We start from the raw sequence: 56092 nt of genomic DNA on the forward strand, positions 1-56092 counted from the left end.
CGAGCGGGCCGTGCAGCACGGTGCCCTCGGCCGGCGCCTGGAGCGCGACGCGGTGATCGTAGCCGTCGTTGAGAATCGCAAGGCGAATGTGCGAGAGCGCGAGGTCGGGCACGTCGCGTGTGGCGTCGTGCCAGCGCAGCGTGCCGCCGCGCAGCACGATGGCCTCCTGGCGCATGAGCCACGTCGTGAAGGTGGCGTTGCCCGTATGTGCGGTGGGCACCGGCACGCCCGCCACGGTGAGGGTGCCGTCGTCTTCGCGCGCGATGTGCACATCGGGCTGCTCGACCACGATGCTCGAGAGCAGCGGTTCGAACAGCACGACCGAGCGCCATGACACCGAGGCCGTGGCATGCGGCACGTCGAGCGCGACGTTGCCGTGGCGGTCGCGAATCGTCAGATCGCTGATGTCGATGCCGGGCTGGAAGCCTGACCAATGCGGCGCGAGCTTGCCGATGCGGAATTCGGCGTGAATCTTCGAGGAGACGAGCTGCTCGATACGCGGACGGAAGTTGTCCACGTACGGCAGCACGACGTAGCGCAGCCCGAGCAGCAGGACCGAGACGATGAAATACAGGACGAGCGCGATGATCGCCAGCACGCGCAGCGTGTGGCGCAGGACCGGGTGATGATGGTGCGGGCCCCCGGGCTCCGTAGCCTGGCTGGCATGTCCAGATTGGGGTAGGCCGGCGTGATCGTTTCGCTCGGACATGCTGCGGCGGGTGGGGTATGGTAGCGTTGCGTTCTAACGACGAAATGTATCACAGAGGGCCGTCAAAACGCCCATCCGGGGAACCCAGGATGGCCGTGCGGCGCGTGATACGCATGATTTTTTTGCACTGCAGCGGCGACTATGCCGGACGCATTGGCGAGTCGAGGCGCAACAGCAGGCGGTCGGTGCGTGCCGTGTGTGTAGTGCGTGCGTCATGTGGCGGGGCGAACCCTCGCGGTCGAACCATCGATATCGGCATCGTCGCATCGGCACCGTCATCAACCCAGGCGCGCGCGGCGAAACAACAGCGGACAGCGGGCCTTCCCGGCAAGCAGCACTTCATGACTGACATCCCTCTTCTGAGTTCCAGCTATTCCCGTTATGCAGCGCGAGCTTGCGCTGCGCGTCCCGAACTGGCGGCACAGGTCGAGGCGCTGGCCGCCGCGCCGATCTCGCGCGAGCGCATCGTCGCGCGGCTCGACGCGCTGAGCGGCCAACTGCTTGCTGCAGCAAACGCTGCGCCCGGCACGCCACTCAACGACGAGCAGTTGAAGAAAGTCCTGCGCCAGCTGCGCGTGGAAGTGATCTGCGCCGTGATGGAGCGCGATCTCGGCGGCGTGGCCGACGTCGCCGAAGTGACCGGCAGCATGACCGATCTCGCCGAACTCACGATCCAGCGCGCACTCGCCTGCGTGAGCGCCGATCTCGAGACGCTTTTCGGCGAGCCGCGCGGCCCGAACGGCGAGCGCCTCACGCTCGGCGTGGTGGGCATGGGCAAGCTGGGCGGCCGCGAGTTGAACGTCTCGTCGGACATCGACCTGATCTTCGTGTACGAGGACGACGGCGAAACCACGGGCGGCCAGCGCTCGCCCATCGCCACGCAGGACTTCTTCACGCGCGTGGGCAAGCGCCTGATCGCCGCGCTGAGCGACGTGACGGCCGACGGCTTCGTGTTTCGCGTCGACATGCGCCTGCGCCCGAACGGCGACTCCGGGCCGCTCGTGTGCAGCCTCGGCATGCTTGAAGAATACTTCTATGTGCAGGGCCGCGAGTGGGAGCGCTATGCGTGGATCAAAGGCCGGCTCGTTTCCGAAGACGAGAGCGACAGCGCGCTGCGTCTGGCGCGCCAGCTCGATTCGCTCGTGAAGCCTTTTGTTTACCGGCGCTATCTGGACTTCGGCGTGATCAGCGCGATCCGCTCGCTGCACGTGCAGATCCGCCAGGAAGCGCAGCGGCGCGCCATGATGCGCCCCGACAAGGCCGACGACATCAAGCTCGGGCGCGGCGGGATTCGCGAGATCGAATTCAGCGCCCAGGTGTTCCAGCTCATTCGCGGCGGGCAGGACGCGGGCTTTCGCGTGCGTCCGACGCTCGCCGTGCTCGGCTACGCCGCCGCGCGCGGACTGATCGCGCCCGAGGTGTGCGGCGAGCTCACGCGCGCCTACAACTTTCTGCGCGAACTGGAGCATCGCCTGCAGTACCGCGACGACGCACAAACGCACGCCATGCCCGTCGACGCCGAGGAGCGCGCCGCGCTCGCGAAATCGATGGGCTTCGCCGACTACGCCGCGCTGATGACGACGCTCGACGGCCACCGCGACAAGGTCGAGCGTCAGTTCGTGCAGATCTTCTCCGACAAGGTCGGCGGCGAGGGCGGGTGCCGCGCCTCCGAAGACGGCGCAGCGGCGTGGGTGTGGAGCGGCGCGCTCGCGGAAGAGGGCGCCGACGACTCGTTGCTCGAACGCCTCATGGAGCTGGGTGTCGACGACCCGGCGCCATTGCTTGCGCGTCTGCGAGGGCTCTGGCAGTCGTCGCGTTACGCCGGGCTTCCCGAAAAGAGCCGCGAGCGCTTCGACAGCGTCGCGCAGCGCGCGCTCGAATCCGCGCCTACGCTGGAGCCGCGCGAGCGGCGCGCCGACACGCTCGCGCGCATGTTCGACCTGCTCGAAGCGGTGATCCGGCGCGGCGCGTATCTCGCGCTGCTCTGCGAATATCCGGACGCGCTCGACCGCGTGCTCAAGGTGCTGGGCGGCTCGCGCTGGGCGGCGGGCTACCTGATCCGCCACCCGCAACTGCTCGACGAACTGCTCGACGACGAGGCGATGGCCACGCCCTTCGACTGGCCCGAGTTCTCGCGCCTGTTGCGCGCGCGTCTGGCCGCCGCCGCCGACGTCGAGCAGCAGATGGATCTGCTGCGCCACGCGCACCAGGCCGAAGTGTTCCGCATCCTGCTCAACGACCTGGCGGGACGGCTGTCGGTCGAGCACGTGAGCGACCGGCTCTCCGAGCTTGCCGACGCCGTGCTCGACGTGACCATCGAGACCGTGTGGAAGCGGTTCGCGAAGCGCCATCGCGAGGTGCCGCGCTTCGCGGCGATCGCCTACGGCAAGCTTGGCGGGAAGGAACTGGGCTACGCGTCGGACCTCGACATCATCTTCCTGTACGAAGACGACGACGAGCACGCCTCGGAAATCTACGCGACCTTCGCGCGCCGCCTCATCACGTGGCTCACTACGGCCACCGGTGCGGGCACGCTGTTCGACGTCGACTTGCGCTTGCGGCCGAACGGCGAGTCGGGGCTGCTCGTGACCGATCTCGACGCGTTCCGCCGCTACCAGTTGCGCGAAGGCGACGCCGCGAACACGGCGTGGGTCTGGGAGCACCAGGCGCTCACGCGTGCACGCTTCTCGGCCGGGGACGCCGCGATCGGCAACGCGTTCGAGGCGATCCGCGTGCAGGTGCTGACCACGCCGCGCGATGCCGCGCCGCTCGCGAAGGAAATCGTCGAAATGCGCCAGCGCGTGGAAGACGGCCACCCGAACCGCACTGAACTCTTCGACCTGAAGCACGACCGCGGCGGCATGGTGGACATCGAGTTTCTCGTACAGTACTGGGTGCTGCTGCACGCGGCGCAGGACCCCGAACTGATCCGCAACACGGGCAATATCGCGCTGCTGCGCGAGGTGTCGCGCTTCGGGCTCATGAGCGAGGAGGAAGCCGAGACGATAGGCTCGGCGTACCGGCTTTATCGAAAGCTGCAGCACCAGTTGCGCCTCGACGGCATGGAGAAGGCGCGTGTGAATCCGGCGCGCGTGGAGCGCGAGCGCGAGGCGGTGCTGGCGTTGTGGAGGCGGGTGTTCGGGGAGCGCGGGGAGGCTTAGGGCGAGTGCGCTACGCGCCAATGGCCGGTGCGGCTGGCGCGTGAGGCACAGCCTTCCTCAAGCTGCCAACATCTCTTTCGCATGGCGCCTGGTGGTCGCGGTAATCTCCAGCCCGCCCAGCATGCGCGCGACTTCTTCCACGCGGCCGCCCTTGTCGAGCGGCGTGACGGCCGAGACTGTGCCGCCGTTGCCGTCGCCGGACTTCGCCACCTGGAAGTGGTGATCGCCGCGCGCCGCGACCTGCGGCAAGTGCGTGACGCACAGCACCTGGCGCGCGCGCCCGAGCTGGTGCAGCAAACGCCCGACCACTTCGGCCACGCCGCCGCCAATGCCCGTATCGACTTCGTCGAAGATCAGCGTGGGCGTGGGGCTCGCCGCGCTCGCGATCACGGCGAGCGCGAGACTGATGCGCGCGAGTTCGCCGCCCGAGGCGATCTTCGCGAGCGGGCGCAGCGGCACGCCGGCATGGCCCGCCACGCGGAATTCGATCTGCTCCAGACCGTGCGCACCGCCGATCGGCTCGCCAGTCGAGCTGTTGCCAAGCGCCACGAGCGCGACTTCGAAGCTGCCTCCCGCCATCGACAGTTCCTGCATGCCCTGCGTGACCGCCGCGCCGAGCGCCTTCGCCGCCTTGGCGCGCGCCTTCGAAAGCTGGCGTGCCTGCACGAGATACGCTTCCTGCGCTTTGTGCTCGGCGGCGCGCAGGCCGTCGAGATCGGCCGCGGCGTCGAGCGCCGCTAGCTGCTGGCGGCGTGCCGCGTGTTCCTCGGGCAGCGTTTCTGCCGGGAGGCGGAACTTGCGCGCCGTCGAATGCAGCGCGTCGAGGCGCCGTTCAACCTGCGCGAGATGTTGCGGATCGAGATCGAGACGCTGCGCGTAGTGCGAGAGCGAGTACGCCGCTTCCTGGATCTGGATTGCGGCCGGTTCGAGCGCCGCGAGCGCGTCGTTGAGTTCGGCGTCGACCTCGGCGAGACTTCGCAGCTTCGAGACGATCGAGTTCAGCTGCGAGAGCATCGCCTCGTCGGATTCGGAGAGCGCCGCGAGCGCGCCTTGCACGCCTTCGATCAGGTTGGCCGAGTTCGAAAGCCGCACATGCTCCGCGTTCACTTCTTCCCATTCGCCCGGCTGCGGCGCGAGCTTGTCGAGTTCGGCGAGCTGCCACGCGAGGCGCTCACGCTCGAGCTGCAGTTCGCGGTCGCGCGACATGGCGCTTTGCAGCGCGAGACGTGCGTCGCGTGCGTCGCGCCACGCACTCGTGACGGTTGCGGCGAGATCCGTGAGGCCTGCGTGCGTGTCGAACAGTTCGCGCTGTGCGTCGGGGCGCATGAGCAGTTGGTGCGCATGCTGGCCGTGGATGTCCACGAGCATTTCGCCCAGTTCGCGCAATTGCGCGAGCGTCGCGGGCGTCCCGTTGATGAAGGCGCGCGCGCGCCCGCCGCTATCCACCACGCGGCGCATCATGACGGTCTGCTCGCCGTCCCCGTTCGCGAGTGCTTGCTCATCGAGCCAAAGGGCAGCGTGCGGCGGCACATCGAACTCGGCGGTGATGTCGGCGCGGCTCTCGCCCGTGCGCACGACGCTCGCGTCGGCGCGCGTGCCGAGCGTGAGGGCGAGGGCGTCGATCAGGATCGACTTGCCCGCGCCCGTCTCGCCGGAAAACACGGTGAAGCCGCTGTCGAATTCGAGGTCGAGCGCCGCGACGATCACGAAGTCGCGAATCGAAAGATGGCGAAGCATGGCGTCTGGTTCTGCTTGTTTTGGTTGGCTTGGGTTACCGTGGGACTGCTGGTAGCGCGGCAACTGCGTGGCAACGACCACGCGCGCTTCACGCGAAGACGCGGGTTTAGTCCTCCGGATCGCCCTGCAGCGAGGGGTGCTCGTTCCAGTGCAGTTTCTTGCGCAGCGTGCGGAAGTAGCTATAGCCGACCGGGTGCAGGAAGGGCACCGTGTGGCGCGAGCGGCGCACCTCGATCACGTCGTTCAGTTCGAGTGCCGTGAACGATTGCATGTCGAAGTTCACGTTGACGTCGCGGCCCGCCACGATCTGGATGCTCACCTTGGAGTCGTCGGGCAGCACGATCGGGCGGTTCGAGAGCGCGTGCGGCGCGATCGGCACGAGCACGATGCCTTGCAGCTGCGGATGCAGGATCGGCCCCTGCGACGAGAGCGCGTAAGCGGTCGAGCCGGTGGGCGTCGCGACGATCAAACCGTCCGAGCGCTGGTTGTACATGAAGCGGCCATCCACGTTCACGCGCAGTTCGGCCATGCCGGAAAAGCCGCTACGGTTCACGACCACGTCGTTGAAGGCGAGCGCGTGGTAGATCGGGTCGCCGTCGCGCGTGATGCGCGACTCCAGCAGCGAACGCTCCTCGCGCTCGAACGAGCCCGCGAGCAGTTGCGGCACGACCTCCTGCATCTCGGAAAACGCGATGTCGGTAATGAAGCCGAGCCGCCCATGGTTGATGCCGATGAGCGGCGTGCGGTACGGCGCGAGCTGGCGGCCGATGCCGAGCATCGTGCCGTCGCCGCCGAGCACGACGGCCACGTCCGCGCGCGCCCCGATCTCGGCAGGTTGCAGCGCGGGATAGCCTTGCGCGCCGATTTCCTCTGCGGTCTGCGCTTCGAACACGACCTCGAAGCCGCGCTTCGAAATGGTCTGGGCGAGCGCCATCAGCGGCTCGGCGATGCCTGGCGTATTGCTGCGCCCAACGAGCGCAACAGTCTTGAACTGGCTCTGGATCTTCTGGATCTGCATGCCGGCATTACACCATAGTCACGTCGCGAAAAGAACCTGGCGCAGACCGGGACAGGCCCGCCGGGCCTTGCGCGCCGCGCCTTCCAGCCCGCCGCCGGTGACACGGCGATGACAAGGCGCGAGGTATCGCGCGAAGTACCGGGGCGCCGCACCCTGAGCCGAAGGTACGCCCGCGAGGCCCGGTCTGGCGGCGCACTCGCGGCCAACCCGCCGTTAGGCTAAAATTTTGAGTCATGCTAGATCCTCGCGCACAAACCCTCCTCAAAACGCTGATCGAGCGCTACATCGCCGAAGGTCAGCCGGTCGGCTCGCGCACGCTGTCGCGCTATTCCGGCCTGGAATTGAGCCCGGCGACGATCCGCAACGTCATGTCTGACCTCGAGGAGCTGGGTCTCGTGTCCAGCCCGCATACGTCGGCGGGGCGTGTGCCCACGCCGCGCGGGTATCGCCTGTTCGTCGACACCATGCTCACCGTCGAGCCCAGCTCCGACGACGACGCGCTCACGCGCGCGGTGAAGACCACGCTGCGCCCGGGCGAGCCGCAGAAAGTGGTGGCGGCCGCCGCCAGCGTGCTCTCGAACCTCTCGCAGTTCGCGGGTGTGGTGCTGACGCCCCGGCGCAGCCACGTGTTCAAGCAGATCGAGTTCATGCGCCTGTCCGACAAGCGCATCCTGCTGATCATCGTGACGCCCGAAGGCGACGTGCAGAACCGCATCATGGCGACGCAGCGCGACTTCTCGCCTTCCGAGCTCGTCGAAGCTTCGAATTACATCAACGCGCACTTCGCTGGCCTGTCGTTCGACGAGGTGCGCCGCCGCCTGCGCGAGGAAATCGACGCGCTGCGCGGCGACATGACCTCGCTTATGCACGCGGCCGTGACCGCGAGCACCGAAGAGCCCGAAAGCGGCGACACCTTGCTCATTTCCGGCGAACGCAACCTGCTCGAAGTGGCCGATCTTTCGTCGGACATGGCGCGCCTGCGCAAGCTCTTCGACGTGTTCGACCAGAAAACCAGCCTCCTGCAGCTGCTCGACGTCTCGAGCCACGCGCAGGGCGTGCAGATTTTCATTGGCGGCGAGTCCCAACTCGTGCCGATCGAGGAAATGAGCGTGGTGACGGCGCCCTACGAGGTGAACGGCAAGATCGTCGGCACACTCGGCGTGATCGGGCCGACGCGCATGGCGTACAACCGGGTGATTCCGATCGTCGACATCACCGCGCGCCTGCTCTCGCTCACGCTCAGCCAGAACTGAGCGCCGCCACCGGCCCGCTGCATCGGCTATCAGGCCCATCTGTCTTTCCGAAGATCATCCCCGAAACGCTTGCCGCGCGCCATCGGCCGAACGGCCAATGCCAGGCAAACTCAGGCAACCGCTGACAACGCACGGTAACCCGCGCCGGCGCGGGCCGGTTTGGGCCGCCTGGACCGCCCGCTATAATGATTGTTTCGTGTAACCGTTGCTGCGCACTCGCGCGGCGCCACTGATCGCCTATGCGTTTCGACCTGGAGCGGCCTTCGCAGTCCGCCGCGGCGCATCGCGTCGCCGTGCTGCTCATCAACCTGGGTACGCCGGACGCGCCCACGCCGCGCGCCGTGCGCCGCTATCTCGCGCAGTTTCTGTCCGATCCGCGCGTGGTCGAGATTCCGGCCCCGATCTGGCAGGTCATCCTGCGCGCGTTGATCCTGCCGTTTCGCGGCCGTTCGTCGGCGAAGAAGTATGCGGCGGTCTGGACGCCCGAGGGCTCGCCGCTGCGCGTGCACACGCAAAAGCAGACCGAGGGCCTGCGCCACCTGCTGCAGATCAACGACTACACGGTCCTCGTCGATTACGCGATGCGCTACGGCACGCCCGACATCCCGGCGATGCTGAACCAGCTCAAGCTGGCGGGCGCGGAACGCATCCTGCTCATGCCGATGTATCCGCAGTACTCGGCGTCGACCACGGCCACGGCGTTCGACGCGGCCTTCGTTGCGCTGCGCCGCATGCGCAACCAGCCGGAAGTCCGCACGGTGCGTGGCTATCACGACCATCCGGCGTATATCGCGGCGCTCGCGGCCCAGGTGCATCAGTACTGGCATGCGCACGGCAAGCCCAATTTCGCGGCGGGCGACCGCCTCGTGCTGAGCTTTCACGGCGTGCCGAGCCGCACGCTCGATCTGGGCGACCCGTACCACGACCAGTGTCAGCAAACGGCCGCGCTACTCATGCATGCGCTGGAGCTAACGCCGGTCGAATGCCGGGTGACCTTCCAGTCGCGCTTTGGGCGGGCGCAGTGGCTGCAGCCGTACACGGCGCCCACGCTGCGGGAACTGGGGGCGGGCGGCGTGCGCCGCGCCGACGTGTTCTGCCCCGGTTTCACGGCGGATTGCCTTGAAACCATCGAGGAAATCGGCATGGAAGTGCGCGACGAATTCCTGCACGCCGGCGGCAAGGAATTCCATCGCATCCCGTGCCTGAACGCTTCGCACGCGTGGATCGCGGCGCTGGGCGAAATTGTTGCGCAACACCTGCAGGGCTGGCCGGTGCAGGCCGCGGCGCCGGCCGGTGCGGTGGCGTGACCCTGCAGATTGAGCGGCGCATTGCGGAAAGCCTCTGATGAACTACAAGATTTCGACTGAACCTGGCGCGCGGCTGCGCATCGACAAATGGCTATGGGCGGCGCGCTTCTTCAAGACGCGCTCGCTCGCCTCGGACGCCGTAGGCAAGGGGCACGTGCGCATTGGCGGCGACGCCGTGAAGGCATCGAAGGACGTGCGCGTGGGCGACCTCGTCGAAATTGAGATCGATCATGTGGTGTGGGAAGTGCAGGTGCGGGGAATTTGCGAGGTGCGCGGCCCGGCCAGCATCGCGCAAACGCTCTACGCGGAAACCGAGGCCGGGCGCGAGAGGCGCGCGGCGGAACAGGAGCGGCGCCGGCTCTTTCGCGAACCGGCTGCCGTGTTGCAAGGCAGGCCGACCAAGCGCGACCGCCGCACTATCGACAAACTTTCGCGTGAGGGTTGAACAGCGCTTCCATCGTAGCGTGCACGCCCCCGTATTCCGTCGTGTTTTCGTTCACGGCGCCCGACATGCAGATGGTCGTAGTTCCGGCGATGAGTACCAGCGCGACCACCGATATGGCAAAGGTCAGTTTCACGGTACTCCCCTTGGGATCGCGGCAAAACGGCCAGTTTCGGGGCCCGGTTAGCGTTTTTATGTGCAGCGAAGCCGCTTAACAAATTTGCTGACCGCAGGCCCATTCGGTGCGGTGCCAGGCTCAGGGTAAACGCGCCGTGAGCAGCACCTGTTCCTGAGTGTAGGTCAGGGATGTCCCGTACTCAATTTCATTTTTGCGGCGGTGCAGTAATGATTGTTACGGGCAGTTTCGCGGCTTTGATCTCTGTATAAAAAAGCCGCGGGAGCCTCTTGAAACAAGCGATCCGGCACCCATGTGCTGTCGCAATGTACAAAGCCAATGTCGCGCCGGCGCAACGGTCGCCGGCGTAGCAGGGAGGGCCGCAAAACGGCGCCCGACGCTTTGTTCCCTTTTTCACTATTCAACGACGTTCAGCGACATGGAAAACACGCAAGAGAACCCGACGAGCCAGAACCCCACGCCCGCGGACGAGGCGTCGCAAGCAGCAGCCCAGCCGCAAGCGGCTGAGGCGGCCGAGCAGGCAGCCCAAGGCGGCGTGGACCAGAACGCCGCGGCCCTTGCCGAAGCCGCACTGGCCGAAGCGCAGGCGAAGGTCGCCGAATTGCAGGACGCGTTCGTGCGCGCCAAGGCCGAGACGGAGAACGTCCGCCGCCGCGCGCAGGAAGACGTTGCCAAGGCGCACAAGTTCGCCATCGAAAACTTCGCCGAACATCTGCTGCCGGTCATGGACAGCCTCGAAGCCGCGCTCGCCCATAACTCGGACGACCTCGCCAAGGTCAACGAAGGCGTCGAGCTCACGCTCAAGCAGCTGACCGGGGCGCTCGAGAAGGGCCGTGTCCTCGCCATCAACCCCGTTGGCGAGAAGTTCGACCCGCACCGCCACCAGGCCATCTCGATGGTGCCGTCCGAGCAGGAAGCAAACACGGTGGTCAGTGTGCTGCAAAAGGGCTATGTGATCGCCGACCGCGTGCTGCGTCCGGCGCTCGTGACCGTTTCGGCACCGAAGTAAGGGAAACGTAATAAATGCGAGGGCCTGAAGGCAGCAAAAAGGCCCCGCAATTGAAAAAAATGATGGAACGCATAGCCCAAACCCCTTGAAATCGCCGTAACGGCACTTATTTGGGCAGCAGTTCCGTATTGAAGTGGACGCCAGCCGCGCACAAGGGAAAACGCGGCTCGAGCATGCAGTTACCTGCGCAGCGCGAAAGCGGCGTCCGCACAGCGATCAAAATCTGGAGATTTGAGAAAAATGGGCAAAATCATCGGTATCGACCTCGGCACCACCAACTCGTGCGTGGCGCTGATGGAAGGCAATCAGGTCAAGGTGATCGAGAACTCGGAAGGCGCTCGTACGACGCCGTCGATCATCGCCTACATGGACGACAACGAAGTGCTGGTCGGCGCGCCGGCCAAGCGCCAGTCGGTCACCAACCCGCGCAACACGCTGTACGCAGTCAAGCGCCTGATCGGCCGCCGCTTCGAAGAGAAGGAAGTGCAGAAGGACATCGGCCTGATGCCCTACAAGATCGTCAAGCACGACAACGGCGACGCATGGGTCGAAGCGCATGGCTCGAAGCTCGCGCCGTCGCAGGTTTCGGCTGAAGTGCTGCGCAAGATGAAGAAGACCGCTGAAGACTACCTCGGCGAGCCGGTCACCGAAGCCGTGATCACGGTTCCCGCGTACTTCAACGACAGCCAGCGTCAGGCAACCAAGGACGCAGGCCGTATCGCCGGTCTGGAAGTCAAGCGCATCATCAACGAACCGACGGCAGCCGCGCTCGCGTTCGGTCTGGACAAGGCCGAAAAGGGCGACCGCAAGATCGCCGTGTTCGACCTCGGCGGCGGTACGTTCGACATCTCGATCATCGAAATCGCGGACGTTGACGGCGAAATGCAGTTCGAAGTGCTCTCGACCAACGGCGACACGTTCCTCGGCGGCGAAGATTTCGACCAGCGCATCATCGATTACATCATCGGTGAGTTCAAGAAGGAGCAGGGCGTCGATCTGTCGAAGGACGTGCTCGCGCTGCAACGCCTGAAGGAAGCCGCTGAAAAGGCCAAGATCGAACTGTCGTCGGGCCAGCAGACCGAAATCAACCTGCCGTACATCACGGCGGACGCCTCGGGTCCGAAGCACTTGAACCTGAAGATCACGCGCGCCAAGCTGGAAGCGCTGGTCGAAGACCTGATCGAGCGCACCATCGAGCCGTGCCGTGTCGCGATCAAGGACGCAGGCGTGAAGGTCGGCGACATCGACGACGTGATTCTCGTCGGCGGCCAGACGCGTATGCCGAAGGTGCAGGAAAAGGTGAAGGAGTTCTTCGGCAAGGACCCGCGCCGTGACGTGAACCCGGACGAAGCTGTTGCAGTCGGTGCCGCGATTCAAGGCCAGGTGCTGTCGGGCGACCGCAAGGACGTGCTGCTTCTCGACGTCACCCCGCTCTCGCTCGGTATCGAGACGCTCGGCGGCGTGATGACGAAGATGATCAACAAGAACACCACGATTCCGACCAAGCACGCACAGGTGTACTCGACGGCGGACGACAGCCAGTCGGCCGTGACGATCAAGGTGTTCCAGGGCGAGCGCGAAATGGCAGCGGGCAACAAGCTGCTGGGCGAGTTCAACCTCGAAGGCATTCCGCCCGCACCGCGCGGCGTGCCGCAGATCGAAGTGAGCTTCGACATCGACGCGAACGGGATTCTGCACGTGGGCGCGAAGGACAAGGCGACCGGCAAGGAAAACCGCATCACCATCAAGGCGAACTCGGGTCTGTCGGAAGCCGAAATCGAGAAGATGGTGAAGGACGCCGAAGCGAACGCGGAAGAAGATCACCGTCTGCGTGAGCTGGCCGATGCGCGCAACCAGGGCGACGCACTGGTGCACAGCACGAAGAAGGCCGTGGCCGAGTACGGCGACAAGATCGACGCCTCCGAGAAGGAAAAGATCGAAGCCGCACTGAAGGATCTCGAAGAAACGCTGAAGAGCTCGTCGGCCGACAAGGCGACGATCGAGGCGAAGGTCGAGGCGCTGTCCACCGCTTCGCAAAAGCTCGGTGAAAAGATGTACGCCGACATGCAGGCGCAGCAAGCCGGCGCGGCCGGTGCAGCGGGTGCGGGTGCAGCAGGTGCCGGTGCAGCCGAACAAGGCGCGCAGAACAACGCCGACGACGTGGTCGACGCTGAGTTCAAGGAAGTCAAGAAGGACTAAGCCGGTTCGTGGCGGCCATGACCGTTTTGCCTGATCAGCGAACGGTCGTGGTGCTACGAAAGCGGCCGCATCGGTTACGATGCGTGTCAGCATTGCAGCGCCTGGCGAGCCATCTGGCTCTCCGGGCACATTTGTTTTATGGAGGCCGTTCTCTTTCAGGGGCCGCCGCGGCGTGAGACATGCCCGCGCGGATGTTCGAAGGAACGGCAAACGGGTCACGAGATCCAGCATTCAAGAGGAGCCGGCGCGCGCCGTGAAGCGCGAGGCCGGCGTTGAACCGATATGGCGAAACGGGATTACTACGAGGTTCTGGGCGTCGCGAAGAACGCGAGCGACGACGAAATCAAGAAGGCGTATCGCAAGCTCGCGATGAAGTACCACCCCGACCGCAATCCGGACAACAAGGATGCGGAAGAGCATTTCAAGGAGGCCAAAGAGGCCTATGAAATGCTGTCGGACTCGCAAAAGCGCGCGGCTTACGACCAGTACGGCCACGCCGGTGTCGATCCCAACATGGGCGGCGCTGGCGCGCAGGGCTTCGGCGGTTTCGCGGACGCTTTCGGCGACATCTTCGGCGATATCTTCGGCCAGGCCGCAGGCGGCGCCCGCGGCGGCCAGCGCGGCGGCCCGCAGGTGTATCGCGGCGCGGATCTGCGCTACAGCATGGAAATCACGCTGGAGCAGGCGGCGCACGGCTACGAGACGCAAATTCGCGTACCGGGTTGGAGCGGCTGTGAAGTCTGTCACGGCTCGGGCGCGAAGCCCGGCACGAAGCCCGAAACCTGCCCGACCTGCCACGGTTCGGGTTCGGTGCGCATGTCGCAGGGCTTCTTCAGCATTCAGCAGACCTGCCCGAAGTGCCACGGCACGGGTTCCTACATTCCTGAACCGTGCACGAACTGTCACGGCGCGGGCAAGGTGAAGGAAACCAAGACGCTCGAAGTGAAGATTCCGGCGGGCATCGACGACGGCATGCGCATTCGCTCGGCCGGCAACGGCGAGCCAGGCATCAATGGCGGGCCGTCGGGCGATCTGTACGTCGAGATTCACATCAAGCAGCACGCGGTGTTCGAGCGCGACGGCGACGACCTCCACTGCCAGATGCCGATTCCGTTCTCCACGGCGGCGCTCGGCGGCGAGATCGAAGTGCCGACGCTGGCGGGCCGCGCGACCTTCACGGTGCCCGAAGGCACGCAGTCGGGCAAGACGTTCCGTCTGCGCGGCAAGGGCATCAAGGGCCTGCGTTCGAGCATTGCCGGCGATCTGTATGTGCACGTCCAGGTGGAAACGCCGGTCAAGCTCACCGATCACCAGCGCGAATTGCTCAAGCAGTTCGAAAAGTCGCTCGTGGAAGGCGGTTCGCGCCACAGCCCGCAAAGCAAGAGCTGGTTCGACCGCGTGAAGAGCTTCTTCGACTGATGCGCTTTTCCGGCGTCACCATGCAGTAACAGGTAATGAGCAGGTAGTTAGCGCAATGGCAGTCAATCCTGGCGGCGCGGCGGGTGCCGCAATTTTCGCGCTGCTCGACGACGGCGACTCGACTGCGGACAACCGCTCGAGCCGCCTCTACACGGGGTTCGTGCGCGAGCTTGCCTGCGAGCGCGCCGCGGATCTCGACGCCGTGTGTTCGCAGGTGAATGCCGAACTGAGCGCGGGACTTCATGCGCTCGTGATCGGCGACTACGAGTTCGGGCGCACGCTCGAATTCGCGAAACGAGACACAGCTTCATCCATCGAAACGCAGCACGGCCACGCCGCGCTGCGTTTTTTATTGTTCGAACGGTGCGAAAAGCGCTCGCGCGACGAGGCCGATGCGTGGCTCGCGGTGCAAGAGGGCAATGAAGCACCCGCGCCGGCAGGCGTGGCGGGCGTGACGATCGGTGTCGATCGCGAGCGCTTCGAGCAGGACATCGCCGCCGTGCAGGACGCCTTGCGCGCGGGCGACTCGTATCAGATCAACTACACATATCGGCTCGGCTTCGAGGCGTATGGTTCGCCGCTCGCGCTTTACCGCCGCTTGCGCGAGCGTCAGCGTGTGCGTTACGGCGCGCTGATCGCGTTGCCGGGCGATCGTTGGGTGCTCTCGTGTTCGCCGGAGCTATTCGTGGAGAAGCGCGGCGAAACGTTGCGCGCGAAACCCATGAAGGGCACGGCCGCGCGTAGCACCGATGCGCAGCAAGACGCCGCCGCCGCGCGTTTTCTCGCGAGCGATCCGAAGAACCGCGCTGAAAACGTGATGATCGTTGACTTGCTGCGCAACGACCTCTCGCGCGTCGCGCAAACAGGCTCGGTGCGCGTGCCGGCGCTCTTCAGCGTGGAGCCGTACGCTTCGGTCTGGCAGATGACCTCGACGGTGGAAGCGACGCTGCGCGAAGGCACGACATTCGCCGACGCCATGCGCGCGCTCTTTCCGTGCGGGTCGATCACGGGTGCGCCCAAGCATCGGACGATGGAGCTGATCGAAGCACTCGAGCATGCGCCGCGCGGGCTGTACACGGGCACGATAGGCTGGCTCGAAGCGCCGGCGGCAGACGAGACTTGCGGCGACTTTTGCCTCTCGGTCGTGATCCGCACGTTGATACTCGATGCGCCTTCCAGGGGCGCAGGAGGCGCGCGGCGTGGCGAAATGGGTGTAGGCGCGGGCATCGTGCTCGACAGCGTGGCCGCCGACGAATACGAGGAGTGCGGCTTGAAAGCCCGTTTTCTGACCGATGCCGATCCGGGCATCGAATGCTTCGAAACAATGTATGCGACGCGTGCTGGCGGCGTGCGCCACGTGGAGCGCCATCTCGCGCGGCTCGCGGCGAGTGCTGCGTGGCTCGGTTTCCCATGCGACGTGGAACCCATGCGCGCGCGCATCGACGAAACTTGCGCCACGTTTGCAGACGATCACGCGCCGCACCGTATGCGCCTCGCGCTCGGCAAGAGCGGGGCGGCCACGCTGACGAGCGCGCCGCTCGCCGCGCTCGCGCTCGCGCACGATACCGTGGGCGTGCTGCTCGCGCCCGACCACGGTTTTGCGCCGATCGAATCCGCCGACGCGCTGTTGCTGCGCAAGACCACACGCCGCGCCGAATTCGATCGCGCATGGCGCGAGGCCGAAGCGCTGGGCGGCTTCGACATGCTGTTCTTCAACGAGCGCGGCGAGCTGACCGAAGGCGGCCGTTCGAACGTCTTCGTGAAGCTGAACGGCAAGTGGTTCACGCCGCCGCTCGCCTCGGGCGTGCTGCCAGGCGTGATGCGCGGCGTGCTGCTCGACGACGAAGCGTTCGGCGCACAAGAGCGCGTGCTTACGCGCGACGATGTGCTCAACGCCGAAGCCTTGATGCTGACGAACGCGCTGCGTGGCGCAGTGCCGGCGCGATTGATGCGATGAAGCGGCCGTAGAACGCACCATATAAAAAAGCGCGCTCAATCTGGAGCGCGCTTTTTTTCTGCGAAGCAAAATCGCCGGATCAGAACACGTGTTCCGGGCCAGGGAACGTGCCTTCCTTTACCGCCTGCACGTACGCACGCACAGCCGATTCGATATCGGGCTGACCCGACATGAAATCCTTCACGAAGCGCGGCCGCTTGCCGGGGAAAATGCCGAGCATGTCGTGCAGCACCAGCACCTGGCCCGAGCAGTCCACGCCCGCGCCAATGCCGATCGTCGGAATGCGCACCTGCTTCGTGACTTCCGCGCCGAGCGCCGCGGGCACGGCCTCGATCACCACGAGTTGAGCGCCCGCGTCCTGGAGCGCGAGTGCGTCGCGAATCAGCTGGGTGGCGGCCGCGTCGCTCTTGCCCTGCACCTTGAAGCCGCCGAATGCATGGACCGACTGGGGCGTAAGGCCGATGTGCGCGCACACGGGCACGGCGCGCTCCACGAGCATCTTCACCGTGGGCGCGAGCCACTCGCCGCCCTCGATCTTCACCATCTGCGCACCGGCGCGCATGAGTTTCACCGAGTTCGCGAACGCGTCTTCGGGCGTGCCGAAGGTGCCGAACGGCAGATCCGCGACGATCAGCGCCTTGGTTTGCACACGCGCCACACACGCCGTGTGATACGCGATGTCATCGATGGTGACGGGCAGCGTCGTGCTGTGGCCCTGGAGCACGTTGCCGAGCGAGTCGCCGATCAGCACCGTATCGACGCCCGCGCGGTCGCACAGCGCCGAGAAGCTCGCGTCGTAGCAGGTCAGCATGGCGATGCGCTCGCCGGCGTCGCGCATGGCCTGGAGTTTGGGCACGGTGACCGCGCTGCGGCTCGTTTCCTGCAGGTAAGTCATGGGGAAATCCGTTGGGAAAGGGAAAAACGGGGAGGGGCTGCGCCGCTCGTTCGATCGATCGAGTCGATCGAGCCGTTGAAACTGCTATAGCGACGTGCCCTTGACGAAGGATTCCTTACGGCCGCGCATCGTCTCGATACGTTCGGCAACGAGCGCGAGGTCCGCATCGGAATCGAGCAGATCCAGATGTTCCGCGCCGACGGTGAGCACCGGCGCATGATCGTAATGATAGAAAAAATCGTTGTAGCTGTCGCAGAGCGCACGCAGGAAGGCGCTCGAGATAGGCAGCTCGCGCGGTGTCGCCCGCTTCTGGATGCGCGCGTAGAGCGCCTCGGGGCTCGCCTGCAGATAGACCACGAGGTCGGGTGCAGGCGCGGACGAAGTCAAACGCGAGGCGAGCGCGCGGTACAGCGGCAGTTCGTCTTCGGCGAGCGTGAGTCGTGCGAAGAGGTCGTTGCGTTCAGCGAGGAAGTTCGTCACGAGCGGCGCGTTCGTTGCCCGGCGCATGGCCACTTCGCGCGACAGCTGCTCGCGCTGCAAGGCGATATGCAACTGCGCGGCGAGCGCATGCGACGATGGCGCCGTGTCGCGATAGACGCGTTCCAGAAACGGATTGTCTGCGTTCGATTCGAAGAGGGTCTGCATCGACCAGCGTTCGGCGAGGCGCGTGGCGAGCGTGGTCTTGCCCGCGCCGATCGGCCCTTCGATGACGATGTACTGGAGCGCCGCGGGCCGCGTGGCGCGCGCGCTGACGACGGGCAGGGGGGGCGTGCTCATCGGCAGTTGCCGGCGGGCGGTGTGTCCGGCGCGGGCGCTGTGCCCATGCACTGGCACAGTGGCTTGACCTTCTCGATGCGCTGGTCGGCCACGGCGGCGAGAAACGCGCTGGCAGGCCCCAGGCCCGGAATCACGAGTTCGGGGTCGATCTCGACGAGCGGCACGAGTGCGAATGCGCGGCCCGTCATGCGCGGATGCGGCACGACAAGGTCGGTTTCGTCGATGGAGGCGTTGCCGTAAATCAGGATGTCGATGTCGAGCGTGCGGGGCGCGTTGCGAAAGGGACGCTCCCGGCCGAAGTGATGCTCCACGCGCTGGCAAAGCGCGAGCAGCGCGTGAACGTCGAGACTCGTCTCGATCTTCACGACGCAGTTGTAATAGTCGTCGCCGCCCGCGTCGATGGGCGCGGTGCGGTACAGACTCGATTTGGCGACGACGGTGAGGGTGTGCTGTTGTGCGAGGCACACCACCGCGTCTTTGAGGGTTTGGCGCGCATCCCCCAGATTCGCGCCAATTCCCAGCCAGGCAACCGTCATGGCTTCACTTCCTGCGACTTTTGTTGCTGTTCGACACATGTGCATCGCGGCTTGCCGCGACGCCGCACGGCGTCAGTCCTCATGCGGACCGGTGTGGCCGTCATAGTCTGCACTGCTGGCTTCCTGCTCGTCACCGCCTGCGTCGGCTTCCGACGCAGCACCTTCACCCGTTCTGCGGCTCTTCGCGCCGCCGCGGCGGCGGCGCTTGCGCGGCGAGCGCTCCTTGCCGCCCTGCGAGAGCAGCGCCTCGCGCGCGGCGATGTCGCCGGAAATGAAGTCGGTCCACCATTGGCCGATTTCGGCGTCCAGTTCGCCCGATTCGCAGCGCAGCAGGAGGAAATCATACCCTGCTCTAAATCTTTGGTGTTCCAGCAGCTTGAGCGCGCCGCGGCCACGCTTTTCAAGGCGCAGCTGCAGGCCCCAGATCTCGCGCATGTCCGACGAGAAGCGGCGATGGATCGCGAGCTTCTCTGTTTGCGCGTCGATCACGTCGTCCATCGCGCGATGCAGCGCCGGCACCGGGATTTCGCCCGCAGCCGTGTACTGTTGCCAGCGCTGCTGCACGTCGTGCCAAAGCAGCGTGGCGAACAGGAAGCCCGGCGACACCGGCTTGCCCGCGCGCACGCGCGCGTCGGTGTTCGAGAGCGCGAGCGTGATGAAACGCTCGCCCTGCGGCTGCTCGAGAATTACGTCGAGGAGCGGCAGGAGGCCGTGGTGCAGCCCTTCCTTGCGCAGCCACCGCAGGCACTCGAGCGCGTGGCCCGAGAGCAGCAGCTTGAGCATCTCGTCGAACAGACGCGCCGCCGGCACGTTGTTGATGAGGTCCGCGAGTTTCGTGATCGGCTCGCGCGTGTGCTCCTCGATCTCGAAGCCGAGCTTTGCCGCGAAACGCACCACGCGCATCATGCGCACCGGGTCTTCGCGGTAACGCGTGGCCGGGTCGCCGATCATGCGCAACAGGCGCGCGCGCATGTCGGCCATCCCGTTGTGATAGTCGAGCACCGTCTGCGTGGCCGGGTCGTAGTACATCGCGTTGATCGTGAAGTCGCGGCGCGTGGCGTCTTCGTGCTGCTCGCCCCAGACGTTGTCGCGCAGCACACGGCCGCTCGCATCAACGGCGTGGGTCTTGCGGTCGAGCTCGTCGCGGCGCATGCGCTTCGCGGGCGCCGGAGCGGGCGCGGCATCGGCGGGCGGGGCGTCCACCAGCGCGCGGAACGTCGAGACCTCGATGATTTCCTGGCCGAACTGCACGTGCACGATCTGGAAGCGCCGGCCGATGATGCGCGCGCGGCGGAACAGCTTCTGCACCTGGTCGGGCGTGGCGTCGGTGGCCACGTCGAAGTCCTTCGGCGCGACGCCGAGCAGCAGGTCGCGCACCGCGCCGCCCACGATGAACGCCCGGAAGCCCGCTTGCTGCAGGCCTTCGGTCACGCGCACGGCGTTGCGCGAGATGAGCGCGGGGTTGATGCCGTGGACATCGGCGGAAAGGATGACGGGCGTGGCCGGATCGGGCGCGCCTTTGCTGCCGCGCGGCTTCGACGTCTTCTGCGCGCTGGCCGGTTTGCGGCGCGCGCGGGTGGTGCCGGCAGCGGCGGCCGCGCCTTCATGCGAGGCCGTGTGCGGATCGGCGGCGGGGGCTTCGGTGTCTTGCGCCGCTTCGGCGTCGTCCTGGCCGAACAGCTTGCGGATGAGTTTCTTGATCACTGGGCTTGGAACAAATCGAGGATGCGCCAGCCCGCTTGTTGCGCGTGAGCGCGCAGGGTGTCGTCGGGGTTGGTGGCGATCGGGTCGGTGACTTTTTCGAGCAGCGGGATGTCGTTGTGCGAGTCGCTATAGAAGTAGCTGTGCTCGAAGTCCGACCAGCTTTTGCCAAGCGAGGCGAGCCACGCTTCGACGCGCACGATCTTGCCTTCGCGATAGCTCGGCGTGCCGGTCGGGCGGCCGGTGAAGGCCGATGCCGGATGGCCGTCGACGGTTTCGACTTCGCACGCAATCAGCTTGTCCACGCCGAACACCTCGGCGATGGGCGCCGTGATGAATTCGTTGGTGGCCGTGACCACGCAGCAGAGATCGCCCGCTTCCTTGTGCTTTTTCACGAGTTCGACCGCGCTCGGCAGGATGGTCGGCTTGATCACCTCGTGCATGTACTGGTCGTGCCATTGCTTCAACTGCGCGCGAGAATATTTCGCGAGCGGCGTGAGCATGGCGACGAGGTACGCGTGGATGTCGAGCTTGCCGGCCTTGTAGTCGGCATAGAAGCGGTCGTTTTGCTCCGCAAAGCGCTCGCCGTCGACAATGCCGAGCTTCACCATGAAGCGGCCCCATTCGTGGTCGCTGTCGGTGGGGATCAGGGTGTGATCGAGGTCAAAAAGTGCAAGGTTAGCCATGGGCGCTCATTTTACTTGAAGCGGGGGACGCCGTTGCCGCCGCCGACGGGCGGCGTCGGCGCGGCGGGGTCCGCGGGGGATTCGGGTGCGGGAGGCGTCTCGCTTGCGGCGGACGATTCGCTGTCTTGCGCGTGGGACGGATCGGGCGTTGCCGATGACGATGCCGGCGCTTGGCCGCTGTTCTCGGCAGTGTTCGCGGCGCCTGCAGCGGTCCCGCCCGGCGCATCGAGATCGCCGCGCAGCTCGCCGGTCATTTCGTTGCTCACGTCGGCTTCGACTTCGCCCTTGAGGTCCGTGCCCAACTCCTTGTGGACGACGTGACGGTATTTGGCCCCTAATTCGCCTTCGACGTTGTCGGTCGGTTTGTCGAAGGGCACGGGCGCCGGTGCGCGTGCCTGCAGGGCTGGTGCTTTCGGCGCTTCGTAGGGCTGGGCGTTGTCGTCGGGCTCCGCCGCGGGCGAGGGCGGCGCGGTCGGCGCATCGAGACCGGCGAGTTGCGCCTGCGCCGCGATGTCGTCATCCGGAGCCGCGTCGCGTTCGTCTGCTTCGTCCGCTTGCGCCGCTTCGTTTGTTTGCGCCGGGTCTTCACCGGGAAGCGCATCGTCCGTCGCCGGCGTGCTCGCTACGCTCACGAGATCCCCCACGCCGTTGGCGAGCATCGTGCGCAAGAGCGGCAGCGTCACGGCGCGCTTCTGTTCGAGCGAGAAGCGGTCGAGCGCGTCGAGCAAGCCCATGAGGCTCGGCATGTCGCGCCGGAAGTGCGTGAGCAGGTAGGCGGGCACGTCGTCGGCGAGCGCAATGCCGCGCTCGCGTGCGGCGAGCTTGAGGATCGCCGCCTTGCCTTCGTCGGAGAGCGGCACGAGGTGGAACACGAGGCCCCAGCCGAGGCGCGTGCGCAGGTCCTCGCGCACGGCGAGACCCATGGGCGGCGCGTTGCCCGTCGCGACGAGCGCGCAGCTCGGGTAGGAGCGCACCTCGTTGAACAGGTTGAAGAGCGCGATCTGCTGCGCGCCCGAGAGCGAATCGCAGTCGTCCACCGCGTAGATCGTCACGCGCGGATCGAACGTGAACGCGGCCAGCGCGCTTTGCGGGCCCAGATAGCGCACGTGGCCCGGCGGTGCCTCGTCGGCGAGCGCGTGCAGCAGATGGCTGCGCCCGTTGCCCGGTTCGCCCCAGACGTAAAACGTGCGATCGGCGACCGGGCCCGCCGTGAGCGCCGCGTCCAGACCGCGCAGGCGCGCGACCAGCTCGGCGTTGGCGCCGATATGGAAGTTGTCGAAGGTCGATGGCGGCGGGGTGCCGAGATCGAGCGTTAACTGTCGCTGCACGGTGTGTCTGGACGGAATCGGTTCTAGTAAAGCGTGCTCTCGCGAGAACTGCGCTGAGATCTGCGGAGATCACTGAGCCGCGAGCGCCGCAGCACGTGGCCGAGGGCGAGCGCGATCCCGGTCCAGATTGCGGCCCGACGCGGGTACTGCGCGAAATACAGTGTGTTCTGCGGCAAAACTCGGTTTCCGGTGGTGGGGCGTCAAGCGAGGCGCGTTCCAAATCTCGCTCCACCCGCGGCGGCGGGGCGCCGTCAATCGGTTAAAATCGCATTTTACCGACCTTCTGGCGCTTCCCCATGAATCAACCGAAATCCGGCCCCGCTAATCAGCCCCAAGGCCTCTCTTACGCCGACGCGGGCGTGGACATGGTCGCGGGTGACGCGCTCGTCGACCGCATCAAGCCCTTTGCGAAGAAGACCCTGCGCGAAGGCGTGATGGGCGGCATCGGCGGTTTCGGCGCGCTCTTCGAAGTGCCGAAGAAGTACAAGGAGCCCGTGCTCGTCTCGGGCACCGACGGCGTGGGCACCAAGCTGCGCCTCGCATTTCATCTGAACAAACACGACACGGTCGGCCAGGATCTCGTCGCGATGAGCGTGAACGACATCCTCGTGCAGGGCGCCGAGCCGCTGTTCTTCCTCGACTACTTTGCCTGCGGCAAGCTGGATGTCGATACGGCGGCCACCGTCGTGAAGGGCATCGCGCAAGGCTGCGAGCTGTCGGGCTGCGCGCTGATCGGCGGTGAAACGGCCGAAATGCCGGGCATGTACCCCGACGGCGAATACGACCTGGCCGGTTTCGCGGTGGGCGCGGTCGAAAAGAGCAAGATCATCGACGGCAGCACGATCGTCCCGGGCGACGTGGTGCTCGGTCTCGCTTCGAGCGGCATCCACTCGAACGGCTTCTCGCTCGTGCGCAAGATCATCGAGCGCGCGCAGCCGGACCTCGCCGCCGACTTCGACGGCCGCTCGCTCGCCGACGCGCTGATGGCCCCCACGCGCATCTACGTGAAGCCGCTGCTCAAGCTGATGGAAACCATCACCGTGAAGGGCATGGCGCACATCACGGGCGGCGGCCTCGTCGAGAACATTCCGCGCGTGCTGCGCGAAGGCCTCACGGCCGAGCTGGATCACGCGGCATGGCCGCTGCCGCCGCTCTTCACGTGGCTGCAACAGCACGGCGGCGTGGCCGATGCGGAAATGCACCGCGTGTTCAACTGCGGCATCGGCATGGCCGTGATCGTGGCCGCGGATCAAGCCGATGCGGCGCTCGCGCTGCTGGCTGCTGCGGGCGAGCAAGTGTGGAAGATCGGCATGGTGCGCGAAAGCAAGGAAGGCGAAGCGCAGACCGTGGTGATCTAAGCTTCACGCGTTGCCGCGCAAAAAAATGCCCGCCATCGATGGCGGGCATTTTTCTTTTGGGCGTGACGCCCGGCGTTACAGCACCGTGCGCACGTGCCAAAGCTCGGGGAACAGCACGACGTCGAGCATCTTGCGCAGATACGGCGCGCCGTTCGTGCCGCCCGTGCCCTGCTTGAAGCCGATGATGCGCTCGACCGTCGTCACGTGGCGAAAGCGCCATTGACGGAACGCGTCTTCGAGATCGACGAGTTCTTCGGCCATCTCGTACAAATCCCAGTACTCCGAAGGATTGCGATACACCTCGAGCCATGCGGCCTCGACCGTGGCGTCGTGTTCGGTCGGCCGCGACCAGTCACGGTTCAGGCGCTCGGGTGCGATGGCAAAGCCGCGGCGCGCGAGCAGGCGAATCACTTCGTCGTAGAACGAGGGCGCTTCGAGCGTCGCTTTGACCTGCTCGAAAATCTCGCCCCGATGCTCGTGCGGCTTGAGCATCTGCGCGTTCTTGTTGCCGAGCAGGAATTCGATCTGCCGGTACTGGTACGACTGGAAGCCCGACGACGCGCCCAGGTACGGCCGCATGGCCGTGTACTCGGAGGGCGTGAGCGTCGAGAGGACGTTCCACGCCTGCACGAGCTGCTCCATGATGCGCGAGACGCGCGCAAGCTGCTTGAACGCGGGCGGCAGCGCGTCGCGATGCACGTTGGCGAGCGCCGCGCGCAGCTCGTAGAGCGCGAGCTTCATCCACAGCTCGCTCGTTTGATGCTGCACGATGAACAGCATCTCGTTGTGGTCGGGCGAGAGCGGGTGCTGCGCGTTGAGCACGGCGTCGAGCGCGAGGTAGTCGCCGTAGCTCATCGACTTCGAGAAGTCGAGCTGCGCGTCGTGCCAGCCTTCGCCTTGTTCGGCATTTACGGGCGCCGGCGGCGTGGCTGCGCCGTGTCCGAACGGGCAGCCGCCGCGTGCGGCTGCGGTGGTTGCACCCGCGGTTTCACCGGCGTCGGGCATGCCTGGGACTTGCATGTGATCGTTCATCTGCCGCTCCTCAGGTCACTGCGCCGCGTTCGGCGAATTCGGGCTTGCGCCAGGCCTCGGTCGCGAGCACGTCGCGCAGCGTTTCCACGGCGTCCCACACATCGACGTAACGCAGATACAGCGGCGTGAAGCCGAAGCGCAGCACGCGCGGTTCGCGATAGTCGCCGATCACGCCGCGCGCGATCAACGCCTGCATCACCTCGTAGCCGTGCGGATGCTCGAAGCTCACGTGCGAGCCGCGCTGCGCATGAGCGCGCGGCGTGACGAGCGTGAGGCCGTATTCCTTGCAGCGCGTCTCGACCAGTTCGATGAAGAGGTCCGTGAGCGCAAGCGACTTGCGGCGAATGGCCTGCATGTCGGTTTGCAGGAACACGTCGAGACCGCATTCGACGAGCGCCATCGAAATGATCGGCTGCGTGCCGCAGAGGTAGCGGGCGATGCCGTCGTCGGGGCGGTACACGGGGTTCATCTCGAACGGCGACTTATGCCCCCACCAGCCCGAAAGCGGCTGCGAGAACGCGCTCTGGTGGCGCTTGGGCACCCACACGAAGCCTGGCGAGCCGGGGCCGCCGTTCAGGTACTTGTAGGTGCAGCCCACGGCGTAGTCGGCGTTCGCGCCGTTCAGGTCGACGGGCACGGCGCCCGCCGAATGCGCGAGATCCCACAGAGCGAGCGCGCCTTGTGCGTGAATATGCTCGGTGAGCACGCGCATGTCGTGCATCTCGCCCGTGCGGTAGTTCACGTGCGTGATCATCGCCACCGCCACGTCTTCGCGGATGGCGGCGCGCAACTCGGAAGGATCATCGACGAGGCGCAGTTCATAGCCGCGGTCAAGCTGCTCGATGAGCCCTTGCGCGATGTACAGGTCGCTCGGAAAGTTCGAGCGCTCCGAGACGATCACGCGGCGCTTCGGGTCGCGCGCGTTCTGCACGCGCAGCGCGGCGGAAAGCGCCTTGAAGAGATTGATCGAGATGGTATCGGTGACGACGACTTCGTCTTCGGCCGCGCCGATCAGCTTGGCGAGCTTGTTGCCGAGGCGCTTGGGCATGGCGAACCAGCCCGCCGTGTTCCAGCTGCGGATGAGGCCTTCGCCCCATTCGCCGCCGATCACGGCCTGCGCGCGCGCGGCCGAGGCCGAGGGCGGCACGCCGAGCGAGTTGCCGTCGAGATAGATGGTGCCGGCCGCGAGCGTGAATTGCTCGCGCAGGGCGGCGAGCGGATCGGCGCGATCGGCTGCCAGGGCTTCGTTGCGGTCGTTCATGTCTGCGTTTCGTGATGTGGCGGGTTTAGCGGGGATTGGGTCGGCGGCGGCTCAAGGCAACGCGCGCAGCACGGCGCGCACGGGGCTTGCGTCGAGCGTCGCAAACTTCAGCGGCAGTGCGATCAGTTCGTAGTCGCCGGGCGTGACGTCGTCGAGCACGATGCCTTCGAGGATCGCCATGCCATGCGCGCGGATGCGGTGATGCGCGTCCATCGTCTTCGATTCCTGCGGGTCGAGCGAAGGCGTGTCGATGCCGATGAGACGCACGCCGTGCGCGGCCAGCAGATCGATCGTTTCCGGCGCGACGGCGCAAAACTTGCTGTCCCAGTGGTCCTGCGGCGCGCGCGCATAGGTGCGCAGCAGCACGCGCGGCGGGATGCCGGGCAGCGCGCCTTCCACGTGCTCGGGCAGCACGAGGGGCGCTGCGCCCACGCAATGAATCACGCGGCACGCGCCGATATATGTGTCGAGCGGCACTTCGCCGATCGGCGCGCCTTCGGCGTCGTAGTGCAGCGGGGCGTCGGTGTGCGCGCCGGTGTGCGGCGACAGCGTCACGCGCGCGACGTTGACCGGCGAGCCCGCCTCCATGCGCCATACGCGCTCGACGCTCACGGGCGTATCGCCAGGCCAGACGGGCGTTGCAGGGTGAATCTGCGGGGAAATGTCTTTGATCTGCGTCATGTCGGTGACGATGTCTCTCCTGATGCTTCGAATGATAGGCAACTCGTCGCGAAATGTGCTTGCGAAAAAAACGCCGCAAACTCCCGTTGTTGGCACATAATTTGTCTTAAGACGGGAATGGAGACCAAATATGAACGCAATCTCGCTTGATGCTACCGATTGCCGTATTCTCGCCGTGCTACAGAACGAGGGGCGGATCAGCAATCTCGACCTTGCGGAGCGCATTTCGCTCTCGCCATCGGCATGCCTGCGCCGTTTGCGGCTGCTCGAGGAGCAGGGCGTGGTGGAGCGTTACCGCGCGAGTCTGAACCGGGAGATTCTCGGCTTCGAGATGGAGGCTTTCGTGCAGGTGTCGATGCGCAACGACCAGGAGAGCTGGCACGAGCGTTTCGTCACGGCGCTGCGCGACTGGCCGGAGGTGGTGGGGGCGTATGTCGTGACGGGCGAGACGCACTATCTGCTGCGCGTGCTCGCGCACAACCTCAAGCACTACTCGGACTTCGTGCTTAACAAGCTGTACAAGGCGCCGGGTGTGATGGACATACGCTCGAACATCGTGCTCACGACGCTCAAGGTGGAAGTGGGCGTGCCGGTGGACCTGATCGCGCAGCGCGAGCCCAAGAGCGCGCCGGCGTAACTGGCAGGGCGCCAATAAGGCGCACTCGGCGCCTTATCGGATATCTCAGAGTGACTGGAGCCGGTGGAACGCACCGCCGTGGAACACGAGCGGCGAAGCGTCGGTGCCGTCCTCGCGCACGCCGCAGCGTTCCACTTCTCCGACGAAAATCACGTGGTCGCCTTCGTCGTAGCGGCTGCGGTTGTGGCACTCGAACCACGCGATCGCGCCGTCCAGCACGGGCATGCCGGTGTCGCTGGCCGCGTGCGAGACGCCCTCGAACCGGTCGCCCTTCACGGTCGCAAAGCGCTTGCACAGGTCGAGCTGCGACGCGGCAAGCACATTGATCACATAATGGCTGTTCGAGCGGAACACCGGCATGGAAGCCGAGCGCGTGGCGAGACTCCACAGCACGAGCGGCGGATTGAGCGAGACCGAGTTGAACGAGCTGGCCGTGATGCCAATGAGCGTGCCGTCGGGCGCGCGCGTCGTGATTACGGTCACGCCGGTGGCGAACTGGCCAAGCGCGCGGCGAAATGCGCCGTCGTCGAAGTTGGGCGGGCTGGCGCGGCGGGTCATCGGGGCAGGCCTTCACGGGCCGCGCGCGCGGCGGCGGGAGCAGAAATCGGGATCAACGTCATGTGGAAATTCGGCGAATTGTCACAATTTTAGCGGAAGCGGCGGATGGCGGGTCGCGCGGGGCACCGCGCGGTGGTGTCCGAGGTGAGGCCCGTAACCGCGTCCGCAATCACGATCAAAGGAGCGAACAGCATGAGTCAGACAGTCGAAACGGCCACCCTGGGCGGCGGATGCTTCTGGTGCCTGGAAGCGGTGTACCTGCGTGTGGAGGGCGTCAATGCCGTGGAGTCGGGCTACGCGGGCGGCCACGCGGCGAACCCGAGCTACGAGCAGGTCTGCGACGGCGAGACCGGTCACGCCGAGGTCGTGAAGGTGGACTTCGATTCCGCGAAGATCAGCTATCGTGAGATTCTCGACATCTTTTTCGCGATTCACGATCCCACGCAGCTGAACCGCCAGGGCAACGACGTGGGCACGCAATACCGCTCGGTGATCTTCACGCACTCCGAGGCGCAGCGCGAAACGGCCGAGCAGGCGATTCGCGAACTGGCCGCCGAGGGCGTGTACGACGGCAAGATCGTGACCCAGGTGCTGCCGCTCGACGGCAACTATTTCCCCGCCGAGGCGTACCACCAGAACTACTTCGCGCAACACCCGAACCAGGGCTATTGCTCGTTCGTGGTCGCGCCGAAGGTCGCGAAATTCCGCCAGAAGTTCGCGCACCGGCTCAAGCCGGAATAAGCGCGAGCTGGCGCGCGAGGTTTCGATACCGAGGTTTCGATGCCGCGCGCGTCAGTTTTCGTTTTGTTCTTCTTCCTGCACGCCGGGCGATGCGTCGTCCGGCGTCGCGTCGTGCGCGGCTTCCGGCGCCATTTCCCCGCGTAAGCGTTCCATCTCTTCCGCAATCGCCCGCGCGAGCTTCGCGCACGTGAGCGGTGCCGATCCTTCCGCCTTGTTGTTCGTCGTGATCAGCACGGGCTGGCCCGCCATCGCGTAGCGTGCAGCGAGTTCCGCGAGCGTAACGCGCGTGTGCGGGTCTTCGTCCACCAGCTTGTCGAACGGCTCGTAGCGCGCCTTCGCCTGTTCGTACTTGAAGCCGCTATGCAGGCTCCAGCGCACGATCAGCGGGCCGGCCGGCGCTTCGCCGTCCATCAGCGCGAGCGCTGCGGCCTGGCGCAGCGGGTCCGGCATGCGGGCGTGCAAGCCCACGCAGTAGCGCACACCCGCGGCGCGCAGCGTGCGCACGAAGCGCGGCGTGAGCAGGATCGCGTCGCGAATCTCGACGGCGTAGCAGGGACCGTCGCCGGCTGCGCAGGGCTCGGGTGGTTTGGGCAGGGGCGGCAGCGCGGCGAGGAAGGCGGTCAGCCGTTCGACGAACACCGCCGGGTCGGCCAGCAGCTGATCAGGCAGCGGCGGGAACTGGAATACGAGCGCGCCTGCCTTGCAGCCAAGCCCTGCGAGGCACGGCTCGACGAATTCGCGCACAGCCAGCTCCGCATTGAGAAAGCACGGGTTCGCCGAGACGGGCTCGCCACGTTCGCCGCGCACACTGGCGTCGGTGACGAGCGCCGGCGCCTTGACGATGAAGCGGAAGTGGTCCGGCACCTGCTGTGCGTAGCGCAGGTAATCGGTGACGGTGAGCGGCGCGTAAAACGAGCGGTCGATGCTGACCGAGCGCAGCAGCGGATGCGCGCCGTAGGCCGAGAGGCCGTCGCGGGCGAGCTTGGACTGGCTGTAGTCCTCGCCGTAGACAATGCCGCGCCAGCCGGGAAACGACCACGACGAGGTGCCGAGCCGCACGCTCGCAGGCAGCGCGGCGGCGACGTCGAGCGTGTCTTGCGTGGCCACGGCGGGCAGCACGCCGCGGCCGCGGCGCTTGGGGGCGTCGCTGCTGGGCGCAGGCTTCTTCGGTGATTTAGGGCGCGGCTCGCCTTCATCGCGCGCTTCGACTGCGGCGTCGTCGTCGTGCGTGGCGCGGGCGGGGCGCTGGCTCGCGGATTTCGCGGCGGGCTTTGGCGCAGGCACCGGCGCCGAAAAGCCGAACAAGTCGGGTTGCGGCTCGGCGCGGGCTTCGGCTTTCGGCGTGTTGTGGCGTGCGACCGGGCGCGCAGCCGGGCGTGCGGCGTCGAGTCCGGGTTCGTTGGCCGACCCAATCTTCATGTCGCCAAACAGGTCGTGGCCGTCGTCGCGATCGTTCATGCAGTGGCGTCTTGATGGCGGTCGTGGGGCGAAGCCGCCTGAGTCGGGCGCAACTGCGGGGACAGTCGATGCGCCGGCGGCGCGGCGAACCGCGCCGCCGCCCGCGTCAGAGCGGCTTCTCGTACATATACCGGCGCGACCACGGCAGCGTTGTCGCGCTGCGGCCGGCCTTGCGGCAGACGATCTGGAAGATCGACACGTCGTCGTGCTCGAACGCGTACGCGCAACCCGCCAGATAAACGCGCCAGATGCGGAACTTCTCGTCGTCGACGAGCCGTTTCGCTTCCTCGGCGCGCGCCTCGAAATTCTCCGCCCACAAATCGAGCGTGTGCGCATAGTGACGGCGCAGGCTCTCCACGTCAACCGCTTCGAGGCCGCCGCGCTGCGCCGCTTCGAGCGCGAGGCCGATGTGCGGCAGCTCGCCGTCGGGGAATACGTAGCGGTCGATGAACTCGCCGCCGCCGAGCGCCGTTTCGCCCGAGTCGGCGTCCGACGAAGTAATGCCGTGATTCATGGCGACGCCGTCGTCGGCGAGCAGGTCGTGGACCTTGCGGAAATAGCCCGGCAGATTCTTGCGCCCGACGTGCTCGAACATCCCCACGCTCGTGATGCGGTCGAACTGGCCCTGCACGTCGCGATAGTCCTGCAGCCGGATCTCGATGCGCTTTTCCAGACCCGCGGCCTTCACGCGCGCGGTGGCGAGATCGAACTGGTTCTGCGAGAGCGTTACGCCCACGCAGCGCGCGCCGAACTTCTGCGCCGCGCGCAGCACGAGCGCGCCCCATCCGCAGCCGATATCGAGCAGTGTCTGACCTTCCTGTACCTGGATCTTCGTGAGGATGTGGTCGATTTTCTTGAGCTGGGCGGTCGCGAGGTCTTCATCGCCGTTCTCGAAGTAGGCGCACGAATAGACCATGTTCTCGTCGAGCCAGAGCTTGTAGAACTCGTTCGAGACGTCGTAGTGGTACTGGATGGCCTGTTTGTCCGTGGACTTCGAATGCGTGAAATAGCGGCGCACGCGCGCGAGCTTGCCGGCGCTCGTGACGGTGTTGCGCGCGAGCGAGTAGCTGATGTTGATGATGTCGGCGAGCTTGCCTTCGATGTCGATCTTGCCCTTCACGTAGGCCTCGCCGAGATTGTCGAGGCTCGGCGTGAGCAGCAGCGGCAGCGCCGACGCGCTATTGACCTTGAGTGTGACCCGAGGCGCGGTGAAGTGCCCGAAGTCGTATTGCTGCCCGCTCCAGAGCACGAGGCGGGCGGGCAGGTCGGCCTTGCTGCGCACTTCTTCTGCCCAGTGTGCGAGTTTTTTCTCCCAGAACATGCGTTTCTCTCCCTGTCAGATGAACGATTGAGGCCCAATGACAAAAGCGAATTGCGATGCTTGATGTATGGCGGCAGCGAGGGACTGAACGGCGCGAAGCTAAAGCGGTGAGACGAAAACAAGGTGGGCGCGGCGCGAGTGCAGCACGCCGCGCACATGAGATCAGGGGGCGAGGCGCTCGATCGTCCACGGAGCACTCGCGCGCTCACGCGTGTAGCGGATACGGTCGTGCAGCCGCGACGGCCGGCCCTGCCAGAACTCGATCGCTTCCGGCACGAGCCGGTAGCCGCCCCAATGCGGCGGGCGCGGCGGCGCGTCGCCGTACTGCGCGACGATTTCGCGCTCGCGTGCTTCGAGCGTCTCGCGGTTCGCGATCACCGCGCTCTGCTCCGAGGCCCACGCGCCAATGCGCGAGCCAAGCGGGCGCGAGTTGAAGTAGGCGTCGCTTTCCTCGGCGCTCGTGAGTTCGACCTTGCCCTCGATGCGCACCTGGCGCTCCAGCTCGATCCAGTGAAAGAGCAGCGCCGCATGTGGATTCGCGCTCAGTTCGTGGCCCTTGCGGCTCTCGTAGTTCGTGAAGAACACGAAGCCGCGCTCGTCCACGCCCTTGATGAGCAGGATGCGGGCGGCCGGGCGGCCTTGCGCGTCGACGGTGGCGACCGTCATGGCGTTGGGCTCGGGCAGCTTCGCGTCGAGCGCCTGGGCGAACCAGGTCTGGAACTGGCGGATCGGATCGGGATCGACGTCGGCGGCGTCGAGCGAGCCAAGCGAGTAGGTCTTGCGGAGATCGGCGAGGGATGTCATTTTTTATGCAAACGCTTCAAAGCGGACGAGTCTATCGAACAGGTGGGCAAGCAAGGGGCACACGGCCTCGTTTGGCGCGATCAGGCAAAATACGGGTCTTGCGAGGACCGCGACAGCAGCGTGTGACCGGTCCGAGGTCCGCTTACGATTGCCTACCGTCATGTCCAGTACCCCGATTTCCCCTGCCGCCGGCTCCGTCGATCTTACCGCGAGCCCTGCCGACGATGTTGCAGACCGCGCCCGCCGATTCGGCGGAATCGCGCGGCTTTATGGCGCACCCGCGCTCGACGCGTTCGAGCGCGCCCACGTTGCCGTGATCGGCATTGGCGGCGTAGGCTCGTGGGCCGCCGAGGCGCTCGCGCGCAGCGCGATCGGCAAGCTCACGCTGATCGACCTCGACAACGTGGCCGAGAGCAACACCAACCGCCAGATCCACGCGCTCGACGGCAACTACGGCAAGCCGAAGGTCGAGGCCATGGCCGAGCGCATCAAGCTCATCGACCCGGCCTGCGACGTGCGTCTCGTCGAGGATTTCGTCGAGCCGTCGAACTTCGCCGAGCTGCTGGGCGGCGGCTTCGACTACGTGATCGACGCCATCGACAGCGTGCGCACCAAGACCGCGCTGATCGCCTGGTGCGTCGAACACCGCGTGCCGCTCATCACGGTGGGCGGCGCGGGCGGGCAGCTCGACCCCACGCGTATTCGCATCGACGATCTCGCGCTCACGATCCAGGACCCGCTGCTCTCCAAGGTGCGCGGCCAGTTGCGCAAGCAGCACGGTTTCCCGCGCGGTCCGAAGGCGAAGTTCAAGGTGAGCGCCGTGTATTCGGACGAACCGCTCATCTATCCCGAGGCGGCCGTGTGCGACGTCGACGCCGAGGCCGAGCACGTCACTACGTCGCCGGGGCATCACGGTCCGGTGGGGCTGAACTGCGCGGGCTTCGGCTCGAGCGTGTGCGTGACGGCGAGCTTTGGCTTTGCAGCGGCTTCGTACGTGCTGCGAACGTTGGCCCATCGCGCGATGAAGGGCTGATACGCGCCGCCTGAGCCGGTGCAATGCGGCGACGAAAAAAAACGCACGGCCCATAGAAGGCCGTGCGTTTTGCTTTTCAGGCGCTGCGTCGTGCGCCCTGCGCGAGATCAGTTCAGCGTTGCGCTCAACTTGCGCCGCCACTCGCTCACGAGCTGCGGCTGATGCGCCGCGAGATCGAACACGGAAAGCATGGTCTTGCGGCCCGCGTCGTCGCGGAACGCGCGGTCGCGCTTCACGATCTCCAGCAGATGCTCGAGCGCGCCCGCGTACTTGCGCCGCGCGATCAGCGCATTCGCCAGATCGAAGCGCGCTTCGAGGTCGGCGGGGTTGGCGGCCACCTGGGCTTCGAGCGCGTCGGTGGGCGGCAGGTCGGCGGCGGCGTCGAGCGCGTCGAGGCGCGTCTTGAGCGCGTTGAAGCGCGCGTCGATGCCCTGCGTGGTCTTGGGCGAAAGCAGCTCGACTTCCTTTTGCGCTTCGTCGGCGCGGTTGTCGGCGAGCAGCATCTCGATCAGGTCCATGCGCACTTCGTCGTTGCCCGGATCGAACGCGAGCGCGGCCTGCAGCGCTTCATAGGCTTCGTCGCGGCGGCCTTCGGCCAGTGCTTCCTGCGCGGCGCGGCGCGCGGCGTCGGCGCCGTCGGGGATCAGGCCGTCGAGGAACTGGCGCAGCTGGCCTTCGGGCAGCACGCCCACGAACTGATCGACCGCCTGGCGGTCGGCGAACGCCACAACGTGCGGAATGCTGCGCACGCCGAAATGCGCGGCCAGCTCCTGGTTTTCGTCGACGTTCACCTTCACGAGCTTCCATTTGCCCGCGTAGTCGGCCTCGAGCTTTTCGAGCATCGGGCCGAGGCTCTTGCAAGGGCCGCACCAGGGCGCCCAGAAGTCGACCAGCACCGGCGCGAGCGCCGACGCTTCGATCACGTCTTTTTCGAAAGTGGCGAGAGTGGTGTCCATTGCATCCTCGTTGAGAAATCCGTTATGCCGCTAGTTGGGGACGAAACGTGCAGGTTTCAATCGTCCTCCGAACGCGGCGAGCCGTATTGAGCCTTAGCGGAGCCTCAGCGCGGCTTCTTTTCCGGCAGCGGAATCCATTCCGTTTCGCCGGGAACATGCCCCATTTCCTGGCGCGTCCATGCTTCTTTCGCGGCTTCGATCTTCTCGCGCGAGCTTGCGACGAAGTTCCATTCGATGAAGCGCTCGCCTTCGAGCTTTTCCCCGCCGAGCAGCATCACGCGGGCGCCATTCGTGCTCGAGAGCGTGACGGTTTCGCCCGGCACGAGTACGGCCATGCTGTGCTGTTCGAGCGGCGTGCCGTCGATCGCGAGATCGCCTTCCACGAGATAGACGCCGCGCTCTTCGTGCTCCGCGTCGAGCGCGATTGCGCTGCCCGGCGCGAAATCTGCGGCGACGTAAAGCGTGCCGGAGAAAGTCTCGACCGGCGCGGTCGCGCCGAACGCCGTGCCGGCGATCACGCGCATCGTCACGCCATTGCGCTCGATTTCGGGCAGCGTGGCGGCGGCGTGATGGAAGAACGATGGCTCGGTGTCTTCGTGATCGAGCGGCAGCGCCACCCAGGTCTGGATGCCGTGCATGGTGAGGCCGGTGGCGCGGTCCTCGTCGGGCGTGCGCTCGGAGTGGACGATGCCGCGCCCGGCCGTCATCCAGTTCACGTCGCCGGGCACGATCTTCTGGCTCGAACCGATGCTGTCGCGATGCATGAGCGCGCCGTCGAACAGGTAGGTGACCGTGGCGAGGCCGATATGCGGATGCGGGCGCACATCGACGCCCGAGCCCGGAGCGAGCGTGGCGGGGCCCATGTGGTCGAAGAAGATGAACGGGCCGACGAGGCGTGCGGCGAGCGCGGGCAGCACGCGCCGCACATAGAGATTGCCGATGTCGCGTTGATGAGGCTTGAGAACCGCTTTGATCGATGAGGACATGATGCTTCCTGGATGAGTCGTACGGTGCCCGTGTTGGGCCAGCGAGTGGGCGAAATCGGCGCGCGGGACAGGCCGCGCGCGAGGCTGGCGCTCATTCTAACGCCGGTGTTCCCGGCGTGCGGCTAACGCATGGGCGTGGCGCTGGCGGCACGGCGCGAGGGGGCGCGAGGCGGTAAGATCGCCGCTTCGAACAAAAGGTATGACGCAAAACAGGAGAAAGGGGATGTCGCCGAAGGACTTGTTGCTCGCGCTGGTGGTGGTGCTTGCGTGGGGCGTGAATTTCGTCGTGATCAAGGTGGGGCTGCACGGCGTGCCGCCGCTCCTGCTCGGCGCGCTGCGCTTCATGCTGGCGGCTTTTCCCGCCGTGCTGTTCGTGAAGCGCCCGCAAATGCCGCTGCGCTGGCTGCTGGCCTACGGCGCGACCATCTCGCTCGGTCAGTTCGCGTTTCTTTTCACCGCCATGTACGTGGGCATGCCCGCGGGCCTCGCTTCGGTCGTGCTGCAGGCGCAGGCGTTCTTCACGCTCGGCTTTGCGGCGGTCTTTCTGCGTGAGCGCTTTCACGCGCAGAACGTGGTCGGCTTGTTGATCGCCGCGGGCGGCCTCGCGCTGATCGGCGTGCAGTCGATGGCGGGCGGGGCGCAAGGCATGACCATCGCCGGTTTCGTGCTCACGCTGTGCGCGGCCTGCATGTGGGCGTTCGGCAATATCGTCACGAAGAAGGTGGGCAAGGTGGATCTCGTCGGCCTCGTGGTGTGGGCGAGCCTCGTGCCGCCGCTGCCGTTTCTCGCGCTCTCTTACTGGATGGAAGGTCCGCAGCGCATCGTGGCCGCGCTCTCGGGCATCGGCATGACTTCGGTGGGCGCGATCGTCTATCTCGCGTTCGTCGCGACGCTCATCGGCTATAGCCTCTGGAGCCGTCTGCTTTCGAAATACCCGGCAAGCCAGGTGGCGCCGTTTTCGCTGCTCGTGCCGATCGTCGGGCTCGCCTCGGCGTCGCTGCTGCTCGGCGAGCAGTTGACCACGGCCGAGATCGCCGGCGCCGTGCTCGTGATGGGTGGGCTCGCTGTGAACGTGTTCGGAGGCTGGGTCAAGCAGCGCATCGGGGCCGTGCGCTCGTAGTCTTCCCGCTGCAAATGAAAACGCCGCGCGAGCCCGAAGGCGTGCGCGGCGCTTGCCAGGATGCGCAGGAGGCCCGGCTTGCTGGCCTGAGCCTCAGGTCATACGGCTTTTCGCAAGCGGCGGATTGGCCGCGAAATAGCGCTTGATGCCCTTGAGAATCGCGTTCGCCATCTTGTCGCGATAGGCGTCGTCGTTGAGCCTCGACTCTTCTTCCGGATTGCTGATGAAGGCCGTCTCCACGAGGATCGACGGAATGTCGGGCGCCTTGAGCACCGCGAAGCCCGCCTGCTCGACCGAGCCCTTGTGCAGCTTGTTGATCTCGCCGACCTCGTCGAGCACGAAGCCGCCGTAACGCAGCGAGTCGCGGATCTGCGCCGTCGTCGACATGTCGAAGAGCGCGCGGTTCACGGCGGCGTCGGCTGTTTGCACGCTGATGCCGCCGATCTGGTCCGACGAGTTCTCCTTGTTCGCCATCCAGCGCGCCGCGGCGCTCGTCGCGCCGTGCTCCGAGAGCGCGAACACCGATGAGCCGCGCGCCGCAGGCGTCGTGAATGCGTCGGCATGAATCGAGACGAAAAGGTCCGCGCCCACGCGGCGCGCCTTCTGCACGCGCACGTTCAGCGGCACGAAGAAGTCGGCGTCGCGCGTCATCATCGCGCGCATGTTGGGCTGGGCGTCGATCTTCGCGCGCAGCTTCTTCGCGATGTCGAGCGCCACGTGCTTTTCGTAGGTGCCCGCGCTGCCAATCGCGCCGGGGTCTTCGCCGCCGTGGCCCGGATCGATCGCGACGGTCAACAGGCGCGTGGTGCCGCCCTTGGTGGACTTCGGCGCGGTGAAGCCGTAGTTGTCGTCGGCGCTGGCGCTGTCGTCGTTGTTGTTGCGCTGGGCGACAACGGGCGGCTTCGGCACGGCAGGCTTGCCTGCACGCGGTACAACGGTGGCAGGCGGGACCGGCGGCGCGGGACGCGGCGCGCCCGGCGAGGCGCCCGAGTCGTTCTGCGCGTAGCGCTCGAAAAACGCGTCGCTGTTGTCGCGCGCGGGCGGTGCGCTGATTCCCGCATTGGGACCCGCGAGTGTGGAGGGCGGCGCGCTGTCCTTCATCGCCTGGTGCGCGTCGAGCTGCTGCTGCTTGCGCTCGGTCTGGGCCAGCAGGTCCATGAGCGGGTCGGGCGCGACCGCCGGATAGAGGTCGAACACGAGCCGGTACTTGTACGAGCCCACCGGCTGCAGCGCGAACACCTGCGGCTTCACCGACCCCTTGAGGTCGAACACCATGCGCACGACGTGCGGCTGGTACTGGCCCACGCGCACGGCCTGGATCTGCGGATCGTTCGGCGTGATCTTGGAGACGAGGTTCTTGAGCGCGTCGTCGAGATCGAGCCCGGTGAGGTCGACGACGAGACGATCGGGGCCTTGCAGCAATTGCTGTGTGTTCTGCAGCGGCTGGTCCGATTCGATCGTGACGCGCGTGTAGTCGCGCGCGGGCCACACACGCACGCCAACGACCGAAGTCGCCCACGCAAGACGCGGCACGGCAAGGCCGAGCACGAGCGTGGAGGCGCCCGCTTTCAGAATCTGCCGGCGTCGCCAGTTGTGCGTGGCGGTGGCGGCCGATTCGATCGAGCGGAACGGTTTGATTAACATCTTTCTAGACATGCCTTTCCTGATGCGCTGTATGCGTACGCGGTGAGCACGCGGCCTTCGCCGCTTGCATCGGGCTCGAGCGAAAACACGAGATCGGGTACGCCAAGCAGGCCGCCCGCGCGTTGCGGCCATTCGACGAGACACACCGCACCTTGCGCGAAATATTCGCGAAAGCCCGAGTCGGCCCATTCGGCCGGATCGCTGAAACGGTACAGATCGAAGTGATAGAGCTGGAGTTCCCCATTCGGCGTGGCGACCGCGTACGGTTCGACGAGCGTGTAGGTGGGGCTGCGCACACGGCCCGTGTGGCCGAGCGCGCGCAACGTGGCGCGCACGAGCGAGGTCTTGCCCGCGCCGAGGTCGCCGTGCAGCTGCACGTGCAGGCCGTGAAAGGGCGGTGCGTTGGGATCTTGCGCGCCGCTTTGCACATCGCTTTGTGCAGCATTTGCGCGCAACGAATCGAGCGCATGCGCAAAGCGTGCGCCAAAGGCGTCGGTGGCGTCGGCATCGGCGAGATCGAAACGGCGCTCGAGGAGAACGTCGGCGGAGGGATCAAGCGAAAACGGCGCGTGGTCGTGACCGGGCGTGTCGGGCATTCTCGTAAAATGACGTAATGAACCCCACGCATTCCCCTTCCAACTCCGCGCAGGATGCGCGCGCGTCTTCGGAGGCGCTCGACCCAACGTCCGCTCAGGCATGTGCTCAGGCACAGGCGGCGCGAGATTTGTCTGCGCCGGCCGGCGAGCCGGCCACGCTGCTCGATGAGGCGGCGCTCGCCGCGCTCGCGGCGCGCATCCGGACGTGGGGGCGCGAGCTGGGGTTCGGTGCGATCGGTATCAGTGACACCGACCTTTCCCATGCCGAGGCGGGCCTCGCCGCGTGGCTCGAAGCAGGCTGCCACGGCGAGATGGATTATATGGCCAAACATGGGATGAAACGCGCGCGGCCAGCCGACCTTGTGGCCGGCACGCGACGCGTGATCACCGCACGCATGGCCTATTTGCCCCTCGATACGCTCGCGCCGAATGCGGCGGGAAAGACGCGCGAAAGTGCTCCGCAAGGCAGCTCGCATCGCAGCGAGGACGCTGGCGCCCAAGTTGGCACGAACGTTGCCCACGAGAGCATTCACGCCGACTGGCGCCTGCGCGAGCACGCGCGGCTCGCCGACCCGCATGCCGCCGTCGTGTCGATCTACGCACGCGGGCGCGACTATCACAAGGTGTTGCGCGCGCGGCTGCAGCAGCTTGCCGAACGCATCGAGGCCGAGATCGGCCCGTTCGGTTTTCGCGTGTTTACCGACTCCGCGCCCGTGCTCGAAGTCGAACTCGCGCAGAAGGCCGGCGTGGGCTGGCGCGGCAAGCACACGCTGCTCCTGCAGCGCGACGCGGGCTCGCTCTTCTTTCTCGGCGAGATCTACGTGGACGTGCCGCTGCCCACCGACGCCGATGCACACGAACACGGCGCGGCCAGCGTCGCACCCGAAACGCCGGGCGCGCATTGCGGCAGTTGCACGCGCTGCATCGACGCGTGCCCGACGGGTGCGATCACCGGGCCGTATCGTGTGGATGCGCGCCGCTGCATCTCCTATCTGACGATCGAATTGAAGGGCAGCATTCCCCTGGAACTGCGCGAGCTGATCGGCAATCGTGTGTATGGCTGCGACGACTGCCAGCTCGTGTGCCCATGGAACAAGTTCGCGCAGGCCGCGCCCGTCGCGGATTTCGACGTGCGTCATGGGCTCGATCGAGCGAGTCTCGTCGATCTGTTCGCATGGAGCGCGGCGCAGTTCGACGAACGCATGCAGGGCAGCGCGATACGGCGCATCGGCTATGAAAGCTGGTCGCGCAATCTCGCGGTGGCGATGGGCAATGCGCTGCGCGCGCCGCAGCATGAAGGCGCGGATAGCGAGCGCGACGCCGCGCGCGCCGCGATCGTGAAGGCGCTGCGCGAGCGCGAGCACGACGAGTCGGCAATCGTGCGCGAGCATGTGCTTTGGGCGCTGGAGGCAGCGTGATGGGAGCGGAAACGGCAGAGGCTGACATGGACATGACATTGAACGACGGCGCACTGGAAATCGCGCGCCCATCGCGGCACCATGGCGTGCAACGCTCGCGCACGGCTTTGCAGGGGATCCGAGTCAGCGCTGAAGCGCTAACTCCGAATCGACAGGAGACGACGATGTTCAACGCAGTGATCGACGCGCCATTCGGCAAGGTCGGCATCCGAACCGTCGGGCCGGCGCTGCGCGAGATCGTCTATCTGCCGGGTCACACGGCAAGCGTCGAGCCCGATTGCGAACTCGCCGCGCGCGCGGCCGAACAGATCGCGCAGTATTTCGAAAACGCCGACGCCGGCTTCGACCTCCCGCTCGCCCCGCTTGGCACCGAATTCCAGCGGCGGGTGTGGGATGGCATCTGCGCAATCGAGGCAGGCGAAGTCCTCACCTACGGCGAACTCGCGAAGCGCATTGGCGGCCTCAGCCCGCGCGCGGTGGGTCAGGCGTGCGGCGACAATCCGTTTCCGCTCGTGATTCCGTGTCATCGCGTGGTGTCGGCGAGCGGTCTCGGCGGTTTCGCGCATCACGGCGGCGAAGGCTTCTTTCGCGACGTGAAGCGCTGGCTGCTCGCTCACGAATGCACGTCGAACCGATTTCAACTGCGCTAAAACGATGACGATGACGACGAATCCGCCGCCGCTTGCCGTAAGCGATGCCGCCGACGAAGCGGAACACGCGCTCGACCCCGCCGCGGCCGAAGCGCTTGCCAGGAGCCTCACGGCCATCGACACGTTTTGCGACGCCATGTGGCTCGAACACGGCCTCTCGCGCAACACGCTCGACGCCTACCGGCGCGATTTGCGCCTCTTCGCACAGTGGCTCGCGCGCGAGCGCTCCAACGCGCTCGACACGACCCACGAAGACGATTTGCTCGCCTACAGCGCGCGCCGCAAGGACGATAAATCGACTTCGGCGAACCGGCGCCTTTCGGTGTTTCGCCGCTACTACGGCTGGGCGCTGCGCGAGCAGCGCGTGCACTCGGACCCGACCGTGCGCATCCGCTCGGCGAAGCAGGCGCCGCGCTTTCCGTCCACGTTGAGCGAGGCGCAGGTCGAAGCGCTGCTCGGCGCCCCCGACGTCGAGACGCCGCTTGGCCTGCGCGATCGCACGATGCTCGAGCTGATGTACGCGAGCGGCCTGCGCGTGACCGAACTCGTCACGCTCAAGACCGTCGAGGTGGGCATGAACGAAGGCGTGGTGCGCGTGCTCGGCAAGGGCTCCAAGGAGCGGCTCATTCCGTTCGGCGAAGAGGCGCACGCGTGGATCGAGCGCTACCTGCGCGAGGCGCGGCCGGTGCTGCTCGGCGCGCGCACGACCGACGCGCTCTTCGTGACCGCGCGCGCCGAAGGCATGACGCGCCAGCAGTTCTGGCACATCATCAAGCGCCACGCGGCGGCGGCGGGCGTGCATGCGCCGCTCTCGCCGCACACGATGCGCCACGCGTTCGCCACGCACCTGCTCAATCACGGCGCGGACTTGCGGGTCGTGCAGCTTCTGCTCGGCCACAGCGACATTTCCACTACGCAAATTTATACGCACGTGGCGCGCGAGCGGCTGCGTCTCTTGCACGCGAAGCATCATCCGCGCGGGTGAAACTGGCAAACGCAGTAGCGCGGCCAGCGCGAGTCCACCGATTACAATGCGCCGATGAGCAAAACGAAACATGTGTCCGAAACGCCTGCCACGCAGATGCTGCGCCGCGCGGGCGTCGCGTTCGGCGAGCATCCCTACGAGTATGTTGAGCATGGCGGCACGGAAGAGTCCGCGCGCCAGCTCGGCGTGGACGAGCATCGCGTCGTCAAGACGCTCGTGATGGAGGACGAGCACGCGAAGCCGCTCATCGTCCTCATGCACGGCGACCGCAAGGTGTCGACGAAGAATCTCGCGCGGCAGATTGGCGCGAAGCGTATCGAGCCGTGCAAGCCCGAAGTCGCGAACCGTCATTCGGGCTATCTGGTGGGCGGTACCTCGCCCTTCGGCACGAAGAAAGCCATGCCCGTGTACGTCGAATCGACCATACTCGAACTCGACGAGATCTGGCTCAACGGCGGCCGGCGCGGTTATCTCGTGAGCCTCGCTCCCGCGGTGCTCACGACGCTCCTGAACGCGAAGCCGGTGCAGTGCGCAAGCGTCGACTAACGCGCGGCGTTCGCTTACCGTCTTCCCGCCGGTTCCCGTTGCTTCCCTGATTTACCCTGGTTTGGGCGCGGTTGTTCCGTTTGCGCGGGCAGGGCGTGCCCGCGCTTCGGTAGAATGAGCGCCGTCGCGCGTTGCCGGGCGGTGACGATCATCACTTCGGCCCGGCGCGCATCGTTCCACTTCCTCCGGGTTTCGTGCATGTACAACCTGTTCGTCGCCGTTCTTGCCTATCTGATCGGCTCGGTTTCGTTTGCCGTGATCGTGAGCGCCTTCATGGGCCTCGACGATCCCCGCTCCTACGGCTCCGGCAATCCCGGCGCGACCAACGTGCTGCGCAGCGGCAACAAGAAGGCCGCGATCCTCACGCTGATCGGCGACGCGTTCAAGGGCTGGCTGGCCGTCTGGCTCGTCGTACGCTTCGGCCCGGGCTACGGTCTCGGCGACACAGCCGTCGCGCTCGCCGCGATCGCCGTGTTCCTCGGCCACCTGTACCCGGTGTTCTTCCGCTTCAAGGGCGGCAAGGGCGTCGCCACCGCGGCCGGCGTGCTGCTCGCCGTGAATCCGATCCTCGGCGTCGCCACGCTCGCCACCTGGCTCATCGTCGCGTTCTTCACGCGCTATTCGTCGCTCGCGGCGTTGGCGGCCGCCGTGTTCGCGCCGCTTTACTACGTGTTCATGTTCGGCCCGCGCATTGTCGCGCTCGCCATCCTCGCCATGAGCGTGCTGCTGTTCTGGCGGCATCGCGCGAACATCTCCAAGCTCATCGCGGGCAAGGAGAGCCGCATCGGCGAGAAGAAGGCTGCCGGCGCCGGCAAGTAGTCGGCTACTATCTATTTGTCTGATAATTTCGCTTATCCTCCGCCAACTTCTGACAAATAGGCGATTCAAGGCGCATCTTCCACCGTTGCGCCCTCAAGAATGCCGTGTGGTTTGCCGTAATCCCCGATAGGTCCAGATCAGGTATGACGGCTTTCCCCTTTCTTCCCCACACGGCATTCCCTCCCGATGTTTTCCACTATTCGCGCGCGCATCGTCGCGCTATGCGTTGTAATCGTCGTGTCCGCGCTTGCCGCGAATACGGCGCTCAACTATTTCGTCGCTAACTCGCACAACCGGGATTCGATCGACAGCACGCTCACGGCGCTCGAGGAGAGCCACGCGCAAGGCGTTGCCGACTGGGTCGCGACGCACGTGCGGATGATCGACTCGCTGCAGGACGCCGTGCTCGCGCCGGACCCCGTGCCGGCGCTCAAGCAGATCGCGGCGGCGGGCGGCTTCACCAATGTCTACGTGGGCTACGCCGACCGCACGGCGAAATTTTCCGACGCGACCGGCATCCCGCCCGACTATGACCCGACCGGGCGCCCCTGGTACAAGCAGGCCGTCGCGGCGGGCAAGGCCGTGGTCACGCCGCCTTACGTGGATGTGGGCACGGGCAAGCTCGTGGTGGCGTTCGCCGAGCCCGTGATTCGCGACGGCGCGGTGAAGGGCGTGATTTCCGGCGACGTGGCGATGGACAGCGTGATCGACAACGTCCGCTCGATTCACCCCACGCCGGCGAGCTTCGGCATGCTGGTCGACGCGAGCGGCGCGATCGTTGCGCACCCCGACCCGAAGCTCACGCTCAAGCCCGTCTCGGAACTCGCGCCTGATCTGGCAGGCGATCGCCTGAACGCGTTGTTCACGGCCACCGCGCCGTTGAAGGTGGACGTGAACGGCGACATCAAGCTGATGCGCGCGCGAACGATTCCGGGCACCGACTGGCGCGTGATCGTCGCCTTCGACCGCGCCGATGCGACGGCGGCCATGCGCTCGCTTCTCACGGCCTCGCTCATCGCGCTCGTCGTCGTTGCGCTGGCCGCTGCGGCGATCGTGGCGGCGGCGACAGCGGTGTCGTTCCAGCGCCTCTCGCGCGTGCGCGACGCGATGGACGCGATCAGCGCTGGCGAAGGCGATCTCACGAAGCGCCTGCCCGCCGCGGGCAACGACGAAGTGGCGCAGATCGCGCGTTCGTTCAACGCGTTCATGGACAAGCTGCGCGACGTGATGCGCCACATCCGCGACGCGAGCGAATCGGTGCGTACGGCGAGCGACGAGATCGCGGCGGGCAACGTCGACCTTTCGGGCCGCACCGAGTCGGCAGCGGCGAGTCTCGAAGAGACGGCGGCGTCGATGGAGGAAATCACGGCGACGGTCGCGCAGTCGGCGAACGCGGCGCAACAGGCCGACGTGACGGCGGCCACCGCTTCGCAGGCAGCTTCGCGCGGCGGCTCGGTGATCGGCGACGTGGTGCACACGATGGGCGACATCGAGAAGGCGTCCGTGAAGATCGCTGACATCATCGGCGTGATCGACGGCATTGCGTTTCAGACCAACATTCTCGCGCTGAATGCGGCGGTCGAAGCGGCGCGGGCGGGTGAGGAAGGCCGCGGTTTCGCCGTGGTGGCGGGCGAGGTGCGCAGCCTCGCGCAGCGCAGCGCGCAGGCGGCGCGCGAGATCAAGGGGCTGATCGAATCGACCGTAACCAGCGTGACTTCGGGCTCGCAGCTCGTGCGCCGCGCCGGCTCGACGATGGATGAGATCGTGGCGAATGTCTCGAACGTGACGACGATCATCTCCGAAGTCACCAACGCAACCGGCGAGCAGACGCGCGGCATCCAGGAAGTGAACCGCGCGGTGAGCCAGCTGGACGAGATGGTTCAGCAGAACGCGGCGCTCGTCGAACAGTCGACGGCTGCCGCGGCCGCGCTGCGCAGCCAGGCGGCCAGTCTCGCGGATGCGGTCGGCCAGTTCCGGCTCGACTGAGGCGCGCGAGCGCAATGCGGTGAGAGAACGGCGCTGCGGCGCCGTTTTCGCATGTTCAGCCCGCCAGTCGCCTGTCTTCGGCCGCTCAGAAACGGCCTATCCCTAACGGATGACTTTTCCACAAACGCCACGTTGATAAGCTGGGTTCACGCAAACGCCAAAGTTTGTCGTGAGGCAAAGACCGTGCGCGCGCACCTCAAATCGAGGTTTTGGAAACCCAACGTTAGGTTATTATCCGACCCATGCCCACTGTTCATCGCGTAGCGGGATATCGCGTGGCGATCTTTTCGCATGACCATCGGCCCGCCCATGTTCATGTCGCCAGTCCGCAAGGATCGTGTGTGTTCAAGCTGAATTGCCCTGAAGGTCCGCTCGAATTGCGCGAGCTTTACGAACTCGCGGAGCAGCAGGTTGCGCGCCTCACACGCGCGCTCGAGCCGGAAATCAACATGTTGTGCATGGCGTGGTGGAGGATCCATGGTTTCCATTAGCAAGAAGCAGATTGCCGCTGCGCGCGAGGCTGGCGCGCAGAGTCCGGTTGCTGTATCCGCGCGCTATAGCCGTGTGCGCGCCCGGTTCGAAATCGAGTTCGCCAACGGCGTGGCCATTGGCGTGCCCGTTGCGCTGATCCAGGAGTTGCAAAGCCTCGAGCGTGCGCCAACGGCCGCGCAACTGGCCGAGGTCGAAATTTGGGGCGGCGGTCAGTCGCTTTATTTTCCGCGGCTCGATCTTTTGCTGTGGGCGCCCGGCCTGCTGCAAGGCGTGTTTGGCACGCAGGAATGGATGCGCGAACTCGCGCGCGCAATGGGTTCGTTCACGTCGCCGGCCAAGGCCGCCGCAGCGCGCGCGAACGGGCGCAAGGGTGGCCGCCCGCGCAAGCAGCCAAGCGATCAGGCGAACGATGAACCGGACGATGAAACGGCTGATCCGGTAGAGGCTCAGGCAAGCGCTACGGCGGCGTGACGCGCCTTCATCGTCACGGCGCCGTTTTCTTACCTTGACATGCAACCACGGGGTTGCATAATCAATGCATGAACGACGACGCCGTTTTCCGCGCGCTGGCGGACGCGAGCCGCCGTCAACTGCTCGATCGCCTCCACGCGAAAAACGGGCAGACGCTGACCGATTTATGCCAGGGACTGGCCATGTCGCGCCAGGCGGTCACGAAGCATCTCGCGGTGCTGGAGGAGGCGAATCTCGTCGCGACGCAGCGCCATGGACGCGAGAAGCGGCATTTCATCAATCCGGTGCCCATCGGCGAGATTGCGGCGCGGTGGATCGGCAAGTTCGAGCGCGAGCGTGTAGGCGCGCTCGTCGGCCTCAAACGCTCACTCGAAGGAGACAGTCATGAGTAGCGAAAAGCACGCGCAAGGCGGTGCTGCTGGCGACTCGACGTTCGTCTACGTCACGTTCATCCGCACCACGCCGCAAGCGTTGTGGGCGGCGCTCACGAGCCGTGAGTTCACCGAGCGCTACTGGTTCGGCATGCATCACGAATGCGACTGGCAAACGGGCTCGCCGTGGTCGTTGCGCTTTGCCGACGGCCGTATCGCCGACTCGGGCACGGTGGTCGAGTCCGATCCGCCGCGCCGGCTCGTGCTGCGCTGGCGCAACATGTTCCTCTCCGAACTGCATGCCGAGGGCGATTCGCACTGCACGATCGACATCGAGCCCGTCGAGCACGCGGTCAAGCTCACGATTACGCACAGCATGGCGCGGCCAGGATCGATCTTCATCGAGAAGGTGTCGGGCGGCTGGCCGCGCATTCTCTCGAATCTCAAGACGCTGCTGGAAACCGGCGAGGTGCTCATGCCGCTCGTGGTGACGGCGGACTGAGCGCGGGAAAAGACGGAGAGGCGAAACGAAAACGGGGCGGCCGAAGCCGCCCCGCAATGCAATGGACTTGCCGCTTTAATGCGCTCTAATCCGCCTTAATCGCGGAAGTTGTTGAAGTCGAGCGGCGTGTCGGTCACGTCCTTGCGCAGCATGGCGATCACGCTTTGCAGGTCGTCGCGCTTGGCGCCCGTCACGCGCACGGCGTCGCCCTGAATGCTGGCCTGGACCTTGATCTTGCTGTCCTTCACGAGCCTCACGATCTTCTTCGCGAGGTCGCCCGACACACCCTTCTTCACGGTGATGACCTGCTTGACCTTGTCGCCGCCGATCTTCTCGATCTTGCCGTAGTCGAGGAAGCGCACGTCCACATTGCGCTTGGCCATTTTCGAGACCAGCACGTCCTTCACCTGGCCGAGCTTGAAGTCGTCGTCGGCGAACGCGGTCAGCTCGCGCTCTTTTTGCTCGACGCGCGAATCCGAGCCCTTGAAGTCGAAGCGCGTGGAGATCTCCTTGTTGGATTGCTCCACGGCGTTCTTTACTTCGATCATGTTGGCTTCGCTGACGACGTCAAACGATGGCATTGCTTTCTCCAAAAAGTACGAGGTGCGCAAACGGCTAGGCAAACGCGATGCAAACGACGCGCCCGCGACCCGCAGCCGCATTTTCAGGCAGCGGTTCGCGCACTCGCTATAATCACGGACCGACGCCATTCTACCGGCGCCATTGCGTTTGCCCAAGGCGGCTTGCCGCCGCCAGTTGGCGAGATCCGCGGTCATGCGCGGTGCAAGGGTGTCCGCCGGCGGCCTTTCCGGCCTTTTTCCGTCTGCTGTCCGTATTCCGCTCTCCCCAATGCCTGTCGTCCAAACGCCCGTCGCTACGTCTCCAGTGTGGTTCGCCGCCGGCTTTGCGCTGCGCGCGCACAACACGTTCGGCTTTGACGTGCGCGCGCGCTACGCGTGCCGGATCGAAAGCGAGGCCGATCTTGCCGCCGCCGTGCGCGATCCGCGCGCCCAGGGTTTGCGCACGCTCGTGCTGGGCGGCGGCAGCAACGTCGTGCTCACGCGCGACTTCGACGGCCTCGTGCTGCTCATGGCGCTGGCCGGCAAGCGCATAGCCCACGAAGACAGCCACGCCTGGTACGTGGAAGCGGCCGCGGGCGAGAACTGGCACGATTTTGTGTCGTGGACGCTCGAGGCGGGCATGCCGGGCCTCGAGAACCTGGCACTGATTCCGGGTACGGTGGGCGCGGCGCCCATCCAGAACATTGGCGCTTACGGGCTCGAGATGGCCGAGCGCTGCGTCTCGGTGCGGGCCATCGAGATGGCGACGGGACAAGCCGTGGAGTTCGATGCGGCTGCCTGCCGCTTCGGCTATCGCGACAGCTTTTTCAAGCGAGAAGGGCGCGAGCGCTTCGTCATTACTTCGGTCACGTTTCGCTTGCCGAAGATGTGGCAGCCCAACGCGGGCTATGCCGATCTCGCGCGCGAACTGGCACAGCACCACGCCGGCGAGACGCCGCATGCGCGCGCCGTGTTCGACGCCGTGGTCGCGGTGCGGCGCGCGAAGCTGCCTGACCCGCTCGAACTCGGCAATGCAGGCAGTTTCTTCAAGAACCCGGTGATCGAAGCGCAGCAGTTCGATATGCTCGTCGTGCGCGAACCGCAGATCGTCTCGTATCAGCAGGCCGACGGGCGCGTGAAGCTCGCGGCGGGCTGGATGATCGACCGGTGTGGCTGGAAGGGCCGTGCGCTGCGCGCCGCGGCCGTGCACGAGCGCCAGGCGCTCGTCCTCGTCAATCGGGGCGGCGCGACCGGCGCGGATATTCTCGAACTCGCAGAGGCGATCCAGCGCGACGTGCTCGCGCGCTTCGGCGTGGAGCTGGAGCAGGAACCCATCAGCCTGTAAGGCCTCAGGCGCCGCTTCGCAGCGCCTGCCTCACCCTCAAACCACCTTGTCCTGGGCCGCGAACACCGGCCCCTGCACGAAGCGCACGTCGTACTGCTGCAACTGCTCGAACTGCGCCGCATCGGTTACGCGGTTGAAAATGAGCGGGATGCGCAGCCGCGCTGCATAGCTCACGAGCGGCTTGACCATCGAATCGCGCAGCGCGGATGACGCATCCATCTTCACGAAATCGGGCCGCGGCACGTCCGACACCGAAAGAATCTGCCCCGCATTGGGCAGATTGCCCGCCACCTTGAACCCGTACCGCTGATAGCTCTTCGTGAGATAGCCGAGGAACGTGCGGTGCGCCACCGCCGCCGCCGGCAGTTCGATCACGATACGCCCGGGATTGAGCCCGAACGACACCAGCACGTTCGAGAAGTGCCGCCCATGGTCGTACTTCACGCTCTTCAGGAGCCGCTCGTGCACGCGCAGAAAGAGCAGCCCGTGCTGCTGGCCACCCAGAAAATTGATGGCGTGCAGCGCGCGCACCATGCGGTCGACCGCGACGAGGTCGGGATCGTCGAGCGTGTCGCTGAATGCGTCGCAGGGCGCGAGCAGGCCGTTCTGCTCGCGCAGCGTGACCGCCTGATAGCCAAGTTCGTCGCCAAAGCGCGACGCCATTGCGAGATCTGCGGTCAGCGACTGCGCCCCGCTGTGCACGCTGATGTCGTAAATCGGCTCATAGGCGCTCAATAGCTCCACGCCGCGCCGCCGCGCCACGGCCTCTTTGGCGTGCGCGCCTGTGCCCATCGCCAGGTGCTCGCCGAGAAACGGATGGTCGGCGGCGCGGGCAACGAGCTCGGGAATAGTGGGAGCGATCATGGTGATGTAGCGGGCAGCGGGTGAAAAGCGCGAGCCCGGCACGGGGTCGCATGACCCGATGTTAGCAGCCCGCAGCCGCGCCGGATGGACTGTTTGGTCATAACGTTATCGGCCGTTCATCCACGTTCTGCAGGCCACGAACGACTTCCAGGGGTTAACGCTTAATTTCACTAAACGTAATTCGTTTTACCATCCGTAAATCGCGTGACCTGATGTCACGGCCCGAGAACGTGGAGAGACAGCAATGAACGCACCCCTGCGGCACCCAACCGAAGTCCAGCACGGTTACATGAGCGGCTTTGCCAACGAGTTCGCGACCGAGGCGCTGGCGGGCGCGCTGCCCGAAGGCCAGAACTCGCCGCAGCGCTGTGCTTATGGTCTGTATGCCGAGCAGCTTTCGGGCACCGCGTTCACCGCGCCACGCTCGCACAACCGCCGCACGTGGTTCTACCGGATCCGTCCGGGCGCCGTGCACCAGCCGTTTGCGCCGGTCACCGCGCGCCTGAACGTGAACGGTGCACCGCGCCTTGTCGCCGATTTCGGCGAGGTGCCGCCCACGCCGCCCAACCAGCTGCGCTGGGACGCGCTGCCCATGCCCACGGAGCCCACCGATTTCATCGACGGCTGGGTGACGATGTCGGGCAACGGCTCGGCGGCCTCGATGTGCGGCTGCGCCATCCACCTGTACGCGGCGAACCGGCCGATGGTGGACCGGTTTTTCTACAACACCGACGGCGAGTTGCTGATCGTCCCGCAGCAAGGGCGCCTTGCGATTCGCACGGAAATGGGCCGCCTCGACGTCGAGCCGTTCGAGATCGTCGTGATTCCGCGCGGCGTGCGCTTCACGGTGGATTTGCCCGATGGCGAAGCGCGCGGCTATATCTGCGAGAACTTTGGCGCGCTGTTGCGTCTGCCGGATCTCGGCGTGATCGGCTCGAATGGGCTGGCGAATCCGCGCGACTTCCTCACGCCCGTCGCCGCGTATGAAGACCGCGAAGGCGAGTTCGAACTCGTTACGAAACTCAACGGCCAGCTCTGGCGTGCCGACATTGGCCATTCGCCGCTCGACGTGGTGGCATGGCACGGCAACTACGCGCCCTACAAGTACGACCTGCGCCGCTTCAACACCATCGGTTCGATCAGCTACGACCATCCCGACCCGTCGATCTTCCTTGTGCTGCACGCGCCCACGGACACGCCGGGCGTCGACTCGATCGACTTCGTGATCTTCCCGCCGCGCTGGCTCGCGGCCGAGAACACGTTCCGCCCGCCCTGGTATCACCGCAACGTGGCGAGCGAGTTCATGGGCCTCGTGCACGGCGTGTACGACGCCAAGGCCGAAGGGTTCGTTCCGGGCGGCGCGAGCCTGCACAACTGCATGTCGGGTCATGGCCCGGATGCCGAGACCTTCGAAAAAGCCTCGAACGCCGATACGACCAAGCCGCACAAGGTCGGCGACACGATGGCCTTCATGTTCGAAACCCGCACGCTGATTCGCCCGACGCGCTATGCGCTGGAAACGAGCCAGCTGCAGGCGCATTACTACGAGTGCTGGCAAGGCCTCACGAAACACTTCAATCCGGAGCAGCAATGAACAGCACCATGACGGACGACCTCAAGGCGACGCTCGACGCGAAGCGCAAGAGCTGGGTCGAGAGCGCGAACGACGCGCAGTGCGATTTCCCGATCCAGAACCTGCCGTTCGGCGTGTTCAGCACGACGGGCAATGGAGAGGCGCGCGTGGGCGTGGCGATCGGCGACCTCGTGGCCGATCTTGCGGTGCTGCACGAAACCGGGCTGCTGCGCTTGCCCGCGAGCGCGCCGCAGGACGTGTTTGCCCGTCCCGCGTTGAATGACTTCATCGCGCTTGGCCGCGACGTGTGGCGCAGCGTGCGCGTGCAGCTTTCGTCGCTGCTCGCGCTTGACACGGCCACGCTGCGCGACGATGCCGCGTTGCGTGAGCGCGCCTTCGTGAAGCTCGCCGACGCGAAGCTGCATCTGCCCGTGCAGATTCCCGGCTACACCGACTTCTATTCGTCGAAGGAACACGCGACGAACGTCGGCTCGATGTTTCGCGATCCGAAGAATGCGCTGTTGCCGAACTGGTCGGAGATGCCGATCGGCTATAACGGCCGCGCGTCGTCGGTGGTGGTGAGCGGCACGCCGGTGCGCCGCCCGAACGGTCAGTTGAAGCTGCCCGATCAGGAGCGTCCGGTGTTCGGCGCGTGCCGCAAGCTCGATATCGAACTGGAAACGGGCTTCATCGTCGGGCGCGGCAATGCGCTCGGCGAGCCGATCGCCTGTGAAGATGCCGAGGACCACATCTTCGGCATGGTGCTGCTCAACGACTGGAGCGCGCGCGACATCCAGCAATGGGAATACGTGCCGCTCGGACCGTTCAACGCGAAGACCTTCGCTTCGACGATTTCGCCGTGGGTCGTCACGCTCGATGCGCTGGAGCCGTTTCGCGTCGCGCAGCCGGTGCAGGAGCCGCAACCGCTCGAATACCTGCGTCACGAAGGCGACCATGCGTTCGATATTTCGCTCGAAGTGCTGATGCGTCCTGAGGGCGCTCAAGAGGCCACGACTATCGCGCGCACGAATTTCCGCCACATGTACTGGTCGATGGCGCAGCAGCTCGCGCATCACACCGTGGCCGGCTGCAACACGCGCGTGGGCGACCTGATGGGTTCGGGCACGATCTCGGGCCCCACGCCCGACTCGTTCGGCAGCCTGCTCGAACTGACGTGGAACGCGAAGAACCCGCTCGAACTGAAGAGCGGCGGCACGCGCGGCTTCATCGAAGACGGCGACGAACTCACGCTCGCGGGCTGGTGCCAGGGCGATGGCTATCGCGTGGGCTTTGGCGCCTGCGTTGGCAAGATCCTGCCGGCGTTGAAGTAACGGCGCATGCGTCTGAAAATCTGAAAAGCAAAACGGCCGGTGCACTTCGAAAGCGCATCGGCCGTTTTTTTCGCGTGTGCTCGCGCTATGCCCGCGCTTGCGCGAGCCCCCGCGAGCGTTCCCAACGCAGCGCGCCGAGAAACACCAGCGCGCCCGCGAACAGTACCCACAGCATCGCGTCGCGGCCCGCATGCTCCATCAGCGCGCCGGTGATAATCGGGCCGCCGAAGCTCGCCGCGCTCCACGCGGCACTCACGAGCGCACTCGCGGAAACGAGCGCGACGCCCTCGAAGCGCTCGCCGCACGCAACGATAGCCAGCGTGTAAATGGAGCCCGCCGCCGCGCCCAGCACGAAGAGGAGCGGCCAGCGCAGCCAGGGCGTATCGACCACGAAGGGCAGGAGCGGCAGCAGCGCCGCGACGATCAGGCCCATGAGCGCATGCACGCGCTCGCGGCCTAGCCGGTCGGCGAGCCAGCCGATCGGGAACTGCATGATCGTGTCGCCGAGCAGCACGACCGAGGCGAACAGCACGGCCATTTCGCTGTTGATGCCGTGGCCCATCGCGAAGAGCGGCAAGAGCGACAGCGCGAGCGTGTCGAACAGCGCGAAAAAGCCCGTGGCGATGATGAGCGCGGGCATTTTCGGCATCACGTGGCGCCAGCTTCCGTGCGGCTCGTGCATGTCGGTTTGCTGCGGGTTCGAGCGAATTGCCGCGAGCATCGGCAGCGCGATGAGAAAGAGCGCGCCGCAGATCGCGAAGCGCCACGCCGTGTACGCCGCGATCTGGCTCACGAGCACCGGGCCCGACATCTGGAACAGCGTGAACGTGGTCGCGTAAATGCCCACCACGCGGCCGCGGTTCGAGTCGTCGGCGAGTTCGTTGACCCAGGCCTCGCCGATCGTGAAGAGCAGCATGAGCGCCGCGCCGCACAGCATGCGCAGCACGGCCCAGAGCCACAGGTTGGCGCTTGTCTGCATGAGCGCAGTCGCAATGGCCACGGTCAGCACCGAGCCGACGATCACCTGGCGCGAGCCGAAGCGCGTGGAGATCCATGCCGTGACCGGCACGACGGCGAGGCCGCCCAGCGCCTGGGCGGCCGTGAGCAGGCCGACGATGGCGGTGCCGTAGCCGGCGTCGGTGAGGGCGAGGGCGGTGAGCGGGAGGGTCGCGCCGGAGCCTAAGCCAACCACGGCTACGCTCAGGATCAGCGCGAGAAAGTCGCGGGTGAGGACGGTTTTCATCGGGCGAGATTGGGGCCTGCTCGCGCTAATAACAGGCTTGCGAACGTGCCTTTGCGGCCGCAGTGCAAGGCGTTAGGAGCGCCGTTTGGCTGAGCCAAACAAGCGACGCGCGACGCCGCAATGCGGCCGCAAAGGCACGTTCCCCAAAAAAGAAAATGTGCATTCTACGGGCTGGGCGCCAGAAGGGCCGATCGCTGCGTCATGCTCCTCACGAATACGTCGGGTATTCGCTTCGTCTCAATCCTTGCGCTCGGCCCTTCTGGCGCCTAGCGCAAGCCTGTTATTGGCGCGAGCAGGCCCCACTACGGGCGCTCATACTACGCGGCGCAGTTGTGCCTCACGTTGAGCATGCGCGCCTCAACGCAACGCACGTTCGTGCACGCCTGCGTCGAAAGAAAACTCACGCGCAGGAAGTCGGCCCCGAAACGGCCACGCGGCGGCGCGTGCGCCGCTCGATCTGCGCCGAAACCAGCGTGAGCGTGAGTGCTGCGAACGCGGTGACCACGCCTACCCACGGCAGCGCCGTGAGCGGCGCGCCCGCACTGATCGCGACGCCCCCAATCCAGGCGCCACCCGCGTTGCCAAGATTGAACGCGCCCTGGTTGAGCGTGGAGGCGAGGTTGGGTGCGTCGCTCGCGCGGTTGACGATCAGCATCTGCAGCGGCGGCACGATCGCGAACGCGAGAATGCCCCACACGAAGATCGTCGCCATGGCCGCGATCGGGTCGTGCATCGTCAACGAGAACACGGCGAGCACCACGGCGATCATGGCGAGGAACGTGAGCAGCGAGCGCATGAGCTTCCAGTCGGCGAGCTTACCGCCGAGCGTGCTGCCTACCGTGAGCCCGAGGCCGAACAGCAGCAGAACGAACGTGACTTCATGCGGCGAGAAACCCGTCACGTCTTCGAGAATCGGCGTGATGTAGGTGAACACCGTAAAGAGGCTGGCCGAGGCCAGCACGCTCATGCCGAGCACCATGAGCACCTGCGGGTTCTTCAGCACGCCGAACTCATGCACGAGGCTCGCCTTCTGCATTTCGATCTTCGCGGGCAGGCACACCTGCAGCGCCGCCGCCGCGAGAATGCCGATGGCCGTCACGGCCCAGAACGTCGTGCGCCAGCCGGCGATCTGGCCGAGCGCCGTGCCGAGCGGCACGCCCAGCACATTGGCGAGCGTCAAGCCCGTGAACATCAGCGCGATAGCCTGGGCGCGGCGGTTCGGCGCGACGAGTCCTGCCGCGACCACCGAGCCGATACCGAAGAACGCACCATGGCAGAACGCGGTGACGATGCGCGCGGCCATCAGGATCGAGTAGTTCGGGGCGAGCGCACACAGCAGGTTGCCGACGATGAAGATGCCGATCAGCCGCATGAGCGCCTGCTTGCGCGGCACATTGGCAATGGCAATAGCGACGATGGGCGCGCCGATCGTCACGCCGAGCGCGTAGGCCGAGACGAGCATGCCCGCCGCCGGGATCGAGACGCTCAGGTCGCGCGCGACGTCGGGCAGCAGGCCCATGATGACGAATTCGGTGGTACCGATACCAAAGGCGGCAACGGCAAGGGCGAGCAGAGGCAGAGGCATGGCGTGGGGTCGGCGCGGTTCGGCAACGGGCCTGAGCACGAAGCCGTTTTATTTAAGTCAACACGGAATTGTACTTAAACCTGACGCAACGCATACGGCACGCTTTTCGACACTGTTGGGAAAACAACAGGTGCGCGCGCCGGACCTCGTTCACCGTTCCTTCATATTTCTTGACGATTTCTACAGGTTACGTGCATGGCGCAACGCGCTCCCGGGCCGCACGATACCTAACACGAACCCACGAGCGAAACCGTTCCCCATCCGGCGCGCCTGCCGGTGGGCGCCGCCCTCGCCTCGTCCGTCCCGCGCATGACGGAACCGAACATGCGCAACCTTGCTGGAGCGATGACATGAACACGATGAACACAGTACGCATCGCAGTGACCGCAGCGGCCGCCTTCTTCGCAGCGAGTGCGTTGGCGCAGTCGCAGAGCGACGACCAGACCCAACAGGCCGCGACGCCGCCGGCGGCACAGGACGTGGGCGGCTCGCCGATGTCGACAGGCGCCTCGGGCGCGCCGATGGCGCTCACGCACGCGCAGGTCTATCAGGATCTCATACGCTCCGAGAAGTCGGGCCAGCAGAAGGCGCTGAGCGAAGGGCTCTATCACGGGAACTGAAGGGACTACGCAGACCAGGGTAGCAGGACGGCGACGCGACGCGCTCTCGCGCCTTGCGCCAACCGCTCAGCGTGTCGGGCCGCCGCCAATATGTTTTTCGATGAGCCGCATGCGCCCTGTTGGACGCCAGGGCGCGAACCACGGATTCGTGCGCAACTCGCATAGCCGCGAACTGCGCTCGGCCAGCGCCGTTTCGAGCCAGTGGAACATTTCGTCGGGCTGCGCGAGGCGCGCATAGGCCTCGGCGATGAGAAGCGGCGAGGTGTAGCGGGCCC

At 66.0% G+C, this 56092-nt stretch carries 51 protein-coding genes and 1 pseudogene (2 of these 52 only partly in view); 27 read left to right on the top strand and 25 right to left on the bottom strand.

What is annotated here, in order from left to right; translation table 11 throughout:
- On the bottom strand, positions 1-709 hold the 5' end (the start) of the coding sequence (locus U5A58_RS08035; protein ID WP_321961032.1) for a YhdP family protein. It extends 3773 nt beyond the left edge of the window; 709 of the gene's 4482 nt are visible here — the first part of the coding sequence; it begins with the start codon at positions 707-709; its stop codon lies off the left edge, out of view.
- A gap of 341 nt (positions 710-1050) precedes the next feature.
- Between U5A58_RS08035 and glnE the strand changes: the two genes are divergently transcribed.
- The gene (glnE, locus tag U5A58_RS08040) at positions 1051-3870 is read left to right on the top strand and encodes a bifunctional [glutamate--ammonia ligase]-adenylyl-L-tyrosine phosphorylase/[glutamate--ammonia-ligase] adenylyltransferase (RefSeq protein WP_321961033.1); all 2820 of its coding nucleotides are present in this window, start codon (positions 1051-1053) and stop codon (positions 3868-3870) included.
- A 57-nt stretch (positions 3871-3927) separates the two neighbouring features.
- On the opposite strand, the gene recN is transcribed toward glnE, so the two are convergent.
- Together recN and U5A58_RS08050 are read right to left on the bottom strand one after the other, a co-directional pair.
- Positions 3928-5607: a DNA repair protein RecN gene (recN, locus tag U5A58_RS08045; RefSeq protein ID WP_321961034.1), complete on the bottom strand. Its 1680-nt coding sequence runs from the start codon at positions 5605-5607 to the stop codon at positions 3928-3930.
- A gap of 106 nt (positions 5608-5713) precedes the next feature.
- Positions 5714-6625: an NAD kinase gene (locus U5A58_RS08050; RefSeq protein WP_321961035.1), complete on the bottom strand. Its 912-nt coding sequence runs from the start codon at positions 6623-6625 to the stop codon at positions 5714-5716.
- A gap of 233 nt (positions 6626-6858) precedes the next feature.
- Here U5A58_RS08050 and hrcA point away from each other — a divergent pair, with 233 nt between their 5' ends.
- The 7 genes from hrcA (at position 6859) to pabB (ending at position 16347) form a co-directional block, all read left to right on the top strand.
- Positions 6859-7878, top strand: coding sequence for a heat-inducible transcriptional repressor HrcA (hrcA, locus tag U5A58_RS08055; RefSeq protein WP_321961036.1), 1020 nt, complete (start codon positions 6859-6861; stop codon positions 7876-7878).
- Positions 7879-8117: 239 nt separating this feature from the next.
- Entirely contained in the window at positions 8118-9185 is a 1068-nt protein-coding gene (gene hemH, locus U5A58_RS08060; RefSeq protein ID WP_321961037.1) for a ferrochelatase, read from the top strand.
- A 37-nt stretch (positions 9186-9222) separates the two neighbouring features.
- Positions 9223-9630 carry an RNA-binding S4 domain-containing protein gene (locus U5A58_RS08065; protein WP_321961038.1) on the top strand — a complete coding sequence of 136 codons (408 nt, stop codon included), beginning with the start codon at positions 9223-9225 and terminating at the stop codon, positions 9628-9630.
- Between the two features lie 551 nt (positions 9631-10181).
- The gene (grpE, locus tag U5A58_RS08070; RefSeq protein WP_321934245.1) at positions 10182-10772 is read left to right on the top strand and encodes a nucleotide exchange factor GrpE; all 591 of its coding nucleotides are present in this window, start codon (positions 10182-10184) and stop codon (positions 10770-10772) included.
- A gap of 240 nt (positions 10773-11012) precedes the next feature.
- Complete coding sequence (gene dnaK, locus U5A58_RS08075; protein WP_321913109.1) at positions 11013-12971, top strand: molecular chaperone DnaK; 1959 nt, start codon at positions 11013-11015, stop codon at positions 12969-12971.
- A 282-nt stretch (positions 12972-13253) separates the two neighbouring features.
- Positions 13254-14390 (top strand): molecular chaperone DnaJ, encoded by a 1137-nt coding sequence (dnaJ, locus tag U5A58_RS08080; RefSeq protein WP_321961039.1) that lies wholly within the window; start codon positions 13254-13256, stop codon positions 14388-14390.
- Between the two features lie 55 nt (positions 14391-14445).
- Positions 14446-16347, top strand: a complete 1902-nt coding sequence (gene pabB, locus U5A58_RS08085) for an aminodeoxychorismate synthase component I (RefSeq protein ID WP_321961040.1) — start codon at positions 14446-14448, stop codon at positions 16345-16347.
- A 79-nt stretch (positions 16348-16426) separates the two neighbouring features.
- On the opposite strand, the gene panB is transcribed toward pabB, so the two are convergent.
- From panB to hda, 6 genes and pseudogenes are all read right to left on the bottom strand, one after another.
- The gene (gene panB, locus U5A58_RS08090) at positions 16427-17242 is read right to left on the bottom strand and encodes a 3-methyl-2-oxobutanoate hydroxymethyltransferase (RefSeq protein ID WP_321961041.1); all 816 of its coding nucleotides are present in this window, start codon (positions 17240-17242) and stop codon (positions 16427-16429) included.
- A gap of 84 nt (positions 17243-17326) precedes the next feature.
- Positions 17327-18019 carry a deoxynucleoside kinase gene (locus U5A58_RS08095; RefSeq protein WP_321961042.1) on the bottom strand — a complete coding sequence of 231 codons (693 nt, stop codon included), beginning with the start codon at positions 18017-18019 and terminating at the stop codon, positions 17327-17329.
- Positions 18016-18555 (bottom strand): 2-amino-4-hydroxy-6-hydroxymethyldihydropteridine diphosphokinase, encoded by a 540-nt coding sequence (folK, locus tag U5A58_RS08100; RefSeq protein ID WP_321961043.1) that lies wholly within the window; start codon positions 18553-18555, stop codon positions 18016-18018. Before folK ends, U5A58_RS08095 begins: the two co-directional genes overlap by 4 nt.
- 72 nt (positions 18556-18627) lie before the next feature.
- Positions 18628-20259, bottom strand: coding sequence for a polynucleotide adenylyltransferase PcnB (gene pcnB / locus U5A58_RS08105; protein ID WP_321961044.1), 1632 nt, complete (start codon positions 20257-20259; stop codon positions 18628-18630).
- Positions 20256-20942 (bottom strand): HAD family hydrolase, encoded by a 687-nt coding sequence (locus U5A58_RS08110; protein WP_321961045.1) that lies wholly within the window; start codon positions 20940-20942, stop codon positions 20256-20258. Before U5A58_RS08110 ends, pcnB begins: the two co-directional genes overlap by 4 nt.
- A 587-nt stretch (positions 20943-21529) precedes the next feature.
- Positions 21530-22270 (bottom strand): annotated as a pseudogene (gene hda / locus U5A58_RS08115) (DnaA regulatory inactivator Hda); the annotation flags it as partial.
- A 296-nt stretch (positions 22271-22566) separates the two neighbouring features.
- Between hda and purM the strand changes: the two are divergent.
- Positions 22567-23628: a phosphoribosylformylglycinamidine cyclo-ligase gene (gene purM / locus U5A58_RS08120; RefSeq protein ID WP_321961046.1), complete on the top strand. Its 1062-nt coding sequence runs from the start codon at positions 22567-22569 to the stop codon at positions 23626-23628.
- 75 nt (positions 23629-23703) lie between these two features.
- Here purM and kynA read toward each other — a convergent pair whose 3' ends face one another.
- The 3 genes from kynA to kynB are packed head-to-tail and all read right to left on the bottom strand — an operon-like array spanning position 23704 to position 26602.
- Positions 23704-24660 (bottom strand): tryptophan 2,3-dioxygenase, encoded by a 957-nt coding sequence (gene kynA / locus U5A58_RS08125; protein ID WP_321961047.1) that lies wholly within the window; start codon positions 24658-24660, stop codon positions 23704-23706.
- A gap of 10 nt (positions 24661-24670) precedes the next feature.
- On the bottom strand, positions 24671-25921 hold the full coding sequence (gene kynU / locus U5A58_RS08130) for a kynureninase (protein WP_321961048.1): 1251 nt from the start codon (positions 25919-25921) through the stop codon (positions 24671-24673).
- Between the two features lie 51 nt (positions 25922-25972).
- Positions 25973-26602, bottom strand: a complete 630-nt coding sequence (gene kynB, locus U5A58_RS08135) for an arylformamidase (protein ID WP_321961049.1) — start codon at positions 26600-26602, stop codon at positions 25973-25975.
- A 130-nt stretch (positions 26603-26732) separates the two neighbouring features.
- Here kynB and U5A58_RS08140 point away from each other — a divergent pair, with 130 nt between their 5' ends.
- Positions 26733-27239, top strand: a complete 507-nt coding sequence (locus U5A58_RS08140) for an Lrp/AsnC family transcriptional regulator (RefSeq protein ID WP_028202039.1) — start codon at positions 26733-26735, stop codon at positions 27237-27239.
- A 45-nt stretch (positions 27240-27284) separates the two neighbouring features.
- Here U5A58_RS08140 and U5A58_RS08145 read toward each other — a convergent pair whose 3' ends face one another.
- Positions 27285-27797 carry a flavin reductase family protein gene (locus U5A58_RS08145; RefSeq protein ID WP_321913097.1) on the bottom strand — a complete coding sequence of 171 codons (513 nt, stop codon included), beginning with the start codon at positions 27795-27797 and terminating at the stop codon, positions 27285-27287.
- A 192-nt stretch (positions 27798-27989) separates the two neighbouring features.
- Here U5A58_RS08145 and msrA point away from each other — a divergent pair, with 192 nt between their 5' ends.
- Positions 27990-28538, top strand: a complete 549-nt coding sequence (msrA, locus tag U5A58_RS08150) for a peptide-methionine (S)-S-oxide reductase MsrA (protein ID WP_321961050.1) — start codon at positions 27990-27992, stop codon at positions 28536-28538.
- Positions 28539-28589: 51 nt separating this feature from the next.
- Here the strand turns inward: msrA and U5A58_RS08155 are convergent, their stop codons facing one another.
- From U5A58_RS08155 to pdxH, 3 genes are all read right to left on the bottom strand, one after another.
- Entirely contained in the window at positions 28590-29996 is a 1407-nt protein-coding gene (locus tag U5A58_RS08155; protein WP_321961051.1) for a DUF72 domain-containing protein, read from the bottom strand.
- A 106-nt stretch (positions 29997-30102) separates the two neighbouring features.
- Positions 30103-31317 carry a cyclopropane-fatty-acyl-phospholipid synthase family protein gene (locus U5A58_RS08160; protein ID WP_321961052.1) on the bottom strand — a complete coding sequence of 405 codons (1215 nt, stop codon included), beginning with the start codon at positions 31315-31317 and terminating at the stop codon, positions 30103-30105.
- 162 nt (positions 31318-31479) lie between these two features.
- Positions 31480-32121, bottom strand: coding sequence for a pyridoxamine 5'-phosphate oxidase (gene pdxH, locus U5A58_RS08165; RefSeq protein WP_321961053.1), 642 nt, complete (start codon positions 32119-32121; stop codon positions 31480-31482).
- A gap of 160 nt (positions 32122-32281) precedes the next feature.
- Here pdxH and tcdA point away from each other — a divergent pair, with 160 nt between their 5' ends.
- Positions 32282-33154 carry a tRNA cyclic N6-threonylcarbamoyladenosine(37) synthase TcdA gene (gene tcdA, locus U5A58_RS08170; protein WP_321961054.1) on the top strand — a complete coding sequence of 291 codons (873 nt, stop codon included), beginning with the start codon at positions 32282-32284 and terminating at the stop codon, positions 33152-33154.
- A 107-nt stretch (positions 33155-33261) separates the two neighbouring features.
- On the opposite strand, the gene trxA is transcribed toward tcdA, so the two are convergent.
- Both trxA and U5A58_RS08180 read right to left on the bottom strand, forming a co-directional pair.
- Positions 33262-34110, bottom strand: a complete 849-nt coding sequence (gene trxA, locus U5A58_RS08175; RefSeq protein ID WP_321934238.1) for a thioredoxin — start codon at positions 34108-34110, stop codon at positions 33262-33264.
- Positions 34111-34214: 104 nt separating this feature from the next.
- Positions 34215-35096, bottom strand: coding sequence for a pirin family protein (locus tag U5A58_RS08180; protein ID WP_321934237.1), 882 nt, complete (start codon positions 35094-35096; stop codon positions 34215-34217).
- A gap of 223 nt (positions 35097-35319) precedes the next feature.
- Here U5A58_RS08180 and U5A58_RS08185 point away from each other — a divergent pair, with 223 nt between their 5' ends.
- Positions 35320-36216, top strand: coding sequence for an EamA family transporter (locus U5A58_RS08185; protein ID WP_321961055.1), 897 nt, complete (start codon positions 35320-35322; stop codon positions 36214-36216).
- Positions 36217-36309: 93 nt separating this feature from the next.
- On the opposite strand, the gene U5A58_RS08190 is transcribed toward U5A58_RS08185, so the two are convergent.
- Both U5A58_RS08190 and tsaE read right to left on the bottom strand, forming a co-directional pair.
- The gene (locus U5A58_RS08190; RefSeq protein ID WP_321961056.1) at positions 36310-37872 is read right to left on the bottom strand and encodes an N-acetylmuramoyl-L-alanine amidase; all 1563 of its coding nucleotides are present in this window, start codon (positions 37870-37872) and stop codon (positions 36310-36312) included.
- Positions 37854-38456 (bottom strand): tRNA (adenosine(37)-N6)-threonylcarbamoyltransferase complex ATPase subunit type 1 TsaE, encoded by a 603-nt coding sequence (tsaE, locus tag U5A58_RS08195; RefSeq protein ID WP_321961057.1) that lies wholly within the window; start codon positions 38454-38456, stop codon positions 37854-37856. Before tsaE ends, U5A58_RS08190 begins: the two co-directional genes overlap by 19 nt.
- A 17-nt stretch (positions 38457-38473) precedes the next feature.
- On the opposite strand from tsaE, the gene queG reads away from it, so the two are divergent.
- From queG to U5A58_RS08245, 10 genes are all read left to right on the top strand, one after another.
- On the top strand, positions 38474-39874 hold the full coding sequence (queG, locus tag U5A58_RS08200) for a tRNA epoxyqueuosine(34) reductase QueG (RefSeq protein WP_415774191.1): 1401 nt from the start codon (positions 38474-38476) through the stop codon (positions 39872-39874).
- A 164-nt stretch (positions 39875-40038) separates the two neighbouring features.
- Positions 40039-40524 carry a methylated-DNA--[protein]-cysteine S-methyltransferase gene (locus U5A58_RS08205; RefSeq protein ID WP_321913084.1) on the top strand — a complete coding sequence of 162 codons (486 nt, stop codon included), beginning with the start codon at positions 40039-40041 and terminating at the stop codon, positions 40522-40524.
- A gap of 4 nt (positions 40525-40528) precedes the next feature.
- Positions 40529-41509, top strand: coding sequence for a site-specific tyrosine recombinase XerD (xerD, locus tag U5A58_RS08210; RefSeq protein WP_415774192.1), 981 nt, complete (start codon positions 40529-40531; stop codon positions 41507-41509).
- 54 nt (positions 41510-41563) lie between these two features.
- Positions 41564-42055 (top strand): Cys-tRNA(Pro) deacylase, encoded by a 492-nt coding sequence (gene ybaK, locus U5A58_RS08215; protein WP_321961060.1) that lies wholly within the window; start codon positions 41564-41566, stop codon positions 42053-42055.
- Between the two features lie 198 nt (positions 42056-42253).
- Entirely contained in the window at positions 42254-42874 is a 621-nt protein-coding gene (plsY, locus tag U5A58_RS08220; protein ID WP_158757058.1) for a glycerol-3-phosphate 1-O-acyltransferase PlsY, read from the top strand.
- A gap of 186 nt (positions 42875-43060) precedes the next feature.
- Positions 43061-44860 carry a methyl-accepting chemotaxis protein gene (locus U5A58_RS08225; RefSeq protein WP_321961061.1) on the top strand — a complete coding sequence of 600 codons (1800 nt, stop codon included), beginning with the start codon at positions 43061-43063 and terminating at the stop codon, positions 44858-44860.
- A 242-nt stretch (positions 44861-45102) separates the two neighbouring features.
- On the top strand, positions 45103-45351 hold the full coding sequence (locus U5A58_RS08230; RefSeq protein WP_321913080.1) for a DUF4160 domain-containing protein: 249 nt from the start codon (positions 45103-45105) through the stop codon (positions 45349-45351).
- Positions 45338-45823, top strand: a complete 486-nt coding sequence (locus tag U5A58_RS08235; RefSeq protein ID WP_321961062.1) for a DUF2442 domain-containing protein — start codon at positions 45338-45340, stop codon at positions 45821-45823. Before U5A58_RS08230 ends, U5A58_RS08235 begins: the two co-directional genes overlap by 14 nt.
- Before the next feature lie 68 nt (positions 45824-45891).
- The gene (locus U5A58_RS08240; protein WP_321934230.1) at positions 45892-46215 is read left to right on the top strand and encodes a metalloregulator ArsR/SmtB family transcription factor; all 324 of its coding nucleotides are present in this window, start codon (positions 45892-45894) and stop codon (positions 46213-46215) included.
- Positions 46208-46696, top strand: coding sequence for an SRPBCC family protein (locus tag U5A58_RS08245; protein WP_321961063.1), 489 nt, complete (start codon positions 46208-46210; stop codon positions 46694-46696). The genes U5A58_RS08240 and U5A58_RS08245 overlap by 8 nt, the downstream gene beginning before the upstream one ends.
- Before the next feature lie 95 nt (positions 46697-46791).
- Here the strand turns inward: U5A58_RS08245 and U5A58_RS08250 are convergent, their stop codons facing one another.
- Positions 46792-47277, bottom strand: a complete 486-nt coding sequence (locus tag U5A58_RS08250; protein ID WP_028209548.1) for a YajQ family cyclic di-GMP-binding protein — start codon at positions 47275-47277, stop codon at positions 46792-46794.
- 268 nt (positions 47278-47545) lie between these two features.
- On the opposite strand from U5A58_RS08250, the gene murB reads away from it, so the two are divergent.
- Positions 47546-48601, top strand: coding sequence for a UDP-N-acetylmuramate dehydrogenase (gene murB, locus U5A58_RS08255; RefSeq protein ID WP_321961064.1), 1056 nt, complete (start codon positions 47546-47548; stop codon positions 48599-48601).
- A gap of 36 nt (positions 48602-48637) precedes the next feature.
- Here murB and U5A58_RS08260 read toward each other — a convergent pair whose 3' ends face one another.
- Entirely contained in the window at positions 48638-49465 is an 828-nt protein-coding gene (locus U5A58_RS08260; protein ID WP_321913075.1) for an EAL domain-containing protein, read from the bottom strand.
- A 244-nt stretch (positions 49466-49709) separates the two neighbouring features.
- Here U5A58_RS08260 and hmgA point away from each other — a divergent pair, with 244 nt between their 5' ends.
- Complete coding sequence (gene hmgA / locus U5A58_RS08265) at positions 49710-51059, top strand: homogentisate 1,2-dioxygenase (protein WP_321961065.1); 1350 nt, start codon at positions 49710-49712, stop codon at positions 51057-51059.
- Positions 51056-52369 (top strand): fumarylacetoacetase, encoded by a 1314-nt coding sequence (gene fahA / locus U5A58_RS08270; RefSeq protein WP_321961066.1) that lies wholly within the window; start codon positions 51056-51058, stop codon positions 52367-52369. Before hmgA ends, fahA begins: the two co-directional genes overlap by 4 nt.
- An 85-nt stretch (positions 52370-52454) precedes the next feature.
- Here the strand turns inward: fahA and U5A58_RS08275 are convergent, their stop codons facing one another.
- Both U5A58_RS08275 and U5A58_RS08280 read right to left on the bottom strand, forming a co-directional pair.
- Positions 52455-53612 carry an MFS transporter gene (locus tag U5A58_RS08275; RefSeq protein WP_321961067.1) on the bottom strand — a complete coding sequence of 386 codons (1158 nt, stop codon included), beginning with the start codon at positions 53610-53612 and terminating at the stop codon, positions 52455-52457.
- Positions 53613-54012: 400 nt separating this feature from the next.
- The gene (locus tag U5A58_RS08280) at positions 54013-55197 is read right to left on the bottom strand and encodes an MFS transporter (protein ID WP_321961068.1); all 1185 of its coding nucleotides are present in this window, start codon (positions 55195-55197) and stop codon (positions 54013-54015) included.
- A 350-nt stretch (positions 55198-55547) separates the two neighbouring features.
- Between U5A58_RS08280 and U5A58_RS08285 the strand changes: the two genes are divergently transcribed.
- Positions 55548-55817, top strand: coding sequence for a hypothetical protein (locus tag U5A58_RS08285; RefSeq protein WP_321913070.1), 270 nt, complete (start codon positions 55548-55550; stop codon positions 55815-55817).
- A 66-nt stretch (positions 55818-55883) separates the two neighbouring features.
- Here U5A58_RS08285 and U5A58_RS08290 read toward each other — a convergent pair whose 3' ends face one another.
- Positions 55884-56092, bottom strand: partial view of a winged helix-turn-helix domain-containing protein gene (locus tag U5A58_RS08290; protein WP_321961069.1) — the end only. 1609 nt of this gene lie beyond the right edge of the window; 209 of the gene's 1818 nt are visible here — the last part of the coding sequence; its start codon lies beyond the right edge, outside the window; its stop codon occupies positions 55884-55886.

It is taken from the genome of Paraburkholderia sp. J7, from assembly GCF_905220155.1.
Lineage (GTDB): Bacteria > Pseudomonadota > Gammaproteobacteria > Burkholderiales > Burkholderiaceae > Paraburkholderia.

What these genes read in the sequence shown, in the direction of transcription:
- glnE (WP_321961033.1), top strand. Translation starts at nt 1,051, where the DNA reads ATGACTGACATCCCTCTTCTGAGTTCCAGCTATTCCCGTTATGCAGCG.
- recN (WP_321961034.1), bottom strand. Translation starts at nt 5,607, where the DNA reads ATGCTTCGCCATCTTTCGATTCGCGACTTCGTGATCGTCGCGGCGCTC.
- U5A58_RS08050 (WP_321961035.1), bottom strand. Translation starts at nt 6,625, where the DNA reads ATGCAGATCCAGAAGATCCAGAGCCAGTTCAAGACTGTTGCGCTCGTT.
- hrcA (WP_321961036.1), top strand. Translation starts at nt 6,859, where the DNA reads ATGCTAGATCCTCGCGCACAAACCCTCCTCAAAACGCTGATCGAGCGC.
- hemH (WP_321961037.1), top strand. Translation starts at nt 8,118, where the DNA reads ATGCGTTTCGACCTGGAGCGGCCTTCGCAGTCCGCCGCGGCGCATCGC.
- U5A58_RS08065 (WP_321961038.1), top strand. Translation starts at nt 9,223, where the DNA reads ATGAACTACAAGATTTCGACTGAACCTGGCGCGCGGCTGCGCATCGAC.
- grpE (WP_321934245.1), top strand. Translation starts at nt 10,182, where the DNA reads ATGGAAAACACGCAAGAGAACCCGACGAGCCAGAACCCCACGCCCGCG.
- dnaK (WP_321913109.1), top strand. Translation starts at nt 11,013, where the DNA reads ATGGGCAAAATCATCGGTATCGACCTCGGCACCACCAACTCGTGCGTG.
- dnaJ (WP_321961039.1), top strand. Translation starts at nt 13,254, where the DNA reads ATGGCGAAACGGGATTACTACGAGGTTCTGGGCGTCGCGAAGAACGCG.
- pabB (WP_321961040.1), top strand. Translation starts at nt 14,446, where the DNA reads ATGGCAGTCAATCCTGGCGGCGCGGCGGGTGCCGCAATTTTCGCGCTG.
- panB (WP_321961041.1), bottom strand. Translation starts at nt 17,242, where the DNA reads ATGACTTACCTGCAGGAAACGAGCCGCAGCGCGGTCACCGTGCCCAAA.
- U5A58_RS08095 (WP_321961042.1), bottom strand. Translation starts at nt 18,019, where the DNA reads ATGAGCACGCCCCCCCTGCCCGTCGTCAGCGCGCGCGCCACGCGGCCC.
- folK (WP_321961043.1), bottom strand. Translation starts at nt 18,555, where the DNA reads ATGACGGTTGCCTGGCTGGGAATTGGCGCGAATCTGGGGGATGCGCGC.
- U5A58_RS08110 (WP_321961045.1), bottom strand. Translation starts at nt 20,942, where the DNA reads ATGGCTAACCTTGCACTTTTTGACCTCGATCACACCCTGATCCCCACC.
- purM (WP_321961046.1), top strand. Translation starts at nt 22,567, where the DNA reads ATGAATCAACCGAAATCCGGCCCCGCTAATCAGCCCCAAGGCCTCTCT.
- kynA (WP_321961047.1), bottom strand. Translation starts at nt 24,660, where the DNA reads ATGAACGATCACATGCAAGTCCCAGGCATGCCCGACGCCGGTGAAACC.
- kynU (WP_321961048.1), bottom strand. Translation starts at nt 25,921, where the DNA reads ATGAACGACCGCAACGAAGCCCTGGCAGCCGATCGCGCCGATCCGCTC.
- kynB (WP_321961049.1), bottom strand. Translation starts at nt 26,602, where the DNA reads ATGACGCAGATCAAAGACATTTCCCCGCAGATTCACCCTGCAACGCCC.
- U5A58_RS08140 (WP_028202039.1), top strand. Translation starts at nt 26,733, where the DNA reads ATGAACGCAATCTCGCTTGATGCTACCGATTGCCGTATTCTCGCCGTG.
- U5A58_RS08145 (WP_321913097.1), bottom strand. Translation starts at nt 27,797, where the DNA reads ATGACCCGCCGCGCCAGCCCGCCCAACTTCGACGACGGCGCATTTCGC.
- msrA (WP_321961050.1), top strand. Translation starts at nt 27,990, where the DNA reads ATGAGTCAGACAGTCGAAACGGCCACCCTGGGCGGCGGATGCTTCTGG.
- U5A58_RS08155 (WP_321961051.1), bottom strand. Translation starts at nt 29,996, where the DNA reads ATGAACGATCGCGACGACGGCCACGACCTGTTTGGCGACATGAAGATT.
- U5A58_RS08160 (WP_321961052.1), bottom strand. Translation starts at nt 31,317, where the DNA reads ATGTTCTGGGAGAAAAAACTCGCACACTGGGCAGAAGAAGTGCGCAGC.
- pdxH (WP_321961053.1), bottom strand. Translation starts at nt 32,121, where the DNA reads ATGACATCCCTCGCCGATCTCCGCAAGACCTACTCGCTTGGCTCGCTC.
- tcdA (WP_321961054.1), top strand. Translation starts at nt 32,282, where the DNA reads ATGTCCAGTACCCCGATTTCCCCTGCCGCCGGCTCCGTCGATCTTACC.
- trxA (WP_321934238.1), bottom strand. Translation starts at nt 34,110, where the DNA reads ATGGACACCACTCTCGCCACTTTCGAAAAAGACGTGATCGAAGCGTCG.
- U5A58_RS08180 (WP_321934237.1), bottom strand. Translation starts at nt 35,096, where the DNA reads ATGTCCTCATCGATCAAAGCGGTTCTCAAGCCTCATCAACGCGACATC.
- U5A58_RS08185 (WP_321961055.1), top strand. Translation starts at nt 35,320, where the DNA reads ATGTCGCCGAAGGACTTGTTGCTCGCGCTGGTGGTGGTGCTTGCGTGG.
- U5A58_RS08190 (WP_321961056.1), bottom strand. Translation starts at nt 37,872, where the DNA reads ATGTCTAGAAAGATGTTAATCAAACCGTTCCGCTCGATCGAATCGGCC.
- tsaE (WP_321961057.1), bottom strand. Translation starts at nt 38,456, where the DNA reads ATGCCCGACACGCCCGGTCACGACCACGCGCCGTTTTCGCTTGATCCC.
- queG (WP_415774191.1), top strand. Translation starts at nt 38,474, where the DNA reads ATGAACCCCACGCATTCCCCTTCCAACTCCGCGCAGGATGCGCGCGCG.
- U5A58_RS08205 (WP_321913084.1), top strand. Translation starts at nt 40,039, where the DNA reads ATGTTCAACGCAGTGATCGACGCGCCATTCGGCAAGGTCGGCATCCGA.
- xerD (WP_415774192.1), top strand. Translation starts at nt 40,529, where the DNA reads ATGACGATGACGACGAATCCGCCGCCGCTTGCCGTAAGCGATGCCGCC.
- ybaK (WP_321961060.1), top strand. Translation starts at nt 41,564, where the DNA reads ATGAGCAAAACGAAACATGTGTCCGAAACGCCTGCCACGCAGATGCTG.
- plsY (WP_158757058.1), top strand. Translation starts at nt 42,254, where the DNA reads ATGTACAACCTGTTCGTCGCCGTTCTTGCCTATCTGATCGGCTCGGTT.
- U5A58_RS08225 (WP_321961061.1), top strand. Translation starts at nt 43,061, where the DNA reads ATGTTTTCCACTATTCGCGCGCGCATCGTCGCGCTATGCGTTGTAATC.
- U5A58_RS08230 (WP_321913080.1), top strand. Translation starts at nt 45,103, where the DNA reads ATGCCCACTGTTCATCGCGTAGCGGGATATCGCGTGGCGATCTTTTCG.
- U5A58_RS08235 (WP_321961062.1), top strand. Translation starts at nt 45,338, where the DNA reads ATGGTTTCCATTAGCAAGAAGCAGATTGCCGCTGCGCGCGAGGCTGGC.
- U5A58_RS08240 (WP_321934230.1), top strand. Translation starts at nt 45,892, where the DNA reads ATGAACGACGACGCCGTTTTCCGCGCGCTGGCGGACGCGAGCCGCCGT.
- U5A58_RS08245 (WP_321961063.1), top strand. Translation starts at nt 46,208, where the DNA reads ATGAGTAGCGAAAAGCACGCGCAAGGCGGTGCTGCTGGCGACTCGACG.
- U5A58_RS08250 (WP_028209548.1), bottom strand. Translation starts at nt 47,277, where the DNA reads ATGCCATCGTTTGACGTCGTCAGCGAAGCCAACATGATCGAAGTAAAG.
- murB (WP_321961064.1), top strand. Translation starts at nt 47,546, where the DNA reads ATGCCTGTCGTCCAAACGCCCGTCGCTACGTCTCCAGTGTGGTTCGCC.
- U5A58_RS08260 (WP_321913075.1), bottom strand. Translation starts at nt 49,465, where the DNA reads ATGATCGCTCCCACTATTCCCGAGCTCGTTGCCCGCGCCGCCGACCAT.
- hmgA (WP_321961065.1), top strand. Translation starts at nt 49,710, where the DNA reads ATGAACGCACCCCTGCGGCACCCAACCGAAGTCCAGCACGGTTACATG.
- fahA (WP_321961066.1), top strand. Translation starts at nt 51,056, where the DNA reads ATGAACAGCACCATGACGGACGACCTCAAGGCGACGCTCGACGCGAAG.
- U5A58_RS08275 (WP_321961067.1), bottom strand. Translation starts at nt 53,612, where the DNA reads ATGAAAACCGTCCTCACCCGCGACTTTCTCGCGCTGATCCTGAGCGTA.
- U5A58_RS08280 (WP_321961068.1), bottom strand. Translation starts at nt 55,197, where the DNA reads ATGCCTCTGCCTCTGCTCGCCCTTGCCGTTGCCGCCTTTGGTATCGGT.
- U5A58_RS08285 (WP_321913070.1), top strand. Translation starts at nt 55,548, where the DNA reads ATGAACACGATGAACACAGTACGCATCGCAGTGACCGCAGCGGCCGCC.